The sequence below is a fragment of the Streptomyces chrestomyceticus JCM 4735 genome (assembly GCF_003865135.1).
In the GTDB taxonomy this organism is placed as follows: Bacteria; Actinomycetota; Actinomycetes; order Streptomycetales; family Streptomycetaceae; genus Streptomyces; species Streptomyces chrestomyceticus.
Genome location: NZ_BHZC01000001.1, coordinates 2,982,233 through 3,039,903, shown reverse-complemented (window position 1 = coordinate 3,039,903; position 57,671 = coordinate 2,982,233). Strand labels below are relative to the sequence as shown.

The 57,671-nt window shown below is 72.6% G+C and carries 37 protein-coding genes and 1 pseudogene (2 of these 38 running past the window's edge); 13 read left to right on the top strand and 25 right to left on the bottom strand.

Features of this window, described 5'->3' with window-relative positions; all coding sequences use genetic code 11:
* The 4 genes and pseudogenes from EJG53_RS12430 to EJG53_RS43870 all read right to left on the bottom strand — a co-directional run.
* Positions 1-2,807, bottom strand: partial view of a polymorphic toxin-type HINT domain-containing protein gene (locus EJG53_RS12430; RefSeq protein ID WP_167515102.1) — the 5' portion only. Its footprint begins 1,150 nt before the window's first position; only the first 2,807 of its 3,957 coding nucleotides appear in the window; it begins with the start codon at positions 2,805-2,807; its stop codon lies beyond the left edge, outside the window.
* Positions 2,808-3,173: 366 nt separating this feature from the next.
* Positions 3,174-5,747, bottom strand: coding sequence for an ABC transporter permease (locus tag EJG53_RS12425; protein WP_125044899.1), 2,574 nt, complete (start codon positions 5,745-5,747; stop codon positions 3,174-3,176).
* Between the two features lie 42 nt (positions 5,748-5,789).
* Positions 5,790-6,572 (bottom strand): ABC transporter ATP-binding protein, encoded by a 783-nt coding sequence (locus tag EJG53_RS12420; protein ID WP_125049332.1) that lies wholly within the window; start codon positions 6,570-6,572, stop codon positions 5,790-5,792.
* 306 nt (positions 6,573-6,878) lie between these two features.
* Positions 6,879-7,505: pseudogene (locus tag EJG53_RS43870) on the bottom strand (mycothiol-dependent nitroreductase Rv2466c family protein); the annotation flags it as partial.
* Between the two features lie 179 nt (positions 7,506-7,684).
* Between EJG53_RS43870 and EJG53_RS12415 the strand changes: the two are divergent.
* The gene (locus tag EJG53_RS12415) at positions 7,685-11,572 is read left to right on the top strand and encodes an nSTAND1 domain-containing NTPase (RefSeq protein ID WP_125044898.1); all 3,888 of its coding nucleotides are present in this window, start codon (positions 7,685-7,687) and stop codon (positions 11,570-11,572) included.
* 51 nt (positions 11,573-11,623) lie between these two features.
* Here EJG53_RS12415 and EJG53_RS12410 read toward each other — a convergent pair whose 3' ends face one another.
* The 6 genes from EJG53_RS12410 to EJG53_RS12385 all read right to left on the bottom strand — a co-directional run bounded on the left by EJG53_RS12410 (position 11,624) and on the right by EJG53_RS12385 (position 17,921).
* Positions 11,624-12,319 carry a S1 family peptidase gene (locus EJG53_RS12410; RefSeq protein WP_125044897.1) on the bottom strand — a complete coding sequence of 232 codons (696 nt, stop codon included), beginning with the start codon at positions 12,317-12,319 and terminating at the stop codon, positions 11,624-11,626.
* Positions 12,320-12,344: 25 nt separating this feature from the next.
* Entirely contained in the window at positions 12,345-13,205 is an 861-nt protein-coding gene (locus tag EJG53_RS12405; RefSeq protein ID WP_371858678.1) for a carbohydrate ABC transporter permease, read from the bottom strand.
* Positions 13,202-14,119, bottom strand: coding sequence for a carbohydrate ABC transporter permease (locus EJG53_RS12400; protein ID WP_125044896.1), 918 nt, complete (start codon positions 14,117-14,119; stop codon positions 13,202-13,204). Before EJG53_RS12400 ends, EJG53_RS12405 begins: the two co-directional genes overlap by 4 nt.
* Entirely contained in the window at positions 14,116-15,480 is a 1,365-nt protein-coding gene (locus tag EJG53_RS12395) for an extracellular solute-binding protein (RefSeq protein ID WP_125044895.1), read from the bottom strand. The genes EJG53_RS12400 and EJG53_RS12395 overlap by 4 nt, the downstream gene beginning before the upstream one ends.
* 63 nt (positions 15,481-15,543) lie before the next feature.
* Positions 15,544-16,242: a response regulator gene (locus EJG53_RS12390; RefSeq protein ID WP_031011054.1), complete on the bottom strand. Its 699-nt coding sequence runs from the start codon at positions 16,240-16,242 to the stop codon at positions 15,544-15,546.
* The gene (locus tag EJG53_RS12385; RefSeq protein ID WP_125044894.1) at positions 16,239-17,921 is read right to left on the bottom strand and encodes a sensor histidine kinase; all 1,683 of its coding nucleotides are present in this window, start codon (positions 17,919-17,921) and stop codon (positions 16,239-16,241) included. Before EJG53_RS12385 ends, EJG53_RS12390 begins: the two co-directional genes overlap by 4 nt.
* A gap of 183 nt (positions 17,922-18,104) precedes the next feature.
* Here EJG53_RS12385 and EJG53_RS12380 point away from each other — a divergent pair, with 183 nt between their 5' ends.
* Positions 18,105-19,496, top strand: a complete 1,392-nt coding sequence (locus tag EJG53_RS12380; protein WP_125044893.1) for a cation:dicarboxylate symporter family transporter — start codon at positions 18,105-18,107, stop codon at positions 19,494-19,496.
* 69 nt (positions 19,497-19,565) lie between these two features.
* Here EJG53_RS12380 and EJG53_RS12375 read toward each other — a convergent pair whose 3' ends face one another.
* The gene (locus tag EJG53_RS12375) at positions 19,566-20,216 is read right to left on the bottom strand and encodes a TetR/AcrR family transcriptional regulator (protein WP_125044892.1); all 651 of its coding nucleotides are present in this window, start codon (positions 20,214-20,216) and stop codon (positions 19,566-19,568) included.
* A gap of 181 nt (positions 20,217-20,397) precedes the next feature.
* Between EJG53_RS12375 and EJG53_RS12370 the strand changes: the two genes are divergently transcribed.
* The 3 genes from EJG53_RS12370 to EJG53_RS12360 all read left to right on the top strand — a co-directional run bounded on the left by EJG53_RS12370 (position 20,398) and on the right by EJG53_RS12360 (position 23,842).
* On the top strand, positions 20,398-22,098 hold the full coding sequence (locus EJG53_RS12370; protein ID WP_125044891.1) for an MFS transporter: 1,701 nt from the start codon (positions 20,398-20,400) through the stop codon (positions 22,096-22,098).
* Between the two features lie 143 nt (positions 22,099-22,241).
* Positions 22,242-22,655 carry a DUF4259 domain-containing protein gene (locus EJG53_RS12365; protein ID WP_125044890.1) on the top strand — a complete coding sequence of 138 codons (414 nt, stop codon included), beginning with the start codon at positions 22,242-22,244 and terminating at the stop codon, positions 22,653-22,655.
* Between the two features lie 122 nt (positions 22,656-22,777).
* Positions 22,778-23,842 (top strand): aldo/keto reductase, encoded by a 1,065-nt coding sequence (locus tag EJG53_RS12360; RefSeq protein ID WP_125044889.1) that lies wholly within the window; start codon positions 22,778-22,780, stop codon positions 23,840-23,842.
* A gap of 42 nt (positions 23,843-23,884) precedes the next feature.
* Here the strand turns inward: EJG53_RS12360 and glgB are convergent, their stop codons facing one another.
* From glgB to EJG53_RS12340, 4 genes are all read right to left on the bottom strand, one after another.
* Positions 23,885-26,566 carry a 1,4-alpha-glucan branching enzyme gene (gene glgB / locus EJG53_RS12355; protein WP_371858677.1) on the bottom strand — a complete coding sequence of 894 codons (2,682 nt, stop codon included), beginning with the start codon at positions 26,564-26,566 and terminating at the stop codon, positions 23,885-23,887.
* A 164-nt stretch (positions 26,567-26,730) separates the two neighbouring features.
* Complete coding sequence (locus tag EJG53_RS12350) at positions 26,731-28,302, bottom strand: maltokinase N-terminal cap-like domain-containing protein (RefSeq protein WP_125044888.1); 1,572 nt, start codon at positions 28,300-28,302, stop codon at positions 26,731-26,733.
* A 158-nt stretch (positions 28,303-28,460) separates the two neighbouring features.
* Positions 28,461-30,284 carry a maltose alpha-D-glucosyltransferase gene (gene treS, locus EJG53_RS12345; protein WP_244955112.1) on the bottom strand — a complete coding sequence of 608 codons (1,824 nt, stop codon included), beginning with the start codon at positions 30,282-30,284 and terminating at the stop codon, positions 28,461-28,463.
* Positions 30,281-32,284 (bottom strand): alpha-1,4-glucan--maltose-1-phosphate maltosyltransferase, encoded by a 2,004-nt coding sequence (locus EJG53_RS12340; protein WP_125044887.1) that lies wholly within the window; start codon positions 32,282-32,284, stop codon positions 30,281-30,283. Before EJG53_RS12340 ends, treS begins: the two co-directional genes overlap by 4 nt.
* A 1,045-nt stretch (positions 32,285-33,329) precedes the next feature.
* On the opposite strand from EJG53_RS12340, the gene glgP reads away from it, so the two are divergent.
* On the top strand, positions 33,330-36,047 hold the full coding sequence (glgP, locus tag EJG53_RS12335) for an alpha-glucan family phosphorylase (RefSeq protein ID WP_125044886.1): 2,718 nt from the start codon (positions 33,330-33,332) through the stop codon (positions 36,045-36,047).
* A 93-nt stretch (positions 36,048-36,140) separates the two neighbouring features.
* Here the strand turns inward: glgP and EJG53_RS12330 are convergent, their stop codons facing one another.
* Together EJG53_RS12330 and EJG53_RS12325 are read right to left on the bottom strand one after the other, a co-directional pair.
* Positions 36,141-36,428, bottom strand: coding sequence for an antibiotic biosynthesis monooxygenase family protein (locus tag EJG53_RS12330; RefSeq protein ID WP_125044885.1), 288 nt, complete (start codon positions 36,426-36,428; stop codon positions 36,141-36,143).
* Between the two features lie 97 nt (positions 36,429-36,525).
* Positions 36,526-37,506 (bottom strand): GlxA family transcriptional regulator, encoded by a 981-nt coding sequence (locus EJG53_RS12325; RefSeq protein WP_125044884.1) that lies wholly within the window; start codon positions 37,504-37,506, stop codon positions 36,526-36,528.
* Between the two features lie 85 nt (positions 37,507-37,591).
* Here EJG53_RS12325 and EJG53_RS12320 point away from each other — a divergent pair, with 85 nt between their 5' ends.
* Complete coding sequence (locus EJG53_RS12320) at positions 37,592-38,524, top strand: NADP-dependent oxidoreductase (RefSeq protein WP_167515285.1); 933 nt, start codon at positions 37,592-37,594, stop codon at positions 38,522-38,524.
* 13 nt (positions 38,525-38,537) lie between these two features.
* On the opposite strand, the gene EJG53_RS12315 is transcribed toward EJG53_RS12320, so the two are convergent.
* Positions 38,538-40,154: a sensor histidine kinase gene (locus EJG53_RS12315; protein WP_125044883.1), complete on the bottom strand. Its 1,617-nt coding sequence runs from the start codon at positions 40,152-40,154 to the stop codon at positions 38,538-38,540.
* A 67-nt stretch (positions 40,155-40,221) separates the two neighbouring features.
* Complete coding sequence (locus EJG53_RS40615; RefSeq protein WP_154806370.1) at positions 40,222-40,383, bottom strand: hypothetical protein; 162 nt, start codon at positions 40,381-40,383, stop codon at positions 40,222-40,224.
* A gap of 201 nt (positions 40,384-40,584) precedes the next feature.
* Between EJG53_RS40615 and EJG53_RS12310 the strand changes: the two genes are divergently transcribed.
* A complete protein-coding gene (locus EJG53_RS12310) occupies positions 40,585-41,757 on the top strand; it encodes a helix-turn-helix domain-containing protein (RefSeq protein WP_244955615.1) in 1,173 nt (390 codons plus the stop codon).
* A gap of 19 nt (positions 41,758-41,776) precedes the next feature.
* Here EJG53_RS12310 and EJG53_RS12305 read toward each other — a convergent pair whose 3' ends face one another.
* From EJG53_RS12305 to EJG53_RS12295, 3 genes are all read right to left on the bottom strand, one after another.
* Entirely contained in the window at positions 41,777-42,451 is a 675-nt protein-coding gene (locus tag EJG53_RS12305; RefSeq protein ID WP_174856400.1) for a response regulator transcription factor, read from the bottom strand.
* Between the two features lie 152 nt (positions 42,452-42,603).
* Positions 42,604-44,250 carry a M4 family metallopeptidase gene (locus EJG53_RS12300; protein ID WP_125044880.1) on the bottom strand — a complete coding sequence of 549 codons (1,647 nt, stop codon included), beginning with the start codon at positions 44,248-44,250 and terminating at the stop codon, positions 42,604-42,606.
* Positions 44,251-44,527: 277 nt separating this feature from the next.
* Positions 44,528-46,795 (bottom strand): M4 family metallopeptidase, encoded by a 2,268-nt coding sequence (locus EJG53_RS12295; RefSeq protein ID WP_125044879.1) that lies wholly within the window; start codon positions 46,793-46,795, stop codon positions 44,528-44,530.
* 566 nt (positions 46,796-47,361) lie between these two features.
* Here EJG53_RS12295 and EJG53_RS12290 point away from each other — a divergent pair.
* The 5 genes from EJG53_RS12290 to EJG53_RS12275 all read left to right on the top strand — a co-directional run bounded on the left by EJG53_RS12290 (position 47,362) and on the right by EJG53_RS12275 (position 51,891).
* On the top strand, positions 47,362-47,868 hold the full coding sequence (locus EJG53_RS12290; RefSeq protein WP_125044878.1) for a DinB family protein: 507 nt from the start codon (positions 47,362-47,364) through the stop codon (positions 47,866-47,868).
* A gap of 53 nt (positions 47,869-47,921) precedes the next feature.
* Positions 47,922-48,185, top strand: a complete 264-nt coding sequence (locus EJG53_RS43600; protein ID WP_307721675.1) for a sigma factor — start codon at positions 47,922-47,924, stop codon at positions 48,183-48,185.
* Positions 48,179-48,811: a sigma factor-like helix-turn-helix DNA-binding protein gene (locus tag EJG53_RS12285; protein WP_307721674.1), complete on the top strand. Its 633-nt coding sequence runs from the start codon at positions 48,179-48,181 to the stop codon at positions 48,809-48,811. The genes EJG53_RS43600 and EJG53_RS12285 overlap by 7 nt, the downstream gene beginning before the upstream one ends.
* A 54-nt stretch (positions 48,812-48,865) precedes the next feature.
* The gene (locus tag EJG53_RS12280; RefSeq protein ID WP_125044877.1) at positions 48,866-49,972 is read left to right on the top strand and encodes an NAD(P)/FAD-dependent oxidoreductase; all 1,107 of its coding nucleotides are present in this window, start codon (positions 48,866-48,868) and stop codon (positions 49,970-49,972) included.
* Positions 49,973-50,412: 440 nt separating this feature from the next.
* The gene (locus EJG53_RS12275) at positions 50,413-51,891 is read left to right on the top strand and encodes an MFS transporter (protein ID WP_125044876.1); all 1,479 of its coding nucleotides are present in this window, start codon (positions 50,413-50,415) and stop codon (positions 51,889-51,891) included.
* 200 nt (positions 51,892-52,091) lie between these two features.
* On the opposite strand, the gene EJG53_RS12270 is transcribed toward EJG53_RS12275, so the two are convergent.
* From EJG53_RS12270 to glgX, 3 genes are all read right to left on the bottom strand, one after another.
* Entirely contained in the window at positions 52,092-54,086 is a 1,995-nt protein-coding gene (locus EJG53_RS12270; RefSeq protein ID WP_125044875.1) for an ABC transporter ATP-binding protein, read from the bottom strand.
* Positions 54,083-56,068: an ABC transporter ATP-binding protein gene (locus tag EJG53_RS12265; protein ID WP_125044874.1), complete on the bottom strand. Its 1,986-nt coding sequence runs from the start codon at positions 56,066-56,068 to the stop codon at positions 54,083-54,085. Before EJG53_RS12265 ends, EJG53_RS12270 begins: the two co-directional genes overlap by 4 nt.
* A 103-nt stretch (positions 56,069-56,171) precedes the next feature.
* Positions 56,172-57,671, bottom strand: the 3' portion of a protein-coding gene (glgX, locus tag EJG53_RS12260; RefSeq protein ID WP_125049328.1) for a glycogen debranching protein GlgX. 744 nt of this gene lie beyond the right edge of the window; only the last 1,500 of its 2,244 coding nucleotides appear in the window; its start codon lies off the right edge, out of view; it ends in the stop codon at positions 56,172-56,174.

The following is a 57,671-nucleotide window of genomic DNA, read 5'->3' as shown; positions in this document are numbered from 1 at the left end:
GCCTCAGCTTCTTCCGCTTCGAGCTTTTTCCGCACGCTCTCCCACGCCTGGGAAGCCAGGGTGTCGGCTTCGGCAGCACTCTTTCCGGCGCTCAGTGCGGAGAATCTTGCCTCGGTCGCACTTTCGTTTGCCGCGTTCGCGGACCGACGGGCGTAGTCGGCGGAGAATTCGGCTTGGGCCGCGGACTGTTCGGCTGCCTTGGCGTCAAGATCGGCGGCGTCGGCGGCTTTGCGCGCACGCTTCGCGGAATCCGCGGCCTGCGCGGCGCTGGTCTCGGCACTGGTGGCGGATTGGTCCGCGGCGCGACGGTAGTCCTCCGCGAGCTCGGCGGATTTCCTTGCCTCGGCGGCGGCAGCGGTGGCATCGGTGGAGGCTTTGTTGGCCTCGGCGGCGGCCTGAGCGGCGAGCCAGCGGTTGCGCTGGGCCTGGGCGGCGACGAGGGAAGCCTCGGATACCAGACGCTGCATCTGGGCGACGTGGTTGGCGGCGAGCTTGTCCTTGCGATCGGCCATGTACTGGCCGGTCTGGACGAACTCGTGGAGCTGGTCGGGGGAGCCCGCCAGGGCGACCTTGGCCGCGGCTTTCACCTCCGGGCCGCCGTCGTTGACCAGTTTCGAGGCGATGACCTGTTCGTCGGAGTTCTGCGCCGCGTACTGGCCGGTGGCGATGAAGGCGGCCAGCACCTTGCCCCGCCCGTCGCGCAGGGCGGCCTTGGACGCTTCCTTGACCCCGGGCCCGCCCGTGCCGTTGATCTGGGAGACGCGGACGGTGAGATCGGTGGCGGCCACGTCGTACTGGCCGCTGGTGAGGAAGTCGCGGATCTGCTGGTCCGACCCCTTGAGTGCCTGTGCAGCGGCCGTGCGCACCACCTCGTAAGGGCTGTGGGTACTGAGCCGGGACACCTGCTCGCGGCTCTCGTCCTGTCCGGCCTCCGTCCAGCCGCGGCGCAGATAGTCCAGAACGTCCTCGTCCGAGCCGGACAGGGCCCGTGCCGCGGCGTCCTGACTCCACGATCCGCGCAACTTGAGCGCCTTCATGGCCAGCGCCCGCCCCTTGCCGACGAGCACCTTGGTGTCGGCGCCGGCCTTGTCGGCCTCGGCGGCCAGCTCGGCGGCCGTGGTGTCCAGTGAGCGGGCCTCGGCGAGACCGGCAGCAGAGGTCGCGGTCAGGGAAGCGGTTTGGGACGCCCGGGTCCTGGCTCGTTCGATGGCGGCGCTGGTGCGGGTGGCCAGGTCCTCCGCCTCGGTCTGCCGGGCGACGTCGAAGACCTTCTTGGCTGTGGCGGCCGCGGTGTCGGCTGCCTCGGCGGCCAGTTTCGCCGCGGCGGCGTGCTTGTTGGCCTCTTCGGCGGCCTTGGCCGCTTCGCCGGCATGCTGGGCGGCCTCGTCGGCGGCAGCCGCGGCGTTCCTGGCATGGGTAGCCGCGGAGTTGGCGGCGGCGCGCGCCTCGAATGCGGCGTCGGCGGAGCGCCGGGCCAGCGCTTCGGCGGCGTTGGCGGCCCGGTTGGCCTCACGCGCGTGACGGCGGGTCTCCGCGGCCGCGGCCGCGGCCTCACCGGAGTGCACCCCCGCGGCCCGGGCATAGGCGTTGGCCCGGTCGGCGGCGTCGGCTGCGGCGTCGGCATCGGCACCTGCGCTGTGCGCCGCGCCGGCCGCGGCTCCGGCGGCCAGCGACGCCTCGCCCGCCTTCTTGGCCGCTTCGGCCGAGGTGTCGGCGAGTGCTGCGGCCTGCCGGGCCTTCTTGGCCATGTCCCGGGCCTCGCCGGCCCGGCCCGCGTTGGTGGCCGCCGCGATGGAGGCGTTGTAGGCGTCGTTGGCCGCGTTGGCGGCGGAGGCCGCCGCCGCGGCGGTCTGTGCCGCGGCGAGCGCCGCTATGCGTGCCGCGCGGTTCGCGGCGTTGGCCGCGCCGATGGCTTGCTGGGCGGCCGCGGCGGCGCCACGGGCCGCGTCCGCGGCCCGCTTCGCCTTGACCGCGGCCTGCTGGGCGTCGCCCTTGGCAGCCTCGGTCTCCTCCGCGGCCTTCAGTGCGGCTTCCTTGGCCAGGGCCGATGCCTCGATCGCGCGGGCGGAGGCGTCCTGGGCCTGTTGGGTGGCGTTCTTGGCCCGGATGCCGGCCTGGGTGGCCTGCTCCGCCAGTTGGGCGATGGTCGCGTGCTCCTGGTCGCGGTTGCGGGCGACGAACTGACCCACTTCCAGGAATTCGGTGATGTCCTCGGGTGTGCCTTTCAAGGCCACCTTGCCGGCTGCCTGGACCGCCGGACCGCCAGTGTTGACGAGCCGCGAGACCTCGACCTCGTCGTCCTTCCTGCGAGCCTCGTACTGGCCTTGGGCAAGGAACTTGACGACATCTTCGGGAGTTCCCTTCAGCGCCGCCTTCCCGGCGTCCTGGACTCCCTTGCCACCGAAATTGATGATGCGCGAGACCTCGACCTGCTGGTCCTGCTGCAACGGTGCCTTCCACCCGTCCCGCAGGAACGCCCGCACGGGCTCGGGGGCGTCGGCCTTGCCGGCTTTGAGCGCGGCCTTCGCCGCTGCGCGGACCGCGGGCCCGCCGGCGTCGAAAACCCGGCTGGCGTCGATGTAGTCGTCGTCGAACTCGATCCTGTCCTTCTGGGCGAGAAACTTTCTGATGTCCTCGTCCGTGCCCAGGAGCGCCTGCTCAGCGGCTGCCTTGACACCGCTGCCCCCGTCCATCCAAGCGTCGACCGCTTGTCCGCGGCGAAGGAGCGGGTCGTCTTCGACGATCTCCGTCGCGCCGGCGACGTGCGAGCCCATGAGGCCGGCCACCAAGGCGGCGGACAGCACCATGGAACAGGCGCCGCGCCGAAGTAACTGCCCACGGCGGAAGGCGGGTTCCTGGCGGCCTAATGGGCGTAACGCGTTCGTTCCCGGTCTTCCCCGTCTCATCGTTCGATCCTTGTGGTGGCTTGGCCGCTGACCACCATGCGGTGCTGAAGGAACTGCATATCCGGAACGCCTCTCTTAATGTTTTGTACGCTCTTTACTGATGCCACTCGCGGGCGAATCATGATGACCGCCTTTGTGGCCGCCAGGGCATCTCGGTGATCACCGTTGTCCGAAAGGCGTTGTGAGAAGGCCGGTTCGCGCAAGAACGTCCGCCCCGTCCCTGGGGAGAGGGACGGGGCGGACAGGAGGGGCGGGTGCTGACGGGGGTTACTGGGCGCCGATGGACTCCAGCATGTTCAGGCGGGCGGCGCGGCGGGCCGGCCAGGCGGCGGCGAGGACGCCGACCACGAGGGCGATCGCCAGGAAGATGCCCAGGCGGTCCCACGGCAGGATCATCTCGTACGTCGGCATCGAGGCGGCCGTCATCTTGCCGCCGGCCCAGGCGAGGAAGACGCCCACACCGATGCCGAGGACCGCGCCGAACAGGGAGATGACGACGGATTCCAGGCGGACCATCTGCTTGATGCCGCTGCGGGCGAGGCCGATGGCGCGCAGCATCCCGATCTCCCGGGTGCGTTCGAAGACCGACATGGCCAGGGTGTTGACGACGCCGACGACCGCGATGATCACGGCCATGCCGAGCAGTCCGTAGACCATGTTCAGGACGGTGTCGATGCTGCCGGCGTTCTCCTTGCGCAGCGCGTCCTTGTCCTGGACCTTGAGCAGCGGGCTGTCGCCGAGGGCCTTGCGGATCTCCTTCTCCAGCCCGGCGTCGGGCCCGTTGGCCGTCTTGACCAGGACCTTCTCGTCCTTGAGGGGCTTGACGTGCGGGTCGACCAGCGTGGTGGAGCCGAACAGGTCGCCGACGGTGGCGTTGTCCTCGTAGACGGCGGCGACCTTGAGCCGGGCCTTCTCCTTCTTCTCCGTGCCGGTGAAGAAGCCGACCTCGTGGGTCTCGCCCGTCTTCCAGTGCAGCTTCTCCGCCCGGCTGCGGGAGACCGCGACCCCGCCGCCGTCGCGCACGGCGTCCAGCGACCCGCTGACGAACGTGAGGTCGGTGACCTTGCCGAGGTGCGCGAGGTCGGTGCCGGTGACCGAGCCGTAGCCGTTGCCGCCGTCCGTCTCGAAGGCGGCCGAGCGCAGGGGCACCGCCGCCTGCACGCCGGGCAGCTTCGCGGCCTGCTTCGTCAGTTCGGGGTCCAGACCGCGGAAGTTGGCCGTGCTGACCTGGTAGTCCGCGGTCAGGCCCTGGGCGGCCATCTCGTCCGAGGCGCGCTGGCCCGAGACGCCGACGACCGTCATGCCGGTGATCAGGGTGAGGCCGATCATCAGGGCGGAGGCGGTGGCGGCGGTCCGGCGCGGGTTGCGCAGCGCGTTCTCCTTGGCCAGCTTGCCGCTGACGCCGAAGATCCGGGTGGTGACCTTGCCGGTCAGCGAGACCAGCGGCCGGGACAGCAGCGGCGCCAGGACGATGACGCCGACCAGGGTGAGCGCCGAGCCCGCCATGGGGGTCATCATGTCCTCGGCGGTCTTCCGGGTGGACACATAGAGCATGATCGCGACGCCGAGGCCGGTGATGACCGCGCCGATGGTGTTGCGGACGACCAGGCCGCGCAGCTTGGGCGCCGCGTCCACCGTGTTCAGCGCCTCGACCGGGGCGATCTTCGCGGCCTTGCGGGACGGCAGCCAGGCGGCCAGTACGGTCACCAGCACGCCGACGCCGAGCGCGGACAGGACGGCGCTGGGGCTGATGACCAGCGGGCCGTCGGGGAAGCCGGCGCCGTTGGCGTTGAGCACCGCGCGCATGGTGACCGCGATGCCGGTGCCGAGGGCGAAGCCGACGACGGAGGAGACCAGGCCGAGCAGGCCCGCCTCGGCCAGCACCGAGCGCACCACCTGGCGGCGGGAGGCGCCGATCGCCCGCATCAGCGCGATCTCACGGCTGCGCTGGGAGATGAGCATGGTGAAGGTGTTGGCGATGATGAAGACGCCGACGAACAGCGCGATACCGGCGAACACCAGCAGCGTCTTGCTCATCGCCTGGTTGCTCTGCTCGACCATCTTGGCCTGACCGGCGGCGAGCGCGGCGCCGCTGGTCGCCGTCGCGCGGTCCTTCGGCAGCAGCTTCTCGACGGCGGCGGTCAGCGCCTTCTCGTCGGTGCCGGGCTTGGCGGCCACCACCAGTTCGTCGTACTGGCCGGGGCGCACGAACAGCTTCTGCGCGGTGGCGGTGTCGAACAGCGCGAGGCTGCCGCCCGCGGTGACCTGCGGGTCCTCGGAGTGGACGATGCCGACGAGCTTCTTGTGCAGGGCCGGACCGTCGGTGGCGAAGCGCACCGTGTCGCCGAGCGCCAGGCCGCCCTTCTCCGCGGTCGCCTCGTCGAGGGCGATCTCGCCGGCCCCGGCCGGGCCGCGGCCCTGGACGACCGGGTAGCGGCTGTCCTTGCCGCCCGCGCCCGGCTGGTAGTTGGTGGCGACGTTCTGCCAGTCGTTGCCGATCGGCTGGTTGTCCTTGTCGGCGACGGTGGCGCGGCCGCTGACGTTGGCGTGCACGGCGGCCACGCCGGGCAGCGAGCGGACCTGGTCGGCCAGCCGGTCGGTGAGCAGGGTCGTACGGTTCTTCCCGTCCTCGGGGACGGGCGGCGCGTCCCCCGAGGTGGCCTGTACGGAGACGGCGACGTCCTTGAAGCTCTTGGCCGAAGCCTTCTTGACGGCCTCGCCGACCGTGTCGCTGAAGACCAGGGTGCCGGAGACGAAGGCCACGCCGAGGAGGACCGCGAGCGCGGTCATCATCAGGCGGGCTTTGTGCGCGAGCACATTGCGCAGGGCGGTTCGGAACATGGTGGTGGTGTCAGTCCTGGGGTGAGGTGTCGGCGGCGGGCGTCAGCTCGTACGGTTCTTGGCGTCGAACAGCCGCATCCGGTCCAGGACGGCGTCGGCGGTCGGCTCGTACAGCTCCTCGACGATGCGGCCGTCGGCCAGGAAGATCACCCGGTCCGCGTAGGCGGCGGCGACCGGGTCGTGGGTGACCATGACGACGGTCTGCTGCATCGCCCGTACGGACTCGCGCAGGAAGCCGAGCACCTCGGCGCCGGAGCGGGAGTCGAGGTTGCCGGTCGGCTCGTCGGCGAAGATGATCTCGGGCTGGGAGGCCAGCGCGCGGGCCACCGCGACGCGCTGCTGCTGGCCGCCGGAGAGCTGCGCGGGCCGGTGCTTGAGCCGCCCGGACAGGCCTACCGTCGAGACGATGCGGTCCAGCCAGTCCCGGTCGGCCTTGCGGCCCGCGATGTCCATGGGCAGCGTGATGTTCTCCAGCGCGGTCAGCGTCGGCAGCAGGTTGAACGCCTGGAAGATGAAGCCGATCTTGTCGCGGCGCAACTGGGTGAGCTTCTTGTCGTTCAGACCGGTCAGCTCGGTGTCCCCGATCAGGGCCGAGCCGGACGATATGGAGTCCAGGCCCGCCATGCAGTGCATCAGCGTGGACTTGCCGGAACCGGACGGACCCATGATCGCGGTGAAGCGTCCGCGGCCGAACTCGACGGACACCTGGTCCAGCGCGACCACCTGGGTCTCCCCCTGCCCGTAGACCTTGCTCAGGTCCGTGGCACGGGCGGCGACGGCCGCGGTGGCTCGGGCGGGGGCGGGGAAAGCGGCCGCGTGGGACACGGGTGAACTCCTGGGAAGGGGACGGGCGGGGCCGCCGGGGCGGTCGGGCCCGGCGGGACACCGGTCTCCGCGGGGCCGGAAGGGCCCTGGGAGGTAGGTGTGTGGTGCAGTCCCATTCTTCGTCGTGCGAGGTCCCCGACACCTCAGTCCGAAGTGGTGAAAGTGGCACCGGCTGGAAGTCCGACCCGGGCGGGGGCCGTCATCCCGTGGGGGACGGTCGTCCGACTTGTGGCCGACACAAGGAGAGGCCCCGGCGGCCGGTTCGGGGCCGAAGTCCGGTGCGGCGGCGGCCGGGCGGCGCAGCTCGTGGAAGCCCGGTACGGAAGCCAGTTTCAGGACACCGTCCCACAGCCGCCCCGCCGCCTCTCCCCGGGGAGCGGGGGAGACCACCGGCCCGAAGAAGGCCACCTCGTCCACCGCGACGACCGGCGTGCCGACGTCCGTTCCGACCAGGGCGACGGCGCGCGCGTGCGACGCCCGGACCACCGCGTCGTACTCCGTGGTCCACGCCGCCTCGGCCACCTCGCGCGGCAGCCCCGCGTCCGTCAGCGCGCGCTCGATCCCGTCCCACTCGCCCCGGTGGTGCAGCCGCACGCCGAGCGCCCGGTAGAAGCGGCCCAGCGCCTCGTGCCCGTACCGCTGCTCCACCGCCGCACAGGCCCGCACCGGCGCCCACAGGTACGCGCCCCACTCGCCGTCCGGGTCCTCGGGGTCGACCTCCCGGCCCTCGTTGAGCACTTGGAGACTCATCAACCGCAGGCGTACCCCGACCGGGCGGACCCGGGTCACCTCCTGGAGCCACTGCGCGGCGACCCAGGAGTACGGGCAGACCGGGTCGCACCAGAAGTCCGCCGTGACCCCGGAGCCGCAGGCCGCCGCCCACGTCGCCGTCTCCGCCGCCCCGCTTGCCGTCCCGTCCGCCGCCCTGTCCACCGCGCCCTCCCCGCCGTAGGGACCGGACGCGGCCGGCCACGGCCGGCGCGCGCCCGGAACGTCTCCAGGATGCCATCGGGGAACGCCGCCGAGTTGTCCGAAAGTGCAGCTCGCCCGGGACGAACACGTCGGACAATGGGAGATCGGGCCGCGGGGGGCGGCCCCGGCGCAGGAAGAAGGTGGCGGGGATCGCAGGGGGAGGACAGCACAAGCCCCGGCTGGGACGGCCCGAACGGCCGGTGGACCCGCAGGCCGGGCCGGTGGAGCGGCTGGCCTGGGAACTCCGCCGACTGCGGCAGCGGGCCGGGACACCGAGCTACCGCACGCTCGCCAAGACGGCGCACTATTCGGCCAGCACCCTGGCGGAGGCGGCCAAGGGCGAGCGGCTGCCGACACTGGACGTCGTCCTGGCCTACGCCCAGGCGTGCGGCGGGGAGCGGGCCGAGTGGGAGGCACGGTGGCGGGCGGCCGCCGGGGCCGGCGGCGACGAACCGGTCACGGCACGGTGCCCGTACCCGGGGCTGGCCGCCTTCGAGGCGGCCAACGCCGCCGAATACTTCGGCCGGGCGACCCTCACCGAGGAGCTGTCCGAGCGCGTCGGACAGCACACGCTCACCGTGGTGTTCGGCGCCTCCGGCAGCGGCAAGTCCTCCCTGCTGCGGGCCGGACTGGTGCCCCACCTCGGCGCGCACTGGCACCCCGTACTCCTGACCCCGGGAGCGCGGCCGCTCACCGCCCTGGCGGCGGCGGTGGCCCGCCTGGTGGCGGAACCCGGCCCGCCGGGCGGCGGCGGCCCGGCCGCCGACACGGGCCCCGCGGTGGGGGAGGACGAGGGGGTGGGCGAGGACGGCGGGGACGTCGACGAGCAGGCGCGTACGGACGACCGCCCCACTCCCGTCCCTGAAGCTCCAGCCCCCGAAGCCCCCACCCCCGAACCCCCCACCACCCCCCTCCGCCGCAGCCTCGACGACGACCCCGCCGCGCTCGACCTGGCCCTGCGCACCTGGCTCGCCGCGCGGCCCGACACCGCCCGCGCGCTGCTGGTCGTCGACCAGTTCGAGGAGGTCTTCACGCTCTGCGCCGACGAGGCCGAGCGCACCGCCTTCCTCGGCGCGGTGGCCGATCTGGCCCGTTCCGACGACCGGCGGATCCGGCTGGCCGTCGGCATCCGGGCCGACTTCTACGCGCGCTGCTTCGTCCACCCGGGGCTGGTCGCCGTGCTGCGTACGGCCGGCCAGTTGCCCGTCGGGCCGCCCAGCCGTGCCGAGCTGCGGGACATCATCGCCGAGCCCGCCGTCCGGTCCGGCGTCCAGGTGGACGCCGACCTGGTGGAGGCGGTGCTCGCCGAGGCGGCAGGCCAGCCGGGCGCGCTGCCGCTGGTCGGGCACGCGATGCGCGAGACGTGGCAGCGGCGGAGCGGCGGCACCCTGCGGCTGGCCGACTACCGCGCCACCGGAGGGATGCGCGGCGCCGTCGCGCAGACCGCCGAGCGGATGTACGAGGAGGCCGGGCCCCGGCAGCGGAAGGTGATGCGGGCGGTGTTCCTGCGGCTGACCGCGCTCGGCGAGGGGACGGAGGACACCCGGCGCCGGCTGGCTCGCCGCGAACTGGACGGCCTGGCCGAGCCGCAGGAGATCGACGGGCTGCTGCGCAAGCTGGCCGCCGCCCGGCTGGTGGTGCTGTCCGACGGGAAGGTCGAGGTCGCCCACGAGGCCGTGATCCGGGCCTGGCCCCGGCTGCGGCACTGGCTCGACGAGGACCGGGAGGCGCTGCGGACCCACCGCAGGCTCACCGCCGCCGCCGAGGCGTGGCACGAACTGGGCCGGGACGCGGGCGCGTTGTACCGGGGCGCGCAACTGGCCGGGGCGCAGGCCTGGGAGCGGGTGCACGGCGCCGCGCTCAACGCCCTGGAACGGGACTTCCTGCGCAGCGCCACCGGCGCCGACCGGCGGCGGGGCCGCCGCGCCCGCTGGCTCACCGCGTCACTCGGTGCTCTGCTCGTGCTCGCCCTGATCGCGGCGGGCATCGCCTTCGAGCAGCGGTCGGACGCCGAGGCGCAGCGCCGGATCGCGGTGTCCCGGCAGTATGCGGCGGAGGCCGCCGAGCTGCGCCGGGAGCAGCCCCAGGCGGCGGCGCTGACCGCGCTGTACGGCTACCGGCAGGCGCCGACGGTCGAGGCGCGGGGCAGTCTGCTGAGCGCCTACGGCGCGTTCCGCGCCAACCAGTTCACCGGCCACACCGGCGTCGTGACCGCGGTGGCCTTCAGCCCGGACGGCCGCACCCTGGCCACCGGTTCGGTGGACCGTACGGTCAAGCTGTGGGACACCGCCACCGACCGGCTGCGCGGCACCTTCATCGGCCACATCGGCCCCGTCTACGCGCTCGCCTTCAGCCCGGACGGCCGGTATCTGGCGTCCGCCGGGGACGACACCACCGTACGGCTGTGGGACGTCCCGAACCGCCGGCTGCTCGGTGTGCTGAACGGCCCCTCGGGACGGGTGATGTCGCTGTCCTTCTCCCGGGACAGCCGCACCCTGGCGTCCGGCAGCACGGGCGACGCGGTCCGGCTGTGGGACGTCGCCTCGCGGCGCCAGGTCGCCGACCTCACCGGACACAAGGGCAATGTGACGGCGGTGTCCTTCTCGCCGGACGGGAAGGTCCTGGCGTCGGCCGGTGACGACCGTACGGTCCGGCTGTGGGACGCGCGCACCTACCGGCCGCTGGCCACGCTCACCGGACACGTCCAGCCGGTGTTCGCGCTGGCCTTCAGCCCGGACGGGCGGAGCCTCGCCAGTGGGGGCGGGGACCGTACGGTGCGGCTGTGGGACGTCGCCGGGCGGCGCGCAGCGGGCGAGCTGACCGGTACGGCCGACCGGATCACGGCGCTGGCCTGGTCGCCGGACCGCCGGACCCTCGCCGTGGGCAGCTACGACGGCATCGTCCGGCTGTGGGACGTGAACCGCCGGCACGCGCGGGACAAGTTCACGGCGCGGGTGGAGTCGGCGAGCGCGCTGTCGTTCGCGCGGAACGGTACCGCCCTGGCCGCGCCCGCGGACGACGACACCGGCACGGTCCGGCTGTGGCGCATCGCCGGCCACGGCCGGGAGCGGCTCGGCGGCCGGCAGGGCGGGATCACCTCGGTCGCGGTGTCCCCGGACGGCCGGACCATCGCCGCCGCGGGCAGCGAGCTGACGCTGTGGTCCGCCGACCGGCCGCAACCCCTGCGGTCGCTCGACGCACCGCCCGGGGTGATCACCAGCCTGGTGTTCTCGCCGCACGGCGACGTCTTCGCGTCCGTGCACGCCGACCGTACGGTCCGGCTGTGGGACGTGCGCTCGGGCCGGCTGCTCGCCGAGCTGCGCGGGCACACCGGCACCGTACGGGAGGCCGCCTTCTCGAAGGACGGCAAGCGGCTGGCCACCGTCGGGGACGACCGCCACCTGTTCCTGTGGGACGTGGCGAGCCACCGGCGTACGGGCGCGCGCCAGCTCTCCGGCAACGGCTCCACCGTCACCTTCGCACCGGACGGCAGGACCCTGGCGGTCACCGAGAACGCCGGCAACCGGGGCGTCGTACGGCTGTGGGACGCGGCCACCCTCGAAGAGGCCGCCCGGTTCACCGGCCGTTCCTATCCCGTCTTCGCCGCCGCCTTCGCCGACGACGGCAAGACCCTGGCCACGTCCGGCACCGACCACGACATCCTGCTGTGGGACGTGCCGGGGCGCCGCCTGGCCGGCACCCTGCGCGGCCACTCCAGCAGCGTCGCCTCGCTGGCGTTCAGTCCGGACAGCCGTTCGCTGGCCTCGGGCGGGGACGACGACACCGTACGCCTGTGGGACGTGGCCGCCCGCAGTACGACGGCCGTGCTGTCCGGGCACTCCGGCAGTGTGCTGTCCCTGTCGTACTGGCCCGACGGCCGGTCGCTGGTCAGCGGCAGCGCGGACGGCACGGTGCGTGAGTGGTCCGTCGACGTCGGGGAGACGGCCAGGAACATCTGCCGGCTGAGCCGGGAGGGCCACTGGGCGCAGACCGCGCGGGGCGTGCCGGACGACTGGTACTGCCGGTGAGCCGGAGGGGTCGCGCCCGTCGGTACGGGGGCCCGGCGGTGCGAGGGCCCGTCAGTGGAGGGTGAGGCCGTACGCCTGGAGCACCGGGACGACCGGCTGGAGGTAGGTGGTGCCGCCCGAGGTGCAATTGCCGCTGCCGCCCACGGCGAGGCCGACGGCGGCGCTGCCGGAGACGGCGGGGCGGCCCGCAGCCGTACCCGGCTCGGTGCACGCCGACGTCCGGACGAGCCCGGACACGGTGCCCTCCGGGTACGTCACGCTGACGTTCACGGCGTCCACCCGCCCGCAGTGCTGACCGGTCGCGGAGCCGGGCAGGCACACCGACTGGCCGACGACGGGCCGGGCGGCGCCGGTGATGTCGAGGTACCGGCCGCCGCCGAGATCGACCTCGCCGGGGGAGGAGACGGCCGGGTTGGTGTAGCGGACCAGGGCGTAGTCCCCACCCGGGAAGCGCACGGCCTCGGTGACGCCGACGTGGACCGTACGGGCCGCGTCGGCGTACCAGTCCTGGGCGCCGCCCACGCACCGGCCCTCCATGATCGCGTAATAGTGGCCGCCCTTGGTGGCGTTGAAACCGACGGTGCAGCGGCCGGACGCGCTGTACAGGACGTTGCCGCCGCGGACCGCCGTCGCGACGGCCGTACGGGACGGGCCGGCACCGGCGGGCGGCGCGGCGGCCAGGACGGCCGACGCGGCGGTGGCCAGGGCGGCCAGGGAGCGGAGCACTGCGGTGGGACCTGGTCTCACGGTTCCTCCTCCGGAAGGGGGTGCGTCAGCCCTTCACCGCGCCGCCCAGCGTGAACCCGCCGCCCAGCCGGCGCGAGATCAGCACGTACAGCAGGACGACCGGCGTCGAGTACAGGATCGAGAACGCCGCGAGCTGGCCGAAGGCGATGGCGCCGTAGTTGCCGAAGAAGGTGAAGATGCTGACGGAGGCGGGCAGTTCCTCGGGGGACAGCAGAAGCAGGAACGGGACGAAGAAATTGCCCCACATGATGGCGAAGGTGTAGACGGTCACGACCGTGACGCCCGGCCCCATCAGCGGCAGGATCACCCGCCACAGCGTCTGGAACCAGGACGCGCCGTCGGTCCAGGCGGCCTCTTCCAGGGCCCTCGGGATGCCGTCCATGAAGTTCTTCATCAGCCAGATGGCGAACGGGAGCTGGGAGGCGGCGAGGAACAGCGCGGTGCCGTACACCGTGTCGATCAGGTTGACCCGCACGAACAGCGCGTACACCGGGACCATGACGGCGGTGATGGGCAGGCAGGTGGCGAACAGGACGGTCAGCAGGTACGGGCGGCTGAACCGGGAGCGGTAGCGGGACAGCGGATAGGCCGCCAGCGCCGCGCAGGCGACCGTCAGGGCGGTGGCGCTGCCGCACAGCACCAGGCTGTTGCGCATCGGCGTGAAGGTGATCTCGTCCGTCAGGACCGCCGAGAAGTTGTCCAGCGACGGCGACCCCGGCACGCGGACCCGCAGCGTCGCCCCGGTGTCCAGCGAGGAGAGCACCAGCCAGGCGAGCGGTACGGCGAAGGCGGCGGTCACGGCGAGCAGCGCCGCGTCGGCGGCGAGGCGGCGCCGGGTGCGGCGGGTCAGCAGGGGCCTGGCGCGGGAGGCGGGCAACCGCGTCACACCTCCTCGCGCAGCAGACGCAGGTAGACGACGGAGAAGAGGGCGCCCACCACGAGCAGCAGCAGGGCGACGGCGGTGCCGTACCCGATCAGCGACTTCAGGAACGCCTGGTCGTACATGAACACCGGCAGCGTCTGGCTGCGGCTGCCGGGCCCGCCGCGGGTCATGGCCCAGATCAGCCCGAAGACGGAGAGGGTCTGGAGGGTGTTGAGCATCAGGTTGGTGCCGATGGAGCGGCGGATCATCGGCAGCGTCACGTGCCACAGCCGCTGCCGGCCGCTCGCCCCGTCCACCTCGGCGGACTCGGTGACCTCCTGGGGGATCTCGGAGAGCGCGGCCGAGTAGATCAGCATCGAGAAGGCCGTGCCGCGCCAGACGTTGGCGAACGACACGGCCAGGATCGGCAGCGTGAACAGCCAGTTCTGCGACGGCAGGTGCAGCCAGTCCAGGATCGCGTTGAGCGTGCCGCGCCGTTCGAAGAACGTGTAGAGCAGAAAGCCCGCGACGATCTCCGGCAGCACCCAGGCGGTGATGACCACCGCGCCGGTGAGCGTGCGGACGGCCCGGGAGGCGCGCTGCATCAGGGCGGCGAGCGCCAGGCCGAGGGTGTTCTGGCCCAGGATCGACGAGATCAGGGTGAAGACCAGCGTCAGGACGACGGCGTTCAGGAACGCGGGGTCGCCGAAGGCGTGCCGGAAGTTGTCCAGGCCCACGAAGGAGGCGGACTCCTGGCCGGTCAACTGCATGTCGGTGAAGGCGATGTAGACGCAGTAGCCGATGGGCCCGGCGAGGAAGAGCAGCAGCAGGAGGGTAGCGGGGGCGAGCGGCGACCAGCGCAGCAGGGCCGTACGGCGGGACCGGGCGCCGGGCCCCGTCGTGCCGTACGCGGTGGTCGTCGTGGCGGCCCGGCTCATGGCTTGGCGACGACCTGTCCGTCCACGATGGACTTCAGTTGCTCGTCGTAGTCAGCGGCTGCTTTCCGCGGCGTCGCGTCACCGGAGGTGACCGCCTCCATCGCCTCGCCGATCGCCGCCGAGACCTTGGGGTAGACCGGCAGCGCCGGACGGTAGTGGCTCACCTTCACCAGGTCGGTGAAGAAGTCGATGCCGGGGATGGACTTCAGGTACGCGGGGTCCGCCGCCACGTCCTTGCGTACGGCGATCTGGGCGCCGCGCACACACCACTCCAGCGCGTTGTGCTGCGTCTGGAACGTCTCGATCAGCTTCCAGGCCAGGTCGGGCTGTTGCGCCTGGCGCGGTACGGACCAGGTCCAGCCGCCCGCCAGGCTGACCCGGCCGGGCGCCGCGCCGCCCTGGGTGGGGAACGCCGTCCGGCCCAGCACCGACGGCCACTCGGGCCACGGCTTGCCGCCACCCTTCGGCTGCCACTGCTGGCCCAGCCACGAGCCGTCCAGGTTGATCGCGAGCTTCTCCTCGGGCATCAGCTCGGTGGCGACGTTGGTCTGGATGTTGGGGCTCAGCGCGTCGGACACGTCGGGGCCGAGCTTCTCCGCGTACACGGTGCGGATGAACTCCAGACTGTCCCGGAAGCCCTTGCTCCCGGTGACCCACTTCTTCGCCGCCGGGTCGTAGAGCGGGTCCTTGCCGGTGCCGTACAGCAGCATCTCGAAGCCCTGCATCACGGCGGCCTCGCCCGCGCCCTTGCCGGTGTAGACGTTCAGCGGGATGACGCCGGGGACCTCGCGCTTGACGGTGCGGGCCGCCGCCAGCACCTCGTCCCAGGTCTTCGGCCGCCAGTCCTGCGGCAGTCCGGCCTTCTTGAAGATGTTCTTGTTGAACCACAGGCCGCGGGTGTCGGTGCCGTCCGGTACGCCGTACGTCTTGCCGTCCTGCGCCCGCGCGGCGGCCTTCGCGGCGGGTTCGAACTGCTTCCAGTCCGCCCACCCGGCGAGGTGGTCGTCCAGCGGGCGCAGCAGTCCGGCGGTGATGTCCGAGTTGATCAGGAAGGTGTCCTCGTAGACCAGGTCGGGGGCGGTCTTCGGGGAGCGCATCATCTGCTGGATCTTGGCGTAGTAGTCGTTCTCGGACGCCTGGATCGGGATCAGCTTGACCTTCTTGCCCGGGTGGGCCTTCTCGAACGCGCGGGCCACCGTCTCGATGTAGTCGTCCCGGACCCGCACCTTGTTGTTGGTGTCCTTGATGAACGCGACCTCGACGGTGTTCTTGTCGCCCCCCGAGCCGCCGCCGCAGGCGGTGAGCGTGCCGGCGGCCAGCACGGCGGCGGTGAGCAGGGTCATCGGAGCGGTGCGGCGCACGGCACGACCTCCAACTAGCCACGGCAGGCTGCCCGGTGACCCTAAGTCAGGGATAAAGGGAGGTCAATGCCCCATCCAGCGGTACCGCAATTCGGGACGGCCCACCTGGCCGTACTGCGGGGCGCGGGCGGCCCGGCCCGTGTCGACGAGATGTTCGAGGTAACGGCGGGCGGTGATACGGGAGATGCCGATCTGCTCGGCGGCCGCGGTGGCGCCGAGGCCGCCGGGGGCGGCGCGCAGCGCGTCGGTCACCAGGCGCAGGGTCGCCGCGGTCAGCCCCTTGGGCAGCGCGGCGGGCTGCGGCGCGCGCAGGGCCGCGAGGGCCCGGTCCACCTCGTCCTGCCCGCTGGCCTCGCCGGCGGCCGCGCGGAAGGCGGCGTACCGCAGCAGCCGGTCGCGCAGGGTGGCGAACGTGAACGGCTTGAGCACGTACTGCACGACGCCGAGCGAGACCCCCTCCCGGACGACGGCCAGATCACGCGCCGAGGTGACGGCGATGACGTCGGCGCCGTACCCGGCCGCCCGCAGCGACCGGACGAACGCCAGGCCGTGCCCGTCCGGCAGGAAGAGGTCCAGCAGGATCAGATCGACGCGGTGCCGGTCCAGGTGCCGCCGGGCCCCGGCGACGGAACGCACTGTCCCGGACACGGCGAACCCCGGCACCCGGCCCACATACAGGGCATGGGCGTCCGCCGCCACCGGGTCGTCCTCGACGACGAGCACCCGCAGGGGCGGCGCGGCTTCGGACTGTGGCCCGGTCATCCGGCGGCGTCCGCCCCGGCCGGGGCCCGCAGCGGCAGGCGCACCGTGAACTCCGCGCCGCCCTCGGGCGCCTCGCCCACCCGTACCGTCCCGCCGTGCCGCCGCACGGCCTGGCGTACGAGCGCCAGCCCCAGCCCGCGGTCCGCGCCGCCCTTGGTGCTCCACCCCCACCGGAACACGTCCTCGGCGTCCGCCGCTCCCCGTACGCCGCCGCCGTTGTCCGCCACGCGCAGCAGCAGTTCCCCGCCGTCGGCCAGCGCGGTGACCCGTACCCGGGCGCCCTCCGGCGCCGCCTCGATCGCGTTGTCCAGGAGGTTGCCGAGGACCGTGACCAGGTCGCGCGGCGGCAGGGACGACGGCAGGACACCGTCGTCGATCCGGCTGTCGGCGGTCAGCTCCAGCTCGACGCCGTGCTCATTGGCCTGGGCGGCCTTGCCGAGGAGGAGGGCGGCGAGGACGGGTTCGGCGACCGCGCCGACGACCTGGTCGGTCAGGGCCTGGGCCAGCTCCAGTTCGGCGGTGGCGAACTCCACGGCCTCGTCCGTACGGCCCAGCTCGACCAGCGAGACGACGGTGTGCAGCCGGTTGGCGGCCTCGTGCGCCTGCGAGCGCAGCGCCCGGGTGACGCCGCGTACGGAGTCCAGCTCGCCGGAGAGCGCCTGGAGTTCGGTGTGGTCGCGCAGGGTGACGACGGTGCCGCGCCGCTCGCCGCCGGAGACCGGCGAGGTGTTGACGACCAGCACCCGGTCGTCGGTGAGGTGCAGTTCGTCCGTGTGCGGGGCGGGGGAGAGGAGGGTGTCGGTGAGCGGCGCGGGCAGGCCGAGGGCGGTGACGGGCCGCCCGACGGGGTCGCCGCGCAGGCCGAGGAGTTCGCGCGCCCCGTCGTTGAGGAGCGCCACCCGCCGCTCCCCGTCCAGCATCAGCAGCCCCTCGCGCACCGCGTGCAGCGCCGCCTCGTGGTAGTCGTGCAGGCGGCCGATCTCGGCGGCGTTCATGCCGTGGGTGTGCCGGCGCAGCCGCGCGTTGACGAGGTACGTGCCGAGTCCGCCCAGCGCGAGCGCCCCGGCCGCGACGGCGGCCAGCGCCGTCACCTCCCGGCGCAGCCCGTCGCTGATCGCCTCGACGGTGATGCCGGAGCTGACCAGGGCGACGACACGGCCGCCGTGCTCCCGGTCCCGCACCGGCGTGATCACCCGTACGGACGGGCCGAGCCGGCCCCGGTGCGTCTCGGCGTAGGTCCGGCCGGCCCGTGCCTCCTCGGTGCGGCCCAGGTAGGTGCGGCCGATGGCGGACGGCTCGGGGTGCGTCCACCGCTTGCCCGCCGGGTCCATGACCACGATGAAGTCGACCCCGGCGTCCCTGCGCAGCCGCTCGGTGTACGGCTGGAGTTCCGCGGTGGGGTCGGCCGAGCGCACCGCGCGCGCCACCGCCGGAGCGTCGGCGACCGCGGCGGCCACCGCCGTCGTCTGCCGCCGCGCGGTCTCCTCGGCCTGCCGTCCGGCGCTGACGTACGCGAATGCGGCGTACCCCGCCACCACCACGCCGACCAGCACCACCTGCACGGCGAAGAGCTGCCCCGCCAGACTGCGCGGCCACCGGACGCGCGGGCGGCGCGCGCCCGTCGCACCAGGTGCTGGGCGCGCGCTGCGCGGCTGATCCCCCCGTCGGGAACATGGCATGGCCGACAGTCTGCCCGTTCCTTGACGCGTGAACGAAATGCACACAAGGGTGACGGGCGCCACAACGGCGTGCATAGTCACCGGGACTGTTCTGCGTACGGGCCGCGTACCCGGCACGACACGGGCCGGGTACGGGTTGCAGAGCCGCAGACCGGCGCAGGACCGAAGACCGAGGAGTCAGCCGTGGCCGCACAGACCCCACCGCCCGGGGGGACGACCGAGGAGACCGCACCGCAGCAGCAGAAGCGGGACCGGACGCATTACCTCTACATCGCCGTGATCGTCGCCGTGCTCGCCGGCATCGCCGTGGGCTTCGCGGCCCCCGGCTTCGCCGTCGGGCTGAAGCCGCTGGGCACCGGCTTCGTGAACCTGATCAAGATGATGATCTCGCCGGTGATCTTCTGCACGATCGTGCTGGGCGTCGGCTCGGTCCGCAAGGCCGCCAAGGTCGGCGCGGTCGGCGGTCTGGCACTGGGCTACTTCATGGTGATGTCCACGGTCGCGCTGGCCATCGGCCTGGTGGTCGGCAACATCCTGGAGCCGGGCTCCGGCCTGCACCTGACCGAGTCGCTGCGGCACGCGGGCCAGGCCCAGACCAAGGGCGGCGCCGAGTCGACCACGGACTTCCTGCTCGGCATCATCCCGGAGACGCTGGTCTCCGCGCTCACCCACGGCCAGGTGCTCCAGACGCTGCTGGTGGCGCTGCTGGTCGGCTTCGGCCTGCAGGCGATGGGCGCCTCCGGCGAGCCCGTGCTGCGCGGCATCGGGCACGTCCAGCGCCTGGTCTTCCGCGTGCTGTCCATGATCATGTGGGCCGCGCCGGTGGGCGCGTTCGGCGCGATGGCCGCGGTGGTCGGCGCGACCGGCGTGGACGCGCTGAAGTCGCTGGCCGTCATCATGGTCGGCTTCTACGTGACCTGTCTGCTGTTCGTGATCGTCGTCCTCGGTACGCTGCTGCGTCTGATCGCCGGGGTGAACATCTTCGCCCTGCTGAAGTACCTGGGCCGGGAGTTCCTGCTGATCCTGTCCACCTCGTCCTCCGAGTCCGCGCTGCCGCGGCTGATCGCGAAGATGGAGCACCTGGGCGTCAGCAAGCCGGTCGTCGGCATCACCGTGCCGACCGGCTACAGCTTCAACCTCGACGGCACCGCGATCTACCTGACGATGTCCTCACTGTTCATCGCCGAGGCGATGGGCAGCCCGCTCTCCATCGGCCAGCAGGTCTCGCTGCTCGTCTTCATGATCATCGCGTCCAAGGGCGCGGCGGGTGTGACGGGCGCCGGGCTGGCGACGCTGGCCGGCGGCCTCCAGTCGCACCGCCCGGAACTGGTCGACGGCGTCGGCCTGATCGTCGGCATCGACCGCTTCATGAGCGAGGCCCGCGCCCTGACCAACTTCGCGGGCAACGCGGTGGCCACCGTCCTGGTCGGCACCTGGACCAAGGAGATCGACAAGTCCCGGGTCGGCGAGGTGCTCGGCGGCCGTCTCCCGTTCGACGAGCGGACCCTGAGCCCGGACGGACACGGGGCGGAGGAGCCGGGGGCCGAGGTGGCGAAGGAGCCGGCGAAGGTCTGAGACCCGGAACCGGGGCCTCGGCGGGTGCGCGCCCGCCGGGGCCCTTTCGCGTGCCCGGACGCCCTTTCGTCAGCCCGTCGCGGCCGATGACGCAGCCGCGTCCGGCACCCTCGTCCCCTCTGCCACCCGTACCGCCTCGGCCGCCCGCTCGCCCGGCACCCCCGACGCCGCCAGCACCGTCTCCGCCGCCGCGTGCCCGGCGGCCTCGGCGTCCAGGTCGCCGTCGTTCACCGCCTGCATCAGGCCGAACAGCATGTGTTCGTGGACGTGGGCCAGTGCGCCCGGGGTGAGCGGGGAGTGGAACAGGCCCGCTTCCAGGCCGCGCTCCAGGATGGTGGTCGCCCGGCGCCGTACGGGCTCCAGACGGGCCCGGATACCGGCGTCCGTGACGCTGCACTGGGCGAGCGAGACCAGCAGCCGGTAGCGGTCGGCGCACTCCCACGCGGCGAGGGTGGCCCGCGCCAGCGCCACGTCGGCGGGCTCGGACGGGTCGGCCGTGCCGTCGGCGAAGGCGGTCGTCACATCGTCCACGGCGGCGTCCGTCAGCGCGGTGATCAGCGCCTCCCGGCTGGGGAAGTGCCCGTAGACGGTGCGCCGCACCACGCCCGCGGCCCGCGCGATCTGGTCCATGGTCGCGTCCGGGTGCCGCAGCAGTTCGGCCAGTGCGATGTCCATGATCCGGCGGCGGTTGGCGTGGGCGCGGCTGGTGAGTGCGGTCATGGCGCTGCGGCTCCTCGGTCGGCGGACGCGTGCGGTCACGGTCCCGCTCCTCCCTCATTTTGCACATGGGTGTGCAGCGACGTAAATTGCACACCACTGTGTAATTGCACATGCGTGTGCAAGTCGTGCGCGGGTACGCGCACGCCACCGAGAACGTTCTTCAGAGTCAGGGGTGAATCGGGTGCCTTCTCCGCAGACCCGGCCGGTCCACGAAACGGACCGGCCCTACACGAAACGCTGGTGGGCCCTGGGCGTGCTGTGCCTGAGCCTGCTGATCATCGTGATGGCGAACACCTCGCTCACCGTCGCGGCCCCCGACATGACCGCCGACCTGGGCCTGAGCAGCTCCGACCTGCAGTGGGTCATCGACGCCTACACCGTCCCGTACGCCGCGCTGATGCTGATGCTCGGCGCGGTCGGCGACAAGTACAGCCGCCGCGGTGCCCTCGTCCTCGGCCTGCTGGTCTTCGCGGGCGGTTCGGTCGCGGGCGCCCTGGTGGACAGCTCCGGCGGCGTCATCGCGGCGCGTGCCGTGATGGGCGTGGGCGCGGCCATGATCATGCCCGCGACGCTGTCCCTGCTGGCCGCCACCTTCCCGCGCCGCGAACGCGCGCTCGCCATCACCATCTGGACCGCGACCGCCGGACTGGCCATCGCCGTCGGCCCGCTCGTCGCCGGCGCGCTGCTGGAGGACCACGGCTGGTCCTCGTCCTTCCTGATCAACGTGCCGGTCGCGGCACTCGGCATCATCGGCGCGCTGCTGGTCGTCCCGGCGTCCAAGGCGGGCCACAGCGACCGCCTCGACTACGTCGGCGGCCTGCTGTCCGTCGTCTGGGTCGGCTCGCTGATCTACATGCTCATCCAGGGCCCGCACTTCGGCTGGGACGCCCGCGCCGTCGGCGCCGCGATCGCCGCAGGGGTCGGCCTGGTCCTGTTCGTCGTCTGGGAGCTGCGCCACCCGCGCCCCGTCCTGGACGTACGCCGCTTCGCCCACCGCGGCTTCGCCGGCGCCAACCTCGCCGTCGCCCTCTTCTTCCTCGCGGTCTTCGGCGCGTTCTACTACCTCACCCAGCACCTCCAGTTCGTCCTGGGCTACTCCCCGCTGGACACCGGTATACGGATGCTGCCGCTGGCCGGCGCGGTCTTCGTGGGCGCCGCGCTGACCGGCTTCCTGACGCCGCGCCTCGGCATGAAGGTCACCGTCACCACCGGCATGGTGGGCGGCACGGTCGCCCTCGCCCTGCTCACCCAGGTGGACGCCGGTTCCTCGTACGGCGACTTCCTCGCCCCGCTCATCGTGCTCGGCCTGGCCATCGGCCTGTCCCTGTCGCCGTGCACCGACGCCATCATGGGCGCCTTCCCCGAGGACCAGCTCGGTGTCGGCGGCGCGGTCAACGACACCTCCATCGAACTGGGCGGCTCGCTCGGCATCGCCGTCCTCGGCTCCGTCCTGGCGAGCGCCTACTCCTCCAAGCTGTCCGACGCGGCGGCGTCGGCGGCGGCGCACGGCGGCCCGAAGCTGCCCGGCAGCGCCCTGTCCACCGCGCAGGACTCGGTGGGCGCCGGACTGGCGGTCGCCAAGGAGGTCGGCAAGCAGGTCGCCCAGGGTGCCGCGCCCAAGGTGGGCCCGGAGAAGGCGCAAACACTCGGCATCCAGCAGGCCCAGGCGGTCGCGGACGCGGTACGCGGGGCGTTCTCCGACGCGGTGGCGCACACCAGCCTGGTCGGCGCGGTCGTGCTCGGCGTGGGGACGGTGCTGGTCGCCGTACTGCTGCCGCGCCGCCGCCGTACGCAGCAGCCGGGCACCGGTACGGAAGCCGGTCCGGAGGCCACCCGCGAGCCCGTCACGGCGGGCAGCGGCGGCGCGTCCACGCGCGACTGAGCCGCACTCCCTGCGTGACGGAGCCGCGCCCGCGCGGTCCCGCACCGCACCACCGGGCCGATTGTCAGTGGCAGATGCCACGATGCAATCGGCCCGGTGGTGGTTCGGGCGCGTGGGTGGTGACGAGTGAGGGGCGAAGGCCGATGGGGACCTGGGGCATGGGGCTGTTCGACAACGACGGGGCGGCGGATCTGCTGGACGATCTGGTCGCCATGCCGGAGGACCGGCGGCTCGGCGCCCTGCGGGGCGTGCTGTCCAGCGCCGCCGCCGAACGGGACTATCTCGAAGCCCCGGAAGGCGAGATGGCCGTGGCCGCCGCGGCCCTGATAGCCGCCGCCCGCGCGGACGGCACGGCCCCGGCCGACCCCGCGCACGCCCCCGACCTGACGGTCCCCGAGCCGCCGCGCAGACTCGCCGTGCTCGCGGTGCACGCCCTGGACCGGGTGCTCGCGCCGGACTCCGAGCTGGCCGAGCTGTGGGACGAGTCGGACGGCGGCCAGGAATGGCTGGCGCACCTGGCCCGGCTGCGCGCGGAGCTGGCCGGGGGCGCGGACTGAGGGACCGCCGCACGGCCCCGGCCGGCCGCGCCACGCCGCACCCGGCCTGCCGTGCGGCCCACCGGTCCCGCACCTACGGTTGATCGCGGAGCATCACCCGCATCGTCGACCGAGGAGGACCCGTGGAATACCGCACGCTCGGACGGTCGGGCCTGAAGGTGTCCCGGCTCGTGCTCGGCACCCTCAACGTGGGCGCGCGCGAACAGTTCGCGCAGATCGGCGGGCTCGGTACGGACGAGGCCCGCCGGCTGTTCGACATCGCACTGGACGCCGGCGTGAACATGATCGACACCGCGAACATGTACTCCTTCGGCCAGGCCGAGGAGATCACCGGCGAGGCGCTGCGCGGCCGCCGCGACGACGTCCTGCTCGCCTCGAAGGTCCGGATGCAGGTCGGCGACGGGCCCAACGAGGGCGGCTCGTCGGCGTACAGCATTCTGCGCGAGGTCGAGCGCAGTCTGCGCCGCCTCCAGACCGACCACCTGGACCTGCTCTACCTGCACCAGTGGGACGGCCAGACGCCCGTCGAGGAGACCCTGACCGCGCTGGACCGGCTGGTCGCCGACGGCAAGGTCCGCTATGTCGGCCTCTCCAACTTCAACGGGTGGCAGATCATGAAGACGCTGTACACGGCGCGGCTGCACGGTCTGACCGCGCCGGTGGCCCAGCAGGTCTACTACACGCCCGAGGCCCGCGAGGCCGAGTACGAGATCCTCCCGGCCGCCCTGGACCAGGGCCTGGGCACGCTGGTCTGGAGCCCGCTGGGGGAGGGGCTGCTCAGCGGCAAGGTCCGGCGCGGACAGCCGGTGCCGGCCACCACCCGGCAGGGCACCGACTGGCCCGAACCGCACGTGGTCGACAAGGAGCGCGCCTACGACATCATCGAGTGCCTGGCCGGGATCGCCGACGCGCACGGCACCTCGGTCCCGCGGGTCGTGCTCGCCTGGCTGCTCGGCCGCCCCGGCGTCACCGGCCTGGTGATCGGCGCCCGCAACGAGGAGCAACTGCGCGACGACCTCGCCGCCACCGAGCTGCGGCTGACCGAGGCCGAGACCGCCCGCCTCACCGAACTCTCCCAGTTGCCCGCCTACTACCCGTACTGGCACCGCGTCATGAACGCGACCGACCGCCCCGACCCGGCCGAGGCGCCCTTCCTGGACGGCTGGAAACGGGCCATGGGCGGCTGACCGGCGCACGGGCCGGGGCACCGCCCCGGCCCGCTGAGCGCCTCACACCGGCCGCAGCCAGACCGTCGCCAGCGGCGGCAGCACCGGCGTGATCGACGCCGGCCGCCCGTGCCACGGTACGGACGCGTCGGGCTTCAGCGGATCGGGGTTGCCCACCCCGCTCCCGCCGTACCGCACCTCGTCCGTGTTCAGGACCTCCCGCCACGCCGCCACGTCCGCCGGCACCCCGACCGGGTACGCGTGCCGCACCACCGGCGAGAAGTTCGAGATCGCCAGCAGCGGGGTGCCGTCCGTGCCGTACCGCAGGAAGGCGAAGACGTTGTCCTCACTGGCGTCGCCGACGACCCAGGAGAAGCCCTCCGGCACGGTGTCCTGCTCCCACAGCGCGGGGGTGTCCGTGTAGCGGCGGTTCAGGTCGCGGACCAGGTCCCGTACGCCCCGGTGGTCGGGCTCGGCGGAGTACGACGGGTCCAGCAGCCACCAGTCGGGGCCGTGCCCCTCCGCCCACTCGGCCCCCTGCGCGAACTCCTGCCCCATGAAGAGGAGCTGTTTGCCCGGATGGCTCCACATGAACCCGAGGTACGCCCGCTGGGTGGCCCGCTGCTGCCACCAGTCGCCGGGCATCTTGGAGACCAGGGAGCGCTTGCCGTGCACCACCTCGTCGTGCGAGATCGGCAGGACGTAGTTCTCCGAGTACGCGTACACCATCGAGAACGTCATCTCGTTGTGGTGGTACTTGCGGTGCACCGGCTCCTTGCTGACGTAGCCCAGCGAGTCGTGCATCCAGCCCATGTTCCACTTCAGCCCGAAGCCCAGCCCGCCGAAGCCGCCGGGCCCCACGTGGTGGGTGGCGCGGGTCACGCCGTCCCAGGCGGTGGACTCCTCGGCGACGGTGACGACCCCGGGGCAGCGCCGGTAGACGGTGGCGTTCATCTCCTGGAGGAAGGCCACCGCGTCCAGGTTCTCCCGCCCGCCGTGCACGTTGGGCGTCCACTCGCCGCTCTCCCGGGAGTAGTCGAGGTAGAGCATCGAGGCGACCGCGTCCACCCGCAGCCCGTCGATGTGGAACTCCTCGCACCAGTACACCGCGTTGGCCACCAGGAAGTTACGCACCTCGGCCCGGCCGTAGTCGAACTCCAGCGTGCCCCAGTCGGGGTGCGCGGCCCGCGCCGGGTCCTCGTGCTCGTACAGCGGCCGCCCGTCGAACTCCGCCAGCGCCCACGCGTCGCGCGGGAAGTGCGCCGGCACCCAGTCCATCAGCACCCCGATCCCGGCCCGGTGCAGCGCGTCGACCAGGTACTTGAAGTCGTCGGGGGTGCCCATCCGGGCGGTCGGCGCGTAGAAGCCGGTGACCTGGTACCCCCAGGAGCCGCCGAAGGGGTGCTCGGCGACCGGCATCAGCTCGACGTGGGTGAAGCCCAGGTCCTTGACGTAGGCGGGCAACTGCTGGGCGAGCTGCCGGTACGTGAGCCCCGGGCGCCAGGACGCCAGGTGCACCTCGTAGACGGAGAACGGCGCCGCGTGCACCGGGCGCTCGGCCCGCCGCTCCAGCCATGCCGCGTCCTGCCACCGGTGGTGCGAGGTGTGCACGACGGAGGCGTTGGCGGGCGGGCACTCCGTACGGCGGGCCATCGGGTCGGCGCGCAGCGTCTTCGAGCCGTCCGGCCGGGTGATCTCGAACTTGTACAGCTCGCCCTCGCCCAGCCCCGGCAGGAACAGCTCCCACACGCCGGACGAGCCGAGCGAGCGCATCGGGAAGCCGGTGCCGTCCCAGAAGTTGAAGTTGCCGACCACGCGCACACCCCGGGCGTTCGGCGCCCAGACGGTGAAGCGGGTGCCGGTCACCTCCTGGTGCACCATGGGCATCGCGCCCATCGCCTGCCACAGCTCCTCGTGGCGGCCCTCGCCGAACAGGTGCAGGTCCAGTTCGCCGACGGCGGGCAGGAAGCGGTACGGGTCGTGCACGGTCACGACGTTGTCCTCGTACGCGACCAGCAGCTCGTACTCGGGCACCGCGGTCAGCGGCAGCACCCCGCCGAACAGGCCGTCGCCCTCGTCGTGCAGATCGGCCCGCAGCCCCTTGGAGAGGACGGTGACGGCCTTCGCGTACGGCCGCAGCACGCGGAAGAGCACGCCGCCGCGCACCGGGTGCGCGCCGAGCAGCCCGTGCGGGTCGTGGTGCGCGCCGCCCAGCAGCCGGCCGCGGTCCTCCTCGCCGAGCGGCGGCGCGGTCCGCACGCCGTGACTGCCGCCGCTGGGCTCGGGGGCGGGGCCGGGGGGTGTGCCGTCGGTCGGCGCGCCGGCGGGCTGTGCAGTGCTGGGTTCCGCGGTGGCGGGCCGGGCGCTGCCAGGTCGGGCGCTGCCGGTCCGCGTACGGTCCGGGCGGGTGGCGTCGGGCCGCTCCGGCAGGGGCTCGCCGTGGTCACGCTGGTGCGGCGGCCGCTCGGTGACCCCGCTGGACCGGTGGGTCTCGCTGGTCCCAGCAGTCTCAGTGGTCTGGGCGGGCTCAGCAGCCTCAGCGACCTCAGTGGCATCAGTGGTCTCGACGGTCGCATCGGGCGAGGCGGCCCCGCCGGACCCGGCAGGCTCATCACGCCCCGGCAGGAAGGTGGCCGGGACACCGGACCGGCCGGCGGATGCCTCCGGGGAGGTGCCCCGGACGGCCGTGCCACGGGCGGGCGCGGGTTCTTGCGATGGGCGGCGGGACGACGAACGGGCGGTCACGAGAGGAGCCTCCTCGGCCAGATGTCAGCGATCAGGGTTGTCTGAGATGCCTGCGATGCGGCAGGGGTCTGGTGCGCACCGGGCGCGCGCCCTCGGGACGGGCCGGGGCCGTGCACGCCGGTGCCGGTGCTCCGTACCGCTCCGGGTGGCCCGCTCCGGCGGTTTCATGCGCGCCCATCGGCGCCGTCCAGGTCCGGGCCGGCCCCGGAGTCCGCGCCGGCCGCGCCCCGGGACGCGGGCGCCCCGGCCAGCCGCCGCACCGCGGCCATCGGTACGGGCAGCCAGTTCGGCCGGTGCCGGGCCTCGTAGAGCACTTCGTAGACGGCCTTGTCCGTCTCGTACGCCCGCATCAGCTCGGGCGCCGAGCGCGGATCGAGCCCGCCGGCCTCCGCGTACCCGAGGCAGTAGGCGGCCCGGGTGCGCCGGGCCCACTCCAGCGACCACGGGTCGCCGCCCGAAGGGCCGCTGCGGGCCGCGTAGTCGAACGAGCGCAGCATGGCCGCCACGTCGCGCACCGCGGGCTGCGGGCGCCGCCGCTCGGCCAGCGGCCGGGACGGCTCGCCCTCGAAGTCGATCAGCGACCAGCGGCCTTCGTCGGCGGTCCGCAGCGTCTGGCCCAGGTGCAGATCGCCGTGGATGCGCTGGGCGGACCAGGCGCGGCCGTCGTGCCCGAGCGCCGCGAGGTCGTCGAAGGCGGTGCGCAGCCGCGCGCAGTACGGGCGCAGGGCGGGCACCACGCGCGCGGTGGCCACCAGCCGCTCGTTCATCTGGGCGGCGACCGCGTCGAGTTGCGGGCGGCGCAGTTCGGTGGTGGGCAGCGTCTCGGCCAGCGCGGTGTGCACCTCGGCGGTGGCGTGCCCGAGGGCCCGCGCGGAGCTGGTGAAGTCGGCCTGCACGGCGAGCGCGTTCAGGGCAAGCTGCCAGCCGTCGGCGGAGCCGCTCAGGTAGGGCTGGAGCACGCCGAGCGTCACCGGCTCGCCGTCGCCCGCCTCCGGGTCGGTCTCGAACCACGCGGCGGGCGCCGGGACCCGTCCGCACTTGGCGCGGGCCAGCGCCAGCGGCAGTTCCAGGTCGGGGTTGAGGCCGGGCGCGGTGCGCCGGAACACCTTGAGGATGTACGAATCGCCGTAGACGACCGAGGAGTTGGTCTGTTCGACGGTGATCGGGCGGGCGGGCATCCCGGAGGAGATGGTGCTGTCGGCCACCCGGCAGAACCGCAGGCCGCCGAGCCGTCCCGGCACCCGCAGCCGCTCCAGCAGGAGGGCGCACAGCCGGTTGTCCAGCAGGGCGTCGTAGACCGTGCGCCCGTGCAGCGGGCCGCCGGCGGGGCGGCCGATCACGGCGGGGGCGAGCTGCGGCGGCAGGGCGCTGTGCACGCCGAGCAGAAGCTGGTAGCAGTCCCCGCTCGCCGCCGGGCCCGTGGGCGGCGTGGCGGCCGGTTCGGCGGGGTGCTCCGGTGGCACCGGCTGCGGGGCCCCGGGCGGGGCCGCCGACTGCTGCGCCCGTACGAGCAGGTGCAGCAGCCCCGGTGTGGCGCCACCCGCCGCGCACGGCAGCAACTCGGTCGCCGACACCAGATGGAAGCCCGTGATCGGCCGCCCTTTGCCGGCGAACCACCGCTGCCGCGGCAGCCATTCGCTCAGCAGGGGGACGAGTGAGGACAACAGCGCGGGCGCGGTGGTCGAGAGGCGGTCGTGCGGACTGCGGATGGCACGGGTCGAGGCGGTCTCCGACATGGCGTCGCGTCCTTTCCCCGGGCACACGACAGATAGGGCAGAGTGTCCCGGAATGCGGCCTTGACTGTGCGGCGGTGCGGGACGTGTCGGGTGAGGATCGTCCGTACGGCAGCGGCGTCCGTGGGGATTACCCCTGACACCGGGGTTTCGGCGCTGGCTCACCCGGCCCGTGCGGTAGTAGGGAGACTGCCCGTGGGGGCGGTCGGAAAACGCCCGTACCCGTATCGCGGGCGGATACGGGCGGCGGTTTTCCGCCGCCCTGCACGTGCGCCGGTACGGTCGCTAGACCGCCCCCTCCGCAGCCGGAACCAATAGAAGCCGTGGCCCGCGAGGGTCAGCAGATAGGGCCATTCGCCGATGGGCGGGAAACGGACGCCGCCGATCAGCTCGACCGGATGCCGGCCGTTGAATGTGCGCAGGTCCAGTTCGGTGGGCTGCGCGAAGCGCGAGAAATTGTGCACGCACAGCACCAGGTCGTCCTGGTATTCGCGCAGGAAGGCCAGTACCGCGGGGTTGGACGAGGGGAGTTCGGTGTAGGTGCCGAGGCCGAAGGCCGGGTTCTGCTTCCGGATCTCGATCATGCGCCGGGTCCAGTGGAGCAGCGACGACGGCGAGGACATCGACGCCTCGACGTTGGTGACCTGATAGCCGTAGACCGGGTCCATGATGGTCGGCAGGAAGAGCCGGCCGGGGTCGCAGGAGGAGAAACCGGCGTTCCGGTCGGGCGTCCACTGCATCGGGGTGCGGACCGCGTCCCGGTCGCCGAGCCAGATGTTGTCACCCATGCCGATCTCGTCGCCGTAATACAGGATCGGCGAGCCCGGCAGGGACAGCAGCAGGGCGGTGAAGAGTTCGATCTGGTTGCGGTCGTTGTCGAGCAGCGGGGCCAGTCGGCGGCGGATGCCGATATTGGCCCGCATGCGCGGGTCCTTGGCATATTCCGCGTACATATAGTCACGCTCTTCGTCCGTGACCATTTCGAGCGTCAGCTCGTCGTGGTTGCGCAGGAAGATGCCCCACTGGCAGTTGGCCGGGATCTCCGGGGTCTTGGCCAGGATTTCCGAGACCGGGTAGCGCGATTCCCGGCGGACCGCCATGAAGATGCGCGGCATGACCGGGAAATGGAACGCCATGTGGCATTCGTCCCCGCCCTTGGAGTAGTCCCCGAAATAGTCGACGACGTCCTCCGGCCACTGGTTGGCCTCGGCCAGCAGCACGGTGTCGGGGTAATGTGCGTCGATCTCCGCCCGTACGTGCTTGAGGAAGGAGTGCGAGGCGGGCAGGTTCTCGCAGTTGGTGCCCTCCTCGGCGTACAGGTACGGGACCGCGTCCAGCCGGAACCCGTCGATGCCCAGGTCGAGCCAGAAGCGCAGGGCGGAGAGCATCTCCTCCTGCACGGCCGGGTTCTCGTAGTTCAGGTCCGGCTGGTGGGAGAAGAAGCGGTGCCAGAAGTACTGTTTGCGCACCGGGTCGAAGGTCCAGTTGGACGCCTCGGTGTCGACGAAGATGATGCGCGCGTCCTGGTACTGCTTGTCGTCGTCGGCCCAGACGTAGTAATCGCCGTACGGGCCGTCCGGGTCGGTGCGGGACTCCTGGAACCACGGGTGCTGGTCGCTGGTGTGGTTCATGACGAAGTCGATGATCACCCGCATCCCGCGCTGGTGCGCGGCGTCCACGAACTCCACGAAGTCGGCCAGGTCACCGAATTCCGGGAGCACGGCCGTGTAGTCCGACACGTCGTAACCGCCGTCCCGCAGCGGCGACTTGAAGAACGGTGGCAGCCACAGGCAGTCCACGCCCAGCCACTGGAGATAGTCCAGTTTGGCCGTGATGCCCTTGAGGTCGCCGATGCCGTCACCGTTGCTGTCCTGGAAGGAACGCACCAGGACCTCGTAGAAGACGGCCCGTTTGAACCAGTCGGGATCGCGGTCCTTGGCCGGCGTGTCCTCGAACTTGTCGGGGACGGGCTCGTTGACGATCAATTGGGTGACCCTCCGATCGGTGAGGACGGTCGCAGGGAGAACAGGTGCGCGGGTGCCGGAGCGCGGCCCGGGTCGAGGCGCACATAGTTGTCCCTGCCCCAGTGGTAGGTCTCGCCGGTGAGCTCGTCGCGCACCGGGACGGAATCGTGCCAATCGAGGCCGAGTTCCGGCATGTCCAACGACACCGTCGCCTCGTGGGTGTGGTGCGGGTCGAGGTTGACGACCGTGAGCACCGTGTCGGCCCCGGCGCCGTTCCCGGCCCGTTTGGAATAGGCGAGGACGGCGTCGTTGTCGACACGGTGGAAATGAAGGTCGCGTAGCTGCTGGAGTGCCGGGTGGCGGCGTCGCAAGCGGTTCAGCGTGGTGATGAGAGGAGCGATCGTACGTCCCTCACGCGCCGCTGTCTCCCAGTCCCGGGGCTTGAGTTGGTACTTCTCGGAATCCAGGTACTCTTCGCTGCCACTTCGTACCGGTGTCGACTCGCACAGCTCGAATCCGGCGTAGACACCCCACGCCGGGGAGAGGGTCGCGGCCAGTACGGCCCGCACCTCGAACGCGGGCCGCCCGCCGTCCTGCAGATAGGCGTGCAGGATGTCCGGCGTATTGACGAAGAAATTCGGCCGCATGTACGAGGACGTTTCCCGCGACAGCTCGGTGAGGTACTCGGTCAGCTCGTGCTTGCCGTTGCGCCAGGTGAAATAGGTGTACGACTGCTGGAACCCGATCTGTGCCAGCGTGCGCATCATCGCAGGCCGGGTGAACGCCTCGGCCAGGAAGACGACGTCCGGATCGGTGCGGTTGACGTCCGCGATGACCCGCTCCCAGAAGAGCACCGGCTTGGTGTGCGGATTGTCGACCCGGAAGATGCGCACCCCGCGCTCCATCCAGAAGCGCAGCAGCCGTTCCGTCTCCCGCACCAGGCCGTTCAGGTCCGCGTCGAACGCGAGCGGGTAGATGTCCTGGTACTTCTTCGGCGGGTTCTCGGCGTAGGCGATGGAGCCGTCCGCGCGGTGGTGGAACCACTCGGGATGCTCGGTGACCCAGGGGTGGTCCGGCGAGCACTGGAGGGCGAAGTCCAGCGCCACCTCCATGCGCAGGTCGTGCGCCGTGCGGACGAAGTGCGCGAAGTCCTCGAAGGTGCCGAGGTCCGGGTGGAGCGCGTCGTGCCCGCCCTCGGGCGAGCCGATGGCCCACGGCGACCCCACGTCGTGCGGGCCCGCGGAGAGCGCGTTGTTGGGGCCCTTGCGGTAGGAGGTGCCGATGGGGTGCACGGGCGGCAGGTACACCACGTCGAACCCCATGGCCGCGACCGCCGGCAGCCGTTCGGCGGCCGTCCGGAACGTGCCGCTGACCGCGGGCGCGCCCTTGCGCACCACCGCGCCCTCCGACCGGGGGAACAGCTCGTACCACGACCCGAACAGGGCCCGGCGGCGCTCGACCAGCAGCGGCAGCGTCCGCGAGGCGGTGACCAGTTCGCGCAGCGGGTGGCGGGCGAGCGCGGCGGTGACCTCGGGGGTGAGCGCGGCGGCGAGCCGGGTGGCGGCGGGCAACTGCGGGTCGCGCAGGGCGTCCGCCGCGGCCAGCACCGCTTCCCGGCCGTCTCTCTTGGGCACCCCCTCGGCGGCGCGTTCGTGCAGCGCGGCGCCCTCGGCGAGGACCAGTTCGGTGTCGAGGCCGGCCGGGATCTTGATGCCGGCGTGGTGGCGCCAGGTGCCGACCGGGTCCGACCAGCCCTCGACGCCGTACGTCCACCGGCCCTCCACGTCCGGGGTGACCTCGGCACCCCAGCGGTCCGTACCGGGCGCCAGTTCGCGCATCGGCGTCCAGGGGCCGGGACGGCCCAGGGGGTCGCGCAGGACGACGTTGGCGGCGACCGCGTCATGGCCCTCACGGAAGACGGTGGCCGAGATCTGGAAGGTCTCGCCGACCACCGCTTTCGCCGGGCGACGGCCGCAGTCGATCAGCGGGTGGAGGTCCAGCACGGGGATGCGGCCGATCATGGGGTCACCTGAAGGTTGGGAGGTGTTACCGGATTCTGTCCTTTCTATCGTTTTTGTGACGGAGGGACGGGCTGCGGGCATGGGCTCTCCTGTCCGCTTTCACTCGGTTGGCGGATGGGGGCGGGGGTGGGAAGCCGTGCGGCGCGCCGGGGCGCAAGAGCGGTACCGCACAAGCCTTCCCGTGGCGCGCGGGCGGGCAATCGGGCCGTCCGCGCACTACCGGCACGTAACCGCGGAACGGAATATGACCGGGGCTCCGGACAGGTACGTGCGGCGGCGCGCACGCTCCCCGGGGCCCGGCCCTCAACCCGCCCGAACGCCGTGCGAGGTATTACGGGGTGGTGCCGCTCCGCACTCACCGTCCGGTGCTGACCTGCGACGACGCGGTCGGCGGGCCGGGGCCCGCAACGGTGTTCCGATGCCTGGCCGCCGCGGCGGCCGGCGTGCTCCGCACCTCCTTCGGTCCGGTCCGCCGGTGGGGCGGCAGATGGAGCGCAACTGTGCGGGCTGCGTGCGGTGCGGCCGGGGATGCGCCGGAGGGAGCCCGCACCGCAGTGTCTCCCGGGTTCCACGCCGACGTGATGTCCACACCCGGCGCGAACAGGCCGATTTCGAACGCCAGTTGGAACATGCCGTCCGCCGGATTCCCGGTGCATATGCGTGGCGTGCGTCCCGATCCCCTCCTCAACTCGGGCCGTGGCCGCCGGAGTCGCGGGTGGGAGGGCCGGGTGCCGCACCCGGGCCGGCGGCGTCACCGGCAGCCTTTCGCCCGGTGCGGTCTCGAACAAGAGTGCACGGGGGTGGGGAACCGGCCATATCGGCCGCGCGGGGCGGCGGGGGAGCGGGGATGGGGCGGGCCGCGTTCCGCCGTCCTGGTGTCCCGGGCCGCGCTCCCGGGTGGCCGGAAGGCGCCCTTCGGGTGACCGGCTCGGCCGAACGGGTGACGCCCCAAGAGGCGTACCGATCATGGCAGTTGGCGTCCGGATCCGACCGGATTCCGGGCTACCGGGCGAATCGGACGGCGGTGCGCCGCTACCGTCGTAGCGTGAAGGCCATTCGTCGGTTCACCGTGCGCCCCGTCCTCCCGGAGCCCCTGCGACCCCTCAGCGACCTGGCGCGCAATCTGCGCTGGTCCTGGCACCCTGAGACCCGCGAACTGTTCCACGCCATAGCCCCCGCCGGCCGGCGCCGGGCGGGGCTGGACCCCGTACGGCTGCTGAGCACCGTCTCCGCCGAGCGGCTCGCGGAGCTGGCCGGGGACCGCAGATTCCTGCGCCGGCTCGGCGCGGCCGCCGACGACCTCCAGGACTACCTCTCCGGGCAGCGCTGGTACCAGGGCGCCCAGCAGGGCGGCCGGGACGGCCGGCTGCCCGAGGCCGTCGCCTACTTCTCGCCCGAGTTCGGCATCACCGCCGCGCTGCCGCAGTACTCCGGCGGCCTCGGCATCCTCGCCGGCGACCACCTCAAGGCCGCCAGCGACCTCGGCGTACCGCTCATCGGGGTGGGCCTGCTCTACCGGCACGGCTACTTCCGCCAGTCGCTCTCCCGCGAGGGCTGGCAGCAGGAGCACTACCCGGTGCTCGACCCCAACGAGCTGCCGCTGGACCTGCTGCGGGAGGCCGACGGGTCGCCCGCCCAGGTGGCCCTCGCGCTGCCCGGTGGGCGGCGGCTGCGGTCGGTCGTCTGGGTGGCGCGGGTCGGGCGGGTGCCGCTGCTGCTCCTGGACTCCGACGTGGAGGAGAACGGGCCGGGCGAGCGGGACGTGACCGACCGGCTCTACGGCGGGGGGAGCGAGCACCGCCTGTTGCAGGAGATGCTGCTGGGGATCGGCGGGGTGCGGGCCGTACGGACGTACTGCCGGCTCACCGGCCACGCCGCGCCCGAGGTGTTCCACACGAACGAGGGACACGCGGGCTTCCTCGGCCTGGAACGCATCCGCGAGCTGGCGGACGCCGGCCGCGAGGGCGGCCCCGGCGAGGCGGGCGGACCGGTCGGGCTGGATTTCGACGGCGCGCTGGAGACCGTACGCGCCGGTACGGTCTTCACCACCCACACCCCCGTCCCCGCGGGCATCGACCGCTTCGACCGCGAACTGGTCGCCCGCCACTTCGGCGAGGCGGCGGAGCTGCCCGGCATCGACGTCGAGCGCATCCTCGCACTCGGTCTGGAGACCTACCCCGGCGGCGAGCCCAACTGCTTCAACATGGCGGTGATGGGCCTGCGGCTGGCCCAGCGCGCCAACGGCGTCTCCACCCTGCACGGCCGCGTCAGCCGCGAGATGTTCGCCGGGCTCTGGCCGGGATTCGACCCGGAGGACGTACCGATCACGTCGGTCACCAACGGCGTCCACGCGCCCACCTGGGTGGCGCCCGAGGTCTTCCGGCTCGGCGCCCGCCAGATCGGGGCCGGCCGGACCGAGGACGCGCTGTCCGTCGGCGACTCCCGCCGCTGGTCGGCGGTGGCCGACATCCCGGACGCGGACGTCTGGGACCTGCGGCGGGGCCTGCGCGAACAGCTCGTCGAGGAGGTGCGGCGGCGCCTGCACGTCTCCTGGCGGCAGCGCGGCGCCGGAGCCGCCGAACTGGGCTGGATCGACGGCGTGCTGGACCCGGAGGTGCTCACCATCGGGTTCGCCCGCCGGGTGCCCTCCTACAAGCGGCTCACCCTGATGCTGCGCGACCGCGACCGCCTGATGGACCTGCTGCTGCACCCCGAGCGGCCCGTCCAGATCGTGGTGGCGGGCAAGGCCCACCCGGCGGACGACGGCGGCAAGCGCCTCGTACAGGAACTGGTCCGCTTCGCCGACGACCCGCGCGTACGGCAGCGGCTGGTCTTCCTGCCCGACTACGGCATGGCCATGGCGCAGAAGCTCTACCCCGGCTGCGACGTCTGGCTGAACAACCCGCTGCGCCCGCTGGAGGCGTGCGGCACCTCCGGCATGAAGGCGGCGCTCAACGGCTGTCTGAACCTCTCCGTCCTGGACGGCTGGTGGGACGAGTGGTACGAGCCGGACTTCGGCTGGTCCATCCCGACCGCCGACGGCCACGCCACCGACGAGAACCGGCGCGACGAACTGGAGGCCAACGCCCTGTACGAGCTGCTGGAGCAACGGGTCGCGCCGCGCTTCTACGACCGCGACGAGGCCGGTGTCCCGCAGCGCTGGGTCGAGATGGTCCGGCAGACGCTGGTCAATCTGGGGCCGAAGGTGCTGGCGGGCCGCATGGTGCGTGAGTACGTGGAGCGGCTGTACGCGCCCGCCGCCCGCTCCCAGCGCGCGCTGACCCCGCAGGCCGCGACCGAACTGGCCGCCTGGAAGACCCGGGTACGGGCCGCGTGGCCGCAGGTCGCGGTGGACCACGTGGAGACCGGCGCCCTGGTGGTGGACCGCGCGGAGCCCGCCGGGGTGCCGGGCGCCCCGCCCAACGGCAGCGCCGAACTGGGCGCGACCCTGGCGCTGCGGGTCCGCGTCGCCCTCGGCGACCTCGCCCCGGACGACGTGGAGGTCCAGGTCGTCTCGGGCCGGGTGGACGAGTCCGACCGGATCACGGACGCCACGACCGTACCGCTCAAACCGACCGGCGGCCCCGACCTGGAGGGCCGCTGGCTCTACGAGGGCCCGCTCGCCCTCGACCGCACCGGCTCCTTCGGCTACACGGTCCGCGTCCTGCCGGCCCACCGGCTGCTGGCCACCGCCGCCGAGATGGGCCTGCTGGCGGTGCCGTCGGAGGCGACGGGGGAGGAGGCCGGGGTCCTGATGCGCTGAGGGCCGGCCGCTCGTCCGTACGCGGCCGGGGCTCCGCACGGACGCCGTGCGGTGCCCCGGCCGGTCCGTTCATCGGTCCGTTCAGCATCCCCTTCAGCGGGACAGCAGGAAGTGGACCTGGCGGGGCCTGACCTCCAGGTCGCTCAGACCCTCGGGCGTCGCGCCCAGCTCACGGCCCACCTCGGCCGCCGCGCGGAAGTCTTCCTCGGACGCGAAGGCGCCGGTGGTGACGACGGCCTCGCCGTCCGGCGTGACCCAGACCCCGACGGACAGGAAGCCCGGCTGCGACCGTGCTGCCTCGGCGACCTGGTGGCACTGGCCGACGAACTCCTCGACGTGCTCGGGGGCCGGATAGTGGAAGGCGACGAAACCGAATGCCATGGCGGTGTCCCCTCTCGGGCGTACGTCTCCGTACGGGCCGAAGCTAGACCGGCCGCACGGCTCCGTACAGCCGCCCCGGGGTGCGCGGCGGCCGGAATCAGCCCGCCGGGACCGCCGCCTTCTCCTGTTCGGCCGCGCGCGGTGCCCGGAACGTGCGCCGGTACGCCTGCGGCGAGACACCGATGGCGGCGTGCAGATGCTGGCGCAGGGACGCGCCCCCGGCGAAGCCGACCCGGCCGGCGACCAGGTCCACCGGCAGGTCGCTGGTCTCCAGGAGCTGGCGGGCGCGCAGCAGACGCTGCTGGATGAGCCACCGGCCGGGGCTGAGGCCGGTCTCGTCGCGGAAGCGGCGGTTGAAGGTGCGCAGGCTCATCCCGGCGTGCTGCGCCAGCCGGGCCAGCGTCAGCGGCTCGTCCAGGTGCTCCAGGGCCCACTGCTGGGTGGCCGCGGTGCCGGTCGCGGTCGGCGCGGGCACCGGCTGCTCGACGTACTGGGCCTGACCGCCCTCGCGGAACGGCGGCATGACGCAGGCGCGGGCCGCGTGGTTGGCGACCGCGCCGCCGTGGTCGGCACGCACGATGTGCAGGCAGACGTCGATGCCGGACGCGGCGCCGGACGAGGTGAGGACGTCCCCGTCGTCCACGAAGAGCACGTCGGGGGTGACCCTGACCTGCGGATACAGGCGGCGGAAGTGCTCGCTGAGCTGCCAGTGGGTGGTGGCCGGGCGGCCGTCCAGCAGCCCGGCGGCGGCCAGCACGTACGCGCCGGTGCAGATGGACACCAGACGCGTACCGGGCCGGATCGTCGCCAGTGCGGCCCGTACCGGCCCGGACAGCTCGGTGGGGACGTGGTCCGGGGCGATGGACGGGATCACCACGGTGTCGGCGGTGCGCAGGATCTCGGGGCCGTGCTCCACCAGGACCGAGAAGTCGGCGCCGCTGCGCACCGGGCCGCCGTCGGCCGAGCAGGTCAGCACCTCGTACCGGCCGTCGGCGGCGTGGAACACCCGGGCCGGGATGCCGAGTTCGAAGGGGTAGACGCCGTCCAGGGCCAGGACCACCACACGATGAGGCTGCATGGCACGATCCTATCGAATGATGGCCATCGTGCCATTGCTGCGGCTGCCGGGCCCGGTGATGCTGGACGGCATGAGCGAAAACACCATGCGTGCCATCAGCCAGGACGTCACCGGCGGACCCGAGGTCCTCAAGGAGACCGAACTCCCGCGGCCCGAGCCGGGCGTCGGCCAGATCCTGATCGCGGTCCGGGCCGCCGGCGTCAACCCCACCGACTGGAAGCACCGCGCGGACGGCCTCTTCGTCCGGACGCTGCCCCGCGTCCTGGGCTGGGACGTGTCCGGCGTCGTCGTGGCGGTCGGTATCGGCGTCACCCTGCACAAGCCGGGCGACGAGGTCTTCGGCATGGTCCCGTACCCGTACGGCGTCGGTACCCACGCCGAGTACGTCACCGGCCCCGCGCGGGCCTTCGTGCCCAAGCCCGCCGCCCTCGACCACGTGCAGGCGGGCGCCCTGCCGCTGGCGGCCCTCACCGCGTACCAGGCGCTGGTGGACACCGCGGACATACAGCCCGGCCAGCGCGTCCTGATCCACGCGGCGGCGGGCGGCGTCGGCCACCTCGCCGTACAGATCGCCAAGGCCAAGGGCGCCCATGTGATCGGCACGGCCAGCGCCGCCAAGCACGACTTCCTGCGCTCCCTCGGCGCCGACGAGGTGATCGACTACCGGGAGACCGACTTCGCCGAGGCCGCCGGACCGGTCGACGTGGTCCTGGACACCATCGGCGGCGACACCCTCAGCCGCTCCCTGGACGTGGTGCGCGAGGGCGGCACCGTCGTCTCGATCCTCGCCCGCAGCGCCCCGGAGGACACCGCGAAGGCCGCGGAGCGCGGCGTCCGCCTCGCGCTGCTGATCGTCGAGGCCGACCAGGCGGGCATGCGCGAGATCGCCGCCCTCGCCGCATCCGGCGCGCTGCGGGCGCACATCGCCGCGACGTTCCCGCTGGAGCAGGCCGCGAAGGCGCACGAGATGGGCGAGACCGGCCGCACCCAGGGGAAGATCGTCCTTGAGGTGAAATGACGGAGCGGCCCGCTCATCCGGGCGACGGCCGGTCCCGGCGGTGGACGACGCCCTTGGACGCCAGCCGGGCGTCCGCGAAGCAGAGCTGGTAGGCCACGTCATCCGCGTACGGGCGGATGTAGTAGTACCGGCACGTGCGACCGGGCGGCGGGTCGGGGGTGCCGTCCGGCGGTACGTCCATGGAGAAGAACGGCAGCCGCGCCTCCACGACCTCCCGGGCGTCGCCGGTCCGTATCCGCTCGTACGTCCCGCGGTCCAGGACCGACCAGGACGGGCTGACCAACGCGAAGATCCCCATGAGCAGCAGCAGTCCGGTGAACAGCGCCGCAGGTACGGTCACCGTCTGCACCAGCCGCCGCCGCACCTGCTGCCGGGCGGCCGCCAGCTCCCGCTGCGACCGGCTCCACGGGGCGTGGTCGCCGGAGCCGCGCACCGGTGCCCGGCCGGTCGTCGGCAGCCGGGCCGCGACCTCGAACCCGCCCTCGGGGGTGGGCCCGGCGCGCAGTTCACCGCCGGCGAGCCGGACCCGTTCGTCCAGCCCCACCAGACCGCTGCCGCCCGGGCCGGGGGCCGGCACGGGTACGGTGCCGGGCGGCGGCGCGGCATTGGTCACCGTCACGTCCAGCCGCCGCCCGTCGCCGGTCAGCCGTACGTCCACCGGCGCGCCCGGCGCGTGCTTGGCGGCGTTGGTCAGCCCCTCCTGTACCACGCGGTACACCGCGCGCCCGCCCATCACCGGCATGGCCCCCTCGCCCGCCTCCACCGCGCCGTCCCGCCGCAGCGAGACGGCGAGGCCGGCGGACCGGGCGCGGGCGACGAGCGCTTCGACACTGTCGTCCGCCGGCACCCGGGAGGGCTCGGCGCGGTCGTCGGTGCGCAGGACGCCGATGACGTCCCGCAGGTGCTCGGCGGCCGTGCCCGCCGCCGCCCGCAGCTCGCCGACGGCCGCCCGCTGGTCGGGCGCCAGCCGCGGATCGACCTCCAGGGCCCCGGCCCGCAGGGTGAGCAGCGCCAGTTCGTGGCCGAGCGAGTCGTGCATGTCTCCGGCGATACGGGCCCGTTCGCGCAGCCGGGTACGGTCGGCGACCGCCTGCTGTTCGTGCTCCAGCCGCTCGGCGAGCTGCCACCCCGAGCGGACCAGCGCCGCGTACTGGCGGCGGTAGCGGCCGAGCAGCCACGGCAGGACGATGTTGAAGAGCAGGGTGAGCACGGCGGTGAACCAGGGCCACATGTTGCGGACGACGACGGCGCTCAGCGGCAGACTGACCGCCGCGACGCCCGCGAAGAACCAGAGCGGGGCGCGGGCCCCTTCGAGCCGTACCCCGGCGAGGTACGCCAGGACGGCCAGCGCGGCGGTGTACTCGAAGGTGAACAGGTCCCGGGACGTCACGAGCCCCAGTGCCACAGGAACGGCGAGCGCCACGAGCGGCCACTTCCGGCTCACCGCCACCGCCGCCGCGAGCAGCGGGACACCGAGCGCCGCCGTCCACGTCCGCATCGGGGACACCCCGCCGAGGGCGGCGGTGAGCGGCACGGCCAGCGCCAGCCAGAGACAGCCGTCCAGCAACCGGACGGCCCACCGGGGACGTTCGGCGGCGGGCGGCGCGAACCGCGTGAGACGAGTGAGCATGACGTCAGCTTCGCCGATGGGAGACCGGGCACGCCTCCGACGAAAGTAAGGACCTGCCGTCCGCCTGTCACCTCCCGCTGACCCAGAACGCGCCACCGGCCGCACCGGCCACGCTGCTCAGGACGGCGATCAGCCGGTGAGGCAGGTGCTGGACCACTACGTGCACACCCCCGATACGCAGTTCCAGAAAGGGGGGTGGCGGCTTCTTCTGCTGCTGGCGTGGTGTCATGACGCCCTTCGATCGGCTCGGGGTGTTGGATACAGTCCAAGCTCAGCAGCGGCGCGCGATGTTGCGCCAGCGCGCGCGGAAGCCTTGCGTGAGACGGACGCAAGTTGCGGGGACGGCAAAACTCCAGGGGTGGCGATGAGTCCAGAGCTCGGAGCAGGGCGTACGGGGCGGGGGCCGGACAGACTTGCCCTGTTGGACAACGTGCCGGAGGGGCCGCGGAAGACGCTGGTTGCGCGGCTGCGCACCTTGCGGGAGGCGTCCGGCCTGACCCTGGCACAGGTGACGCAAGGGCTCGCCGAGCAGGGCGTCATGCTCAGCGTGTCGCGACTGTCGAAGTTCCTCAACGGGCACGAACTCCCCAGCCGCGCCCAGATCGCGGCCTTCCACCAGGTGTGCGACGCGGCACCGGACACCGCCCGCGCTCAGGAGGCCGTCCGGACGACCCAGAAGATGCTGTACGCCGTCGTGGACGCCGAGCGGGACAAGAAGCCGCTGCGGGCGCACGAGTTCGACGTGGCGAAGGCCCGCGAGCAGCAGGAGTCGCTGCGCGCGGAGGCCGTGGCCAAGCTCAGCGCCCTGCGCGAGGAGGTGGCGCACGAACGCGCCTTGCGGCGCAAGGCGGAGGAGGCGCTCCAGCGCCTGGCCGAGCAGGCCGGCGACCATGCGCGGGAGATCGGCGAACTCACCCGGGAACGCGACGCGGCCCGACACCGGGTGGCCGAGCTGGAGGACGCGATCGCGCAGGGCGAGGCGGTGGTGCGGCTGCGGCAGTCCGAGGTGCGGCACCTGGACGAGATGGCCGCCGAGACGGCTGAGGAGACCGCCCGGTACGAAGAAGCGGCGCTGCCGCCCACGGCCCCCTCGACGGCTCCCCTGTCCGTCACGGACCTGTTCGCCCTCGTGGAGAAACTCCGTGACGAGGACCGTGACGCGACCGCGGACATCGCGATGGACACCTTCTGCGACGAGTCGCCCGACGGCATTCCCGCTCTCTGGCAGGAGTTCCGCGAGCACCGCCGGAAACTCGACGCCGAGCGGCTCCTCGCCGCCGCGGCCCGGATCTGCGGCGGAGTCCAGCTCTACCACCTGTACCGGACCGGGATGTTCCGGCGTACCGCGTTCATCCTCGGCACCGAGGTCGACTCCGGCGACCACCTGATCGACTTCATCGGCGGCAAAGCCCCCGTCGGTGAACTGGCGCGGTTCGGCAAGGCCTGTTACGAACGTGACGACCAGGAGGCCCTGGGCTTTCTCGCCACCGCGTGCCAGAACCGCCCCGAGGCAGCCGTACGGGACTTCTACCGTGAACGCGACGTGCGGATGAGCGCTTCGTCCCCCGGGCGCCCGCAGCCCTGGTGGCGATTCTGGCGCTGACGGCTTTCCACCGCCCGGCTCACGCGTCCCCCACCAGCCCCGCCTCGTACGCGAGGATCGCCGCCTGCACCCGGTTCTTCAGGCCCAGCCGGGCCAGGACCGCGCTGACGTACGCCTTGACCGTGCCCTCCACGACGAACAGCCGCCCGGCGATCTCCGCGTTCGACAGCCCCGCGCCCACCAGGGCGAGCACCTCGCGCTCGCGTTCGGTCAGCTCCTCGGTACGGGAGCGTGCCGCGGCCGCCTTGCCCAGCGCCACACCGCCGAACTGGCTGATGACGCGGCGCGCCACGGACGGCGAGAGGTACGCGCCGCCCTCGGCGGCCGCCCGTACGCCGATGATCAGTTCGCGCGGGTCGCCGGTCTTCAGCAGGAAGCCGCTGGCGCCGGAGCCCAGTGCCCCGGCCACGTACTCGTCCTCGGAGAAGGTCGTCAGCATCACCACCGCCGTCTCCGGCAGCGTCCGGCCCAGTTCGGCGGCGGCGCCGAGGCCGTCCAGGCGCGGCATCCGGATGTCCAGCAGGCATACGTCGGGGCGGTGCCGCAGCGCCAGTTCGACCGCCTCGCGCCCGTCCGCCGCCTCCGCGACCACCTCGACGCCGGGCGAGGCGGTGAGGATGGCGCGCACCCCGGCCCGGATCATCGCCTCGTCGTCCGCCAGCAGTACCCGAACGGTCGCCCCCACATCGTCCATACGCGTCACCCTAGCCATCCGTACGGCGAGGGCCGCCGCCGGGCACATGGAAGGGCGGTGTCCGAAGGGAGGTTGGGAGCCTCCGGACACCGCCCGGTCGTGGGGTCACCGCCCCAGGAGGGGGACCGGCCGCCGGCCGGCCGTTCCCGTCCTTACTTCACCGCGACGCCGTTCCACGCCGCCTCGACGCCCTTGACCTCGGCGCCGTCCGCGCCGTACAGGTCGGTGGCCGCCTTGACGGTCGCCTCGCGGGCGCCCTTGTAGTCGGTGTTCGAGGTCATGTACGTGGTCAGGGCCTTGAACCAGATCTTCTCGGCCTTGTCCCGGCCGATGCCCTCGACCTTCTTGCCGTCCGCGGTCGGGCTGTCGTACTTGACGCCGTCGATCTCCTTGGCGCCGCTGCCCTCGGACAGCAGGTAGAAGAAGTGGTTGGCGATGCCGGAGGAGTAGTGCACGTCGACGTTGCCGGCGTCCGGGCTCCAGTTGTCCAGGGACTGGCCGTCCTTGGAGGGCTTGTCCATGTAGCGCAGCGGCTTGCCGTCACCGGCGATGTCGAGCTTCTCGCCGATGAGGTAGTCGCCGGCGTCCTCCTTGTTCTTGGCGAAGAACTCCACGGCGGTGCCGAAGATGTCCGAGGTGGCCTCGTTGAGACCGCCCGACTCACCGCTGTAGGTGAGGTTGGCGGTGGCCGAGGTGACACCGTGGCTCATCTCGTGCGCCGCGACGTCGATCGAGGTGAGCGGCTTCTTGTTGCCCTCGCCGTCGCCGTACGTCATGCAGAAGCAACTGTCGTCCCAGAACGCGTTGGAGTAGTTCTGGCCGTAGTGGACGCGGGAGGTCGCGCCCTTGCCGTCGCCCTTGATGCCGGCGCGGCCGTGCACGTTCTTGTAGTAGTCCCAGGTGAGCTGGGCACCGTAGGCGGCGTCGACGGCGGCGGTCGCCGGGTCGTCGGCCTTGCCGTTGCCCCACTTGTCGTCCTTGTTGGTGAAGAGCTTGCCGTCGCCGCTCTCGCTGCCGTCCAGGTTGAACGTCGAGTGGCCGCCGCGCCCGTCGTCGGTCAGCTCGTAACCGTCGGCGCCCTTCTTCGTGCCGATCTCGACGGAGCCGCTGTAGGTGCTGGTGCCGGCGCCGTTCTCGATCCCCTGGTACTGGAAGATCTTCTTGCCGGTGTTGGCGTCGGTGATGACGTGCAGTTGGTTGGGCGTGCCGTCCTTCTGGAAGCCGCCGACCACCGTGTCGTACGCGAGGACCGGCTTGCCGGAGGCGGCCCAGACGACCTTCTTGGGCGCCACGGCGGCGGCCTGCTGGGCGCCGAAGGACTTCGCGGTGCCCTGGGCGGCCTGCGCGGCGGCCTTCGGGGCGATCTTCGGGGTGGTCGAGGCGACGGCGATCTTGGCGCTGTTGGCCTTGGTGGTGCTCTTGACCGCACCGCCCTTGGCCCGGTGCACGATCAGGTCGCCGCCGAGGACGGGCAGTCCGGCGAAGGTGCGGTCGTAGCGGGTGTGGGTGGTGCCGTCGGCGTCCTTCACGACGTCCTTGACGACGAGCTTCTCCTGGGCGCTCAGGCCCAGTTCCTGCGCGGCCCGGGCCTTGGTGGCGCTCGCGTCGCGCAGCAGTTCGGCGCGGTGCGAGGCGGTCAGTTGGATCGGCGAGGCCGCCGCGGCCTTGGCGGTGGTGGCGTCGGTGCCTGTGGGGGAGGCGCCCGCCGTACCGGCCGTGACGGCCCCGGCTATCAGTGCGCCGGCCGCTGCCAGCGAGATGCCGGTGATACGTGCCTTACGGGAAATGTGGGGGGACACGCGTGTGCTCCTTCGACTTTGCCAGGGGTGGGGGTGCAAAGCGATGCGGGTGGTGCTTGCGGGGGAGACTGCCATTCGAACGCGTGCATGTCAGGAGGGGGCCCGTATGTTGGCGTGAAATCGTCCGTAGAGCGAACATCACTGTTCGTATACCGGTGTTGCACGCAACGGAACGGGCGTCGCCCCTGGTGGGAGCGACGCCCGGTCGTACGGATGCCGGAACTGCCGGGCCGGCCGCGGTGGTTGGCCCGCGCGCGGCCCGCCGTCAGATGTCAGCTCAGAAGGTCAGCTTCCAGCCGTTGATGTAGCCGGTGTCCTGCTGGTAGACGTCCCGCACCCGCAGGTTCCAGGTGCCCTCCGCCTTCTCCGAAGAGGCGTTGACGGTGTACGTGGCCTTCACGTTCTCCGCCGAGTCGGCCGCGTTGGAGTTCTTCAGTCGGTAGGTGGTGCCGCTCGGGGCCACCAGGTCGATCACCAGGTCGCCGCGGTAGGTGTGGACGATGTCCACGTCCACCTTCAGGGCGCTCGGCGCGTTGCCCGCCCGGGTGACCTTGATGGGCGAGTTGACCGCGCTGCCCGCGTCCGGGATCGGCACGTCGTCGGTGTTCTCGAAGACGTCACCGCCGCCGGCCGGGTTCACGGTCCAGGTGAAGCTGGTGGTGCCGGTCTTGTTGGCGGAGTCGGTGACGGTGACCGTCACGTTGCTGGTGCCCGCGGTGGTCGGGGTGCCCGAGATCAGCCCGGAGTCCTGGTTGATGCTCAGCCCGGCCGGCAGCCCGGTGGCCGCGTACTTCAGCGCGCCCGCGTTGCCGCTGGTGGCCTTGATCTGCAGGCTGGCGGGCTGGCCGACGGTGCTGGTCTGGTTGCCCGGGTTGGTCACGCTGACACCGGAGTCCGGCACGCGCTGGCCGACGTTGACCGCCGCCCAGGTGTTGGCGACCGTGTTGTACGTGGCGCTGCCCTGGCCGAACAGCTCGGCGGCGGCGGACAGCGTCGCGGTGCGGGCGGCCGCGTAGTTGGTGTTCGCGTTCATGTACTTGGTCAGCGCGGAGAACCAGATCTTCTCGGCGTTGGACCGGCCGATGCCCGGCACCGGCAGGTTGTCGTAGGTCGGGCTGTCGTAGTGGACGCCGTTGATGTCCTTGGGCCCGCTGCCCTCGGCCAGCAGGTAGAAGAAGTGGTTGGCGACGCCGGACGAGTAGTGGACGTCGATGCCGCCGATGCCGGAGTACCAGTAGTCCTTGGACCGGCCGTCCTTGCTGGGCTTGTCCATGTAGCGCAGCGGCGTGCCGTTGCCGTTGATGTCGATGGCCTCGCCGATGAGGTAGTCACCGACGTCCTTGGGGTTGTTGGCGTTGAACTCGACGGCGGCGGCGAAGATGTCCGAGGTGCCCTCGTTCAGGCCGCCCGGCTCGCCGCTGTAGGTGAGGTTGGCGGTGGCCGAGGTGACACCGTGGGTCATCTCGTGGGCCGCGACGTCGATGGAGGTCAGCGGCTTGACGTTGCCGCTGCCGTCGCCGTACGTCATGCAGAAGCAACTGTCCTGCCAGAAGGCGTTGACGTAGTTGTTGCCGTAGTGCACCCGGCTGTACGCGCCGACGCCGTCGCCCCTGATGCCGCTGCGGCCGTGCACGTTCTTGTAGTAGTCCCAGGTCAGCGCCGCGCCGTAGTGGGCGTCCACACCGGCGGTCTGGGCGTTCTGCGGGGTGCCGTCGCCCCACACGTCGTCCGGGTCGGTGAACAGCGTGCCGGTGCCGGAGGTGCCGCGGTTGAGGTTGTAGGTCTTGTGGTTGCCGCGGGTGGTGTCGGTCAGCGTGTACGAGGGCGCGGTGCCCAGGGTGACCTGGCCGCTGTACATGCTGTTGCCGGTGCCCTCCTGGACAGCCTGCCACTCGGACAGCTTCTCGCCGGTGGTCGCGTTGGTGATCACGTGCAGCTCGCTGGGCGTGGTGCCGTCGTCCTGGACACCGCCGACGACCGTCTCGTACGCCAGGAGCGGCTTGCCGTCGGCGACCCAGATCACCTTGCGCGGCTCCCGGGCGTCCGACTTCTTCGCGCCCTGCGCCTGCGACGCCTTGAGCGCCTTCTCCTCCGCCGCGGCCGGAGCGAGCTTCGCGGTGGTGGTCGGCACGTCGAGCTGCGACCGCACCGCCTTGGTGACGCCGCGCAGCTTGCCGTTGGGCGCCTCGTGGACGACGAGGCCGCCGCCGAGCACCGGCAGCCCCGCGTAGGTGCGCTCGTAACGGGTGTGCAGGCTGCCGCCGACGTCCTTGACGACGTCCTTGACGACCAGCTTCTCCTTGGGACCGAGCTTGAGCTCCTTGGCCGTCCCGGCGGCGCCGGCCTTGGCCTCCCGCAGCAGCTCCGCCCGCTGCGCGGGCGTCAATTTGGCGGGCAACGCGCCCGGATCGGGCTGCGCGGCGACCTGGCCGGGCCGGGGAGCGGCGGCCGTTCCGGCGCCTGCTTGCACGGTCACGGTCAGCATCGCGGCCATGGCGACCACGGCGCCGGTCGCGACGGCGCGCCTATGGGGGGTGCGTCTCACACTGACTCCTTCTGCGGTGGCCGCGACCGGTGGGTGGGCGGCCGAGGGGGACCGGGCGGCGGAGTGACCGTCCGGGCAGAGCGAGGCAGAACACGTGGAACGTGTGGGGGGAGGCACCAGGTGCGGGTGGTCCGGGCCTTCGAGCGTCGAGCGTGTCGGGCAGCGAGCGTCGAACGGGCCGTGGGCGCGGAGTGGTGCACTGTGGGGCTCCGCGTAACGGATGCGGGGAAGAGTGCCATCCGAGGACCGTTGTTGTCAGTGGCCGGTCAATAGTTGGCCGGAAAACGTCCGTAGAGCGGGGGACCGGGTCCGTATACAGGACGTGACAGTACGTCGATCCCCACCGGCCCCTCCGCGCACGGCCGCCCCGCCGCACCGCGGCCCAACAGGCAGTCCGGGCCGCGCACCCCGGGCGCATACACGTTCGACACACTGTCCGTCCGCCACCGGGGCGGCGAAGCGCCGTCTTCGGCCACCTGGACGGAGCGCGGGGGAGGGGGACGGAGCGGAATGCAGGTGCGGCGGCACGGCGCGCCCGGCATGATCGGGCGGTCGAAAGGACAAGGATGACCACCGAACGAACCGTCCCGCCGATGCGCGGAAACGAGCGCGAAACCCTCCGCGCCTACCTCGACTTCCACCGCGCGACGCTCGCCATGAAGTGCGACGGCCTGTCCGACGAGGACCTGCGCAGCCGGTCCATGCCGCCGTCCGCACTGAGCCTGCTCGGCCTGGTCCGGCACATGGCGGAAGTGGAACGCACCTGGTTCCGGCGGGTGATCGACCAGCAGGACGTCCCCCTGGTCTGGTCACCGGACGGCGACTTCCAGGCGGCGTACGACCCCGGCACGAGCACCCGCGAGGACGCGTTCACCGCCTGGCAGGCCGAGGTCGACCACGCCCGCCGCATCGAGCGCGCGGTCCCCTCCCTGGACGTCACCGCCCACGCGCCCCGCTGGGGCACCGACGTGTCCCTCCGCGTCGTGATGCTCCACGTCATCCTCGAATACGCCCGACACAACGGCCACGCCGACTTCCTGCGCGAGGGCATCGACGGGGTGGTGGGCCCCTGAGAGGTCCACCACCCCGTCGATGCCCTCCCGGCCCGTCCTGCCATGCTGCGGGCATGACCACGGAAGCCGCCGCAGAGTTCGAGTCGCACCGCCCCCGGCTCTTCTCGCTCGCGTACCGGATGCTCGGTTCGGCGAGCGAGGCCGAGGACGTCGTGCAGGACACCTACCTGCGCTGGAGCGCGGCCGACCGGTCCGCCGTCCGCACCCCGGCCGCCTGGCTCACCAAGGTCATGACGAACCTCTGCGTCAACCGGCTCACCTCCGCCCGCGCCCGGCGGGAGCTGTACGTCGGGCCCTGGCTCCCGAGCCGGTGCTGACCCGCACCGCCGACGGTCCGCTCGGCCCGCTGGAGACCGTCGAGCAGCGCGAGACCGTCTCGCTCGCCCTGCTCACCCTCATGGAACGGCTCACCCCGGCCGAACGCGCCGTCTTCGTCCTGCGGGAGGCCTTCGGCCACAGCCACCGCGAGGCCGCCGAGGTCATCGGCGTCGAGGAGGCGCACGCCCGACAGCTCCACCGCCGGGCCCGGGAACGGCTCGACCGCCCGCGCCGGCACTTCGCCGTGGACGACGCCCGGCGCCGGGAGATCGTCGAGCGCTTCTTCGCCGCCACGCTCGACGGCGACCTGGCCGGACTCGAACGGCTGCTGGCCGACGAGGTGACCGCCTGGGCCGACGGCGGCGGCCGGGTCACCGCCGCGCGTCGGCCGGTCACCGGGCGCGCGAAGGTGCTCCGCTACGTGCTGGGCCTGAGCTCGCGGCCGGAAGCGGCGGCAGCGGCGTTCGTACCGGCCGAGGTCAACGGCGAACCGGCGCTGCTCGCCCTCCTGGACGGGGCGCTGCTGGCCGTCGTCGTACCGGAGATCCACGAGGGGCGGGTCAGCGCGGTACGGACGATCGTCAACCCGGACAAGCTCGCCTTCGCCGCCGCTCAGCTCGCGTGACCCGCTTCACAGCGCGGGCTGTCACGGACCCGCCCGCTGGCCGGTTCAGAAGGCATGACTCATCACCTCGTGGTTCTGGGAGCCGGGTACGCCGGACTGATCGCGGCGAAGGGTGCCGCCCGTAGGCTGCGGCGTCACGGCGGCGTGCGCATCACCCTGGTCAACGCGTCGGACCGGTTCGTCGAGCGGGTCAGGCTGCACCAGCTCGCCGCGGGCCGGCAGCTCCGGGACCTCCCCCTGCGCACGCTCCTCGCCGGTACGGGCATCCAGTTGGCCGTGGCCCGGGTGACCGCCGTCGACGCCGCAGCCCGTACCGTCCGGATCGACGCCGCGCCGCACGTCCTCACCTACGACACCCTCGTGTACGCACTGGGCAGCACGGCCGACACCACCGCCGTCCCCGGAGCCGCCACGTACGCCTCCGCGGTGGCCACCCACCAGGACGCGGTCCTCCTGCACGCTCGCACCCAGCACACCCGCGGCCCGCTGGCCGTCGTCGGAGGCGGCCTGACCGGCATCGAGGCGGCCACCGAGCTGGCCGAGGCCCGTCCGGGACGCACCGTGCACCTGGTCACCCAGGGCGAAGCCGGTCCCGGACTCTCGGAACGCGGCCGGCGCTACCTCCGCGGCGCCCTGCGGCGGCACGGCGTCACGCTGCACGAGCACACCCGCGTCGGCGAAGTCACCACGGTCGGCCTGGTCCTCGCCGACGGCGGCGGGATCCCGGCCGACGCGGTCGTCTGGGCGGCCGGCTTCCGCGTACCCGAGCTGGCGCGCGAGTCCGGGCTCGCCGTCGACGGCCGCGGCCTGATCACCGTCGGCCCGGACCTGCGCTCGCTCTCCCACCCGGAGGTCTTCGCGGCGGGCGACGCGGTGGCGGCGTACGGGCCCGACGGCTCCGCGTCCCGGATGTCCTGCCAGACGGGCCTGCCGATGGGCTCCCGGGTCGCCCGCAACGTCGCCGCCACCCTCACCGGCCGCACCCCCGGGCCGCTCCGGCTCCACTACGTCTGGCAGAACATCAGCCTCGGCCGCCACGACGGCCTCACCCAGTTCACCCGCGCCGACGACAGCCCACTGCCCGCCCTCCTCACCGGCCGCGCCTCGGCCCGCTTCAAGGAGGCCGTCACACGGGGGACGGTGGTGGCGCTGCGGCGGTGAGGTGGCGCGGTGGGCGGGGGTGGTGGATGAGGTCTCCGTCGGTGTCGTTGGGGCGGGGGAGTATCGGGCCCTGTGCCCGGTCGGCCCGGCAGGGGGCAGCGCCGGGACCTGGGTTACGCGGGGTCCGGGCGTGTCGTATCGTGGATCGGTCCCTGTGCCGAGGTGTCGGTGACAGTGACCGGATTCCTGTTCCTGCTGTGTCGATCTTGAGGTGACGTCCTATTACCCAGGCCATGTAGTCGTCCGCGTTCCCCGCGTGCTGTTGTGTCGCACGTGTCCGGGGGCGGACGTCGCGCTGGCCTGAGTTGCGTCACCCTCCCCCGCAGTTTTCTGTCATTTCCCGGGTGCAGCTCTGCCGTCTGCCCCGGGTTTCGTGTTTTCCGGCCCCGGTGCGGCCGTCGGCTGGGCTCCCCGATTCCTTTGGATCAGGAGTTTCCGTCGTGTCTTCCTCCGCGCTCGACAACGAGCCGCAGCAGACCACCCCGCCCCCACACCACACCACCCCCGGCCTGTCGAAGATGGGCCTGGCTGCCTGGATCGCCCTCTTGGTGCTGCTGGGCGCCGAGCTGATGGACATGATCGACCAGTCGGTCGTCCTGACCGCCCTGCCCGCGATCCAGGAGTCGACCGGCGCCGGACCGGACGCGGTGCAGTGGCTGACCACCGGCTATTCCCTGCCCGTCGCCGTCGGGCTGATCACCGGCGGACGCCTCGGCGACCGCTACGGGCGGCGAAAGATTCTCCTCATCGGCACCGTCGTGTTCACCACGGGCTCGCTGCTGTGCGGCCTGGCTGCCGGGCCCGGCGTCCTGATCGGCGCCCGCGGGCTCCAGGGCGTGGGCGTGGCCGTCATGATCCCGCAGATCCTGGCCACCCTCCACGTCACCTTCGAGGGGCAGAACCGCAGCACAGTGTTCGGTCTGTACGGGGCCGTCATGTCGCTCGCCAACGTCCTGGGCCCGGTGATGGGCGGTCTGCTCACCGAGGCCGACCTGTTCGGGCAGGCGTGGCGGCCGATCTTCCTGGTCAACGTGCCCGTCGGCCTCGCCGTGATCCTCCTGGGACGCAGGTTCATCCCCGAATCGACCGTGAAGAAGGCCGACCGGCCCGACCTCACCGGCATGCTGCTGACCGCACTGGCCATCGTCCTGATCGTCTTCCCGCTCACCGAGGGACACCTCCATCACTGGCCGCTGTGGTGCTTCGCCCTGCTCGCCGCCGGCCTCCTCGCGCTCGGCGTCTTCCTGCGCCACCAGCAGCGCAAGCAGGGCGACGCTCCGCTCGTACCCCTGTCCCTCTTCCGGAGCCGGCAGTTCTCCGGCGGCATGGCGGCGCAGTTGATGCACGGCCTGCTGTGCGGGCTGTTCTTCATGACCTGGAGCCTCTACCTCCAGCGCGGACTGGGCATGAGCCCCTTCCACGCGGCCCTGGCCTTCGTGCTGCTCTCCCTCGGTGAGCTGGCCGGTGCGACGGTCGTGGCGAAGAGCGGCGGGCGCTTCGCCCGCCGGCTGCCGCAGGCCGGAGCCCTCATCACCCTGGCCTCGACGGCTGCCTACGGGCTGCAGGTCGACGCAGGCCAGGCGGGCCTGACCCTGCCGGCGATGACCGCTCCGGTGGTACTGATCGGCTTCGGCCTCGGTATGGTCGGCGGCCCGCTGGCCGACATGTCGCTGGCCAGGGTCCCGCACGAGGACGCCGGGTCGGCCTCGGGCCTGTTCAATACCGTCATGCACCTGGGCATCGCCCTCGGTACCGCGCTGACCGCCCTGGTGTTCTTCGCCACCACCGGCGGCTCGCCCGGCGCCGGACTCAACCGCGACGCGTTCATCACCGTGCTGTGGTGGGTCGGCAGCCTCCTCGCCCTGATGTGGGCCCTGATGTTCTGCCTGCCCAAGCACACGAACAACCCGGCCGATTGAGACGGAGCGCCAAGGCGGCGGCACGGGCCGTGCCGCCGCCCCCTTTTCACTGCTTTCGCCGCCTGGCGGCGCGAGCCTGCCGTGCACGAGTCCGTCGCTACGGAACGTTACGGTTGTCCGTGATCACGCGGCGGTGTCCGAACGGTGCCCCTGATCACGCGGAAATGTCCACGGAATCGCGGAACCTGCACTTCCCCGGCTCACCCCACGCTCTCCCGCCACGCCCGGTGCAGCTCCGCGAAGCGGCCGCCGGCGGCTGTCAGTTCGGCGGGGGTGCCGTCCTCGACGATGCGGCCGGCGTCCATCACCAGGACCCGGTCGGCCGTCTCGACCGTGGACAGGCGGTGGGCGATGACCACCGCCGTCCGGCCGCGCAGGACCGTTTCCATGGCGCGCTGGACCGCGCGTTCGCCGGGGATGTCGAGGGAACTGGTCGCCTCGTCGAGGATCAGTACGCCCGGGTCGGCGAGCAGGGCGCGGGCGAAGGCGACGAGCTGGCGCTGCCCGGCGGAGATCCGGCCGCCGCGCTTGCGTACGTCGGTGTCGTACCCGTCGGGCAGGGCCGCGATGAAGTCGTGGGCGCCGATGGCCCGCGCGGCCTGTTCGACCTCCTCGCGGGTGGCGTCGGGGCGGCCGATGGCGATGTTCTCGGCGACCGTGCCGGAGAACAGGAACGCCTCCTGGGTGACCATGACCACCGCGCGGCGCAGGTCGGCGGTGGACAGGTCGCGCAGATCGACGCCGTCGACGCGGACGCTGCCGGTGCGGGGTTCTCCCGTGCCCGGACGGGGTGGCGAGCCGGGAGACGGGTCGTAGAACCGGGCCAGCAGCTTGGCGAGGGTGGACTTGCCGGCGCCGGTGGAGCCGACGACGGCGACCGTACGGCCCGCGGCGAGGGTGAGGTCGAAGCGCGGCAGCACCTCGCCGCCGGTGCGGTAGGCGAACCGTACGCCGTCGAAGGTGACCTCGCGGCCCGGCAGCGCGCCGGGCCGGTCCGGCAGCGGCAGCGGGGCGGCGGGCTCCGGGACGCTCGGGCGCTGGGCGAGCAGCCCGGCGATCTTCTCCAGCGAAGCGGCGGCGGACTGGTAGGAGTTGAGGAACATGCCGAGGCGGTCGATCGGGTCGTACAGGCGGCGGAGGTAGAGCACCGCGGCCGCCAGGACCCCAAGCGCCAGACCGCCCGAGGCCACCCGGTACGCGCCCCACAGGACCAGCGCGGCCACCGCGACGTTGGCCACCAGGCGCGAGGAGATGACGTACCGGGCCATCTCCAGTATGGCGTCGCCGTTGGTGCGCTCATGGCGGCCGTTCAGCCGGGCGAACGCCGCATCGTTGGGACGCTCGCGCCGGAACGCCTGCACCGGGCGGATGCCGTTGATCGTCTCCGCGAACTTCACGATGACGGCGGCCATCGCCGACGACTTCACGCTGTACACCCGCTGGGAACGGCGCTGGAAGGAGCGGACGAGCAGATAGAGCGGCCCGGCGGTCGCGACGGCGGCGGCTCCCAGGCCCCAGTCGAGGTAGAGCAGCGTCACCGTGATGTAGACCGTGGCCAGGACGATGGATATCAGCTCCTGGAGGCCCTCGTTCAGCAGCTCGCGCAGCGCCTCCACGTCGGTGGTCGCGCGGGAGATCAGCCGGCCCGAGGTGTAGCGCTCGTGGAAGTCCAGGCTCAGCGCCTGGCCGTGCCGGAAGATCCGGCCCCGCAGGTCGAGCAGGACGTCCTGGCTGATCCGCGCGGCGACCCGGACGAAGACGTACTGGAGGCCGCCGGCCGCCGACGCGCAGAGCAGGTAGGCCGCCGCCACGGCGATCAGCGGGCCGTGGTCGCCCGCCCGCAGGGCCGGGACGGCATGGTCGATGGCGAAGGCGACCAGCAGCGGGCCGGCCTGTACGGCGGCCTGCTGGAGCAGGAGGAGGACGGCCGCCGCCCAGGCGGTGCGGGTGTGCGGGCGCAGCAGCGAACCCAGCAGGCGGCGCGAGGCGCCCTTGGCGGTGGGCAGGAGGTCCTGGGCGAAGGCGTCGGGGGTGGTGGCGGGGGACGTGTCGCGGGATGTGTCCGGTGAGGCGTCGGGGGCGGGTTCTGGAGTGGCGGTGGAGGCGGCCGGGGGAGGGGACAGCCGGTGGGGTGTGCTGTCGCCGCCGTCCGGGGCGTCGTCCGTGGCCTTGCCCGTACCGGTGCTCGTGGTCATCGCACGCTCTCCCCTTCGTGCCGGGCGGTGCCCGCGCCGTCCGCCGTGCCGGACATCAGCGCCGCGTACTCGGCGTTCTCGCGCAGCAACTGGTGGTGGCTGCCGACGGCCGCTATCCGGCCGCCCGACAGCAGCGCCACCCGGTCGGCGAGCAGGACCGTGGACGGGCGGTGGGCGACGACCAGGGCGGTGGTGGTCGCCAGTACCTGCCGCAGCGCCGCTTCGACCAGCGCCTCCGTATGGACGTCCAGCGCGGACAGCGGATCGTCCAGGACCAGGAAGCGGGGCCGGCCGACCACCGCGCGGGCCAGCGCGAGCCGCTGCCGCTGGCCGCCGGACAGGCTCAGCCCCTGTTCGCCGACCTCGGTGTCCGGGCCGTCGGGGAGCGCGTCCACGAACCCGTCGGCCTGGGCGACGCGCAGCGCCCGCCGGAGGTCGTCGGGGCCGGTGCCTTCCCCGCCCATCAGGACGTTCTCCGCGACGGTCGCGGAGAACAGGGTCGGTTCCTCGAAGGCCACCGCGACCCGGGCGCGCAGTTCGTCGCGGGGCAGTGCCGTGATGTCCGTGCCGTCGAGGGTGATGCGGCCGCCGGTCGCGTCGTGCAGCCGGGGGACGAGCGCGGTGAGGGTGGTCTTGCCGCTGCCGGTCGCGCCGACCAGGGCCATCGTCTCGCCGGGGCGGATGTGCAGGTCGATGCCCCGGAGGACGGGCGGGGCGTCGGCGGGGGCGTCCGGGTAGCGGAAGGTGACGCCGTGGAAGGCGAGGCCGGTGGTTCCGGAACTGGTGGCTCCAGGGCCGGTGGTTCCGGAACTGGAGGCTCCGGGGCCGGTGACGGGCGTCTGCTCCGCCGCCTTCCGGGCGTCGTCCCGGTCCGCCACCGGCTCGTCCAGGACTTCGAAGTACCGGTCGGTGGCGGCCGCCGCGTCGTTGCTCATGGCGAGCAGGAAGCCGATCGACTCCACCGGCCACATCAGGGCCAGGGCCGTGGACAGGAACGCGACGAGGGTGCCGGCCGACAGGTCCCCGTCGGCCACCTGGACCGTACCGAGCACCAGCGCCGCACCGAGGGCCAGCTCCGGCAGCGCCATGATGCAGGCCCACAGGGCGGCCAGCAGCCGGGCCTTGCGCAGCTCGGTGGTGCGCAGCCGGGCCGTCAGCTCCCGGAACGCGCGGGCCTGGCTGCGGTGCCGCCCGAACCCCTTGACGATCCGGATGCCGAGGACCGACTCCTCGACGACCGTGGTCACGTCGCCGACCTGGTCCTGGGCCCGCCGCGCGGCCACCGCGTACTTCGCCTCGAAGACCGAGCACAGCACGATCAGCGGCACGATGGGCGCCAGCAGCACCAGCCCCAGCGACCACCGCTGCACCATCAGAATCACGCAGCCCACCAGGATCGTGGTGGCGTTGACGATCAGGAACGTCAGCGGGAAGGCCAGGAAGAGGCGCAGCAGTTGCAGATCCGTGGTGCCCCGGGAGAGCAACTGCCCGGAGGCCCAGCGGTCGTGGAAGGCGACCGGCAGCCGCTGCACGTGCCGGTACAGGCTGTCGCGCATCGTGGCCTCGACGTGCGCCAGCGGCCGCGCGACCAGCCAGCGCCGCAGCCCGAACAGGCCCGCCTCCGCGAGGCCGAGCAGGAGCAGGTACCCGCCGCCCAGCCAGACCCCGCCCGGGTCCCGGTCGGCGATCGGCCCGTCCACCAGCCATTTGAGGACCAGGGGGATGACCAGCCCGATGCAGGACGCGAGCACCGCCACGAACGCCGCCGTGAACAGCCGCGCCCGCACCGGCCGTACGAAGGGCCACAGCCGCAGCAGGGAGCGCACGGCGGAGCGGCGGGCCGGCGGGCGTGGCCGGTCGGCGGAGTCGGGCCCGGGGCCGGTCCTGACGGTGGGTTCGGGGCCGGGCCCGTCGGCGGGGTCGGGGTCGGTAGCGGGTCTGCCGGGCTGCTGCTGTCGTGTCACCTTCGCTGTATCGGCCATCGGTACCGAGAGTACGTCCCGCCACTGACAACGCTCACCGGGTTTTCGCCGTGCCCCGTGCGGCAGTTGGGAAAGCGGAGGGCTCAGCCCGCCGACGGAGCGGTCACTCCGCCACCACGCGCAACAGCAGCACCGACCGCTCGGGGACGGTGAGCCGGACGCCCGCGCGCAGCGTGGTCCCCGGCGGCCCGTCCTGGTCCTCCAGGGAGGTGTCGACGACCAGTTCGTACGCGTCGGCCCAGGGCGGCCCCGGCAGGGTGCAGACGGCCGGGCGGTGGCCGGTGTGCAGGACGGCGAGGAAACTGTCGTCGGTGACCGGGCGGCCTTCGGGGTCGCGCTGCGGAATGTCGGTTCCGGAGAGGTACATACCGAGGGTGGGGGTGGGCTCGTACCAGTCCCGTTCGGTCATCTCCGTGCCGCGCGGAGTGAACCAGGCCAGGTCGCGCAGGCCGTCCGGGCGCTGCGGGCGGCCGGAGAAGAACGCGCGGCGGCGCAGTACGGGATGGTCGCGGCGGAGCGCCATCAGCCGGGACACGAGGGTGGCCAGCGCCCGCCAGCCCGGATCGTCGAGGAGTGACCAGTCGACCCAACTGACCGCGTTGTCCTGGCAGTACGCGTTGTTGTTGCCGCCCTGCGTACGGCCCATCTCGTCACCGGCGACCAGCATCGGGACCCCGGTGGACAGCAGCAGGGTGGTGACCATGTTGCGTAGCTGGCGGCGGCGCAGCGCCTGTACGGCGGTGTCGTCGGTCTCGCCCTCCACGCCGCAGTTCCAGGAGCGGTTGCCGTCGGTGCCGTCCCGGTTGCCCTCGCCGTTGGCGGCGTTGTGCTTCTGCTCGTACGAGACCAGGTCGCGCAGGGTGAAGCCGTCGTGCGAGGTGATGAAGTTGACCGAGGCGTACGGGCGGCGGCCGCCCCACGCGTACAGGTCGCTCGACCCGGAGAGCCGGTAGCCGAGGTCGCGTACGTCGGGGTGCGCGCCGCGCCAGAAGTCGCGCACGGTGTCGCGGTAGCGGTCGTTCCACTCCGTCCACAACGGGGGGAACGCGCCGACCTGGTAGCCGCCGGAGCCCACGTCCCAGGGCTCGGCGATCAGCTTGACGCGGCGCAGCACCGGGTCCTGGGCGATCACCGCCAGGAACGGCGAGAGCATGTCCACGTCGTGCATGGAGCGGGCCAGCGCCGCCGCGAGGTCGAAGCGGAAGCCGTCCACGCCCATCTCGGTGACCCAGTAGCGCAGCGAATCCGTGATCAGGCGCAGCACGTTGGGCTGCACGACGTGCAGGGTGTTGCCGCAGCCCGTGTAGTCGGCGTAGCGGCGGCTGCCGTCCGCCAGCCGGTAGTAGCCGCGGTTGTCGATGCCCCGGAAGGACAGCGTCGGGCCCAGCTCGCTCGCCTCGGCGGTGTGGTTGTAGACCACGTCCAGGACGACCTCGATACCGGCGTCGTGCAGGGCCCGCACCATCCGCTTGAACTCGCCGACCTGCTGGCCGCGGGTCCCGGAGGCGGCGTACGCGGCGTGCGGCGCGAAGTAGCCGATCGAGTTGTAGCCCCAGTAGTTGCGCAGGCCGCGGCGGAGCAGGTGGTCCTCGTGGGCGAACTG

Excerpts from the sequence above, each read along its gene's own strand:
- EJG53_RS12425 (WP_125044899.1), bottom strand. The coding sequence starts at position 5,747 with ATGTTCCGAACCGCCCTGCGCAATGTGCTCGCGCACAAAGCCCGCCTG.
- EJG53_RS12400 (WP_125044896.1), bottom strand. The coding sequence starts at position 14,119 with ATGAGCCGGGCCGCCACGACGACCACCGCGTACGGCACGACGGGGCCC.
- EJG53_RS12390 (WP_031011054.1), bottom strand. The coding sequence starts at position 16,242 with ATGACCGGGCCACAGTCCGAAGCCGCGCCGCCCCTGCGGGTGCTCGTC.
- EJG53_RS12385 (WP_125044894.1), bottom strand. The coding sequence starts at position 17,921 with ATGCCATGTTCCCGACGGGGGGATCAGCCGCGCAGCGCGCGCCCAGCA.
- EJG53_RS12375 (WP_125044892.1), bottom strand. The coding sequence starts at position 20,216 with ATGACCGCACTCACCAGCCGCGCCCACGCCAACCGCCGCCGGATCATG.
- EJG53_RS12365 (WP_125044890.1), top strand. The coding sequence starts at position 22,242 with ATGGGGACCTGGGGCATGGGGCTGTTCGACAACGACGGGGCGGCGGAT.
- EJG53_RS12350 (WP_125044888.1), bottom strand. The coding sequence starts at position 28,302 with ATGTCGGAGACCGCCTCGACCCGTGCCATCCGCAGTCCGCACGACCGC.
- EJG53_RS12340 (WP_125044887.1), bottom strand. The coding sequence starts at position 32,284 with ATGATCGGCCGCATCCCCGTGCTGGACCTCCACCCGCTGATCGACTGC.
- EJG53_RS12330 (WP_125044885.1), bottom strand. The coding sequence starts at position 36,428 with ATGGCATTCGGTTTCGTCGCCTTCCACTATCCGGCCCCCGAGCACGTC.
- EJG53_RS12325 (WP_125044884.1), bottom strand. The coding sequence starts at position 37,506 with ATGCAGCCTCATCGTGTGGTGGTCCTGGCCCTGGACGGCGTCTACCCC.
- EJG53_RS12320 (WP_167515285.1), top strand. The coding sequence starts at position 37,592 with ATGCGTGCCATCAGCCAGGACGTCACCGGCGGACCCGAGGTCCTCAAG.
- EJG53_RS12315 (WP_125044883.1), bottom strand. The coding sequence starts at position 40,154 with ATGCTCACTCGTCTCACGCGGTTCGCGCCGCCCGCCGCCGAACGTCCC.
- EJG53_RS40615 (WP_154806370.1), bottom strand. The coding sequence starts at position 40,383 with ATGACACCACGCCAGCAGCAGAAGAAGCCGCCACCCCCCTTTCTGGAA.
- EJG53_RS12305 (WP_174856400.1), bottom strand. The coding sequence starts at position 42,451 with ATGGACGATGTGGGGGCGACCGTTCGGGTACTGCTGGCGGACGACGAG.
- EJG53_RS12290 (WP_125044878.1), top strand. The coding sequence starts at position 47,362 with ATGACCACCGAACGAACCGTCCCGCCGATGCGCGGAAACGAGCGCGAA.
- EJG53_RS43600 (WP_307721675.1), top strand. The coding sequence starts at position 47,922 with ATGACCACGGAAGCCGCCGCAGAGTTCGAGTCGCACCGCCCCCGGCTC.
- EJG53_RS12280 (WP_125044877.1), top strand. The coding sequence starts at position 48,866 with ATGACTCATCACCTCGTGGTTCTGGGAGCCGGGTACGCCGGACTGATC.
- EJG53_RS12270 (WP_125044875.1), bottom strand. The coding sequence starts at position 54,086 with ATGACCACGAGCACCGGTACGGGCAAGGCCACGGACGACGCCCCGGAC.
- EJG53_RS12265 (WP_125044874.1), bottom strand. The coding sequence starts at position 56,068 with ATGGCCGATACAGCGAAGGTGACACGACAGCAGCAGCCCGGCAGACCC.